General features: G+C 73.5%; 51 protein-coding genes and 4 pseudogenes (2 of these 55 cut by a window edge). 21 read left to right on the top strand and 34 right to left on the bottom strand.

Annotated features, from left to right (window positions below; translation table 11 throughout):
• On the bottom strand, positions 1-80 hold the beginning of the coding sequence (locus ACFVVO_RS09650) for a TVP38/TMEM64 family protein (protein ID WP_390053262.1). It extends 706 nt beyond the left edge of the window; 80 of the gene's 786 nt are visible here — the first part of the coding sequence; its start codon is at positions 78-80; the stop codon falls past the left edge of the window.
• A gap of 162 nt (positions 81-242) precedes the next feature.
• Here ACFVVO_RS09650 and ACFVVO_RS09645 point away from each other — a divergent pair, with 162 nt between their 5' ends.
• From ACFVVO_RS09645 to ACFVVO_RS09635, 3 genes are all read left to right on the top strand, one after another.
• Positions 243-965 carry a DNA alkylation repair protein gene (locus tag ACFVVO_RS09645; protein WP_390053260.1) on the top strand — a complete coding sequence of 241 codons (723 nt, stop codon included), beginning with the start codon at positions 243-245 and terminating at the stop codon, positions 963-965.
• A gap of 322 nt (positions 966-1,287) precedes the next feature.
• Positions 1,288-2,460 carry an elongation factor Tu gene (tuf, locus tag ACFVVO_RS09640; RefSeq protein WP_390053259.1) on the top strand — a complete coding sequence of 391 codons (1,173 nt, stop codon included), beginning with the start codon at positions 1,288-1,290 and terminating at the stop codon, positions 2,458-2,460.
• Positions 2,461-2,561: 101 nt separating this feature from the next.
• On the top strand, positions 2,562-3,407 hold the full coding sequence (locus ACFVVO_RS09635) for a spermidine synthase (RefSeq protein ID WP_390053257.1): 846 nt from the start codon (positions 2,562-2,564) through the stop codon (positions 3,405-3,407).
• On the opposite strand, the pseudogene ACFVVO_RS09630 reads toward ACFVVO_RS09635, so the two are convergent.
• The 4 genes and pseudogenes from ACFVVO_RS09630 to ACFVVO_RS09615 form a co-directional block, all read right to left on the bottom strand.
• Positions 3,369-3,671 (bottom strand): annotated as a pseudogene (locus ACFVVO_RS09630) (MFS transporter); the annotation flags it as partial. The gene ACFVVO_RS09635 and the pseudogene ACFVVO_RS09630 overlap by 39 nt on opposite strands.
• A 370-nt stretch (positions 3,672-4,041) precedes the next feature.
• Positions 4,042-4,707 (bottom strand): annotated as a pseudogene (gene snpA, locus ACFVVO_RS09625) (snapalysin); the annotation flags it as partial.
• Between the two features lie 822 nt (positions 4,708-5,529).
• A complete protein-coding gene (locus tag ACFVVO_RS09620; RefSeq protein ID WP_390053256.1) occupies positions 5,530-6,546 on the bottom strand; it encodes a hypothetical protein in 1,017 nt (338 codons plus the stop codon).
• A gap of 78 nt (positions 6,547-6,624) precedes the next feature.
• The gene (locus ACFVVO_RS09615) at positions 6,625-7,590 is read right to left on the bottom strand and encodes a hypothetical protein (protein ID WP_390053254.1); all 966 of its coding nucleotides are present in this window, start codon (positions 7,588-7,590) and stop codon (positions 6,625-6,627) included.
• An 85-nt stretch (positions 7,591-7,675) separates the two neighbouring features.
• Between ACFVVO_RS09615 and ACFVVO_RS09610 the strand changes: the two genes are divergently transcribed.
• Positions 7,676-8,119 (top strand): DUF4442 domain-containing protein, encoded by a 444-nt coding sequence (locus ACFVVO_RS09610; protein WP_390053388.1) that lies wholly within the window; start codon positions 7,676-7,678, stop codon positions 8,117-8,119.
• A gap of 109 nt (positions 8,120-8,228) precedes the next feature.
• Here the strand turns inward: ACFVVO_RS09610 and ACFVVO_RS09605 are convergent.
• A pseudogene (locus ACFVVO_RS09605) lies at positions 8,229-8,850 on the bottom strand (UTP--glucose-1-phosphate uridylyltransferase); the annotation flags it as partial.
• A gap of 319 nt (positions 8,851-9,169) precedes the next feature.
• Here ACFVVO_RS09605 and ACFVVO_RS09600 point away from each other — a divergent pair.
• Positions 9,170-10,507, top strand: coding sequence for a hydrolase (locus tag ACFVVO_RS09600; RefSeq protein WP_390053253.1), 1,338 nt, complete (start codon positions 9,170-9,172; stop codon positions 10,505-10,507).
• On the opposite strand, the gene ACFVVO_RS09595 is transcribed toward ACFVVO_RS09600, so the two are convergent.
• A complete protein-coding gene (locus ACFVVO_RS09595) occupies positions 10,426-11,460 on the bottom strand; it encodes a YbhN family protein (RefSeq protein WP_390053252.1) in 1,035 nt (344 codons plus the stop codon). The genes ACFVVO_RS09600 and ACFVVO_RS09595 overlap by 82 nt on opposite strands.
• A gap of 239 nt (positions 11,461-11,699) precedes the next feature.
• Here ACFVVO_RS09595 and ACFVVO_RS09590 point away from each other — a divergent pair, with 239 nt between their 5' ends.
• A complete protein-coding gene (locus ACFVVO_RS09590; protein WP_390053251.1) occupies positions 11,700-12,344 on the top strand; it encodes a DedA family protein in 645 nt (214 codons plus the stop codon).
• A gap of 13 nt (positions 12,345-12,357) precedes the next feature.
• Here the strand turns inward: ACFVVO_RS09590 and ACFVVO_RS09585 are convergent, their stop codons facing one another.
• Positions 12,358-12,885 (bottom strand): gamma carbonic anhydrase family protein, encoded by a 528-nt coding sequence (locus tag ACFVVO_RS09585; RefSeq protein ID WP_358930231.1) that lies wholly within the window; start codon positions 12,883-12,885, stop codon positions 12,358-12,360.
• 108 nt (positions 12,886-12,993) lie between these two features.
• On the opposite strand from ACFVVO_RS09585, the gene ACFVVO_RS09580 reads away from it, so the two are divergent.
• The 3 genes from ACFVVO_RS09580 to ACFVVO_RS09570 all read left to right on the top strand — a co-directional run bounded on the left by ACFVVO_RS09580 (position 12,994) and on the right by ACFVVO_RS09570 (position 14,996).
• Entirely contained in the window at positions 12,994-13,758 is a 765-nt protein-coding gene (locus ACFVVO_RS09580) for an acyltransferase (protein WP_390053250.1), read from the top strand.
• Positions 13,759-13,822: 64 nt separating this feature from the next.
• Complete coding sequence (locus ACFVVO_RS09575) at positions 13,823-14,395, top strand: helix-turn-helix domain-containing protein (RefSeq protein WP_390053249.1); 573 nt, start codon at positions 13,823-13,825, stop codon at positions 14,393-14,395.
• 43 nt (positions 14,396-14,438) lie between these two features.
• Entirely contained in the window at positions 14,439-14,996 is a 558-nt protein-coding gene (locus ACFVVO_RS09570) for a YbaK/EbsC family protein (RefSeq protein ID WP_390053248.1), read from the top strand.
• A 58-nt stretch (positions 14,997-15,054) separates the two neighbouring features.
• On the opposite strand, the pseudogene ACFVVO_RS09565 reads toward ACFVVO_RS09570, so the two are convergent.
• The 3 genes and pseudogenes from ACFVVO_RS09565 to ACFVVO_RS09555 form a co-directional block, all read right to left on the bottom strand.
• A pseudogene (locus ACFVVO_RS09565) lies at positions 15,055-16,289 on the bottom strand (4-hydroxybenzoate 3-monooxygenase).
• A 64-nt stretch (positions 16,290-16,353) separates the two neighbouring features.
• Complete coding sequence (locus ACFVVO_RS09560; protein WP_390053247.1) at positions 16,354-17,991, bottom strand: APC family permease; 1,638 nt, start codon at positions 17,989-17,991, stop codon at positions 16,354-16,356.
• 202 nt (positions 17,992-18,193) lie between these two features.
• On the bottom strand, positions 18,194-18,601 hold the full coding sequence (locus ACFVVO_RS09555; RefSeq protein WP_390053246.1) for a CoA-binding protein: 408 nt from the start codon (positions 18,599-18,601) through the stop codon (positions 18,194-18,196).
• Between the two features lie 143 nt (positions 18,602-18,744).
• On the opposite strand from ACFVVO_RS09555, the gene ACFVVO_RS09550 reads away from it, so the two are divergent.
• The 5 genes from ACFVVO_RS09550 (at position 18,745) to ACFVVO_RS09530 (ending at position 25,064) form a co-directional block, all read left to right on the top strand.
• Positions 18,745-19,548 carry a hypothetical protein gene (locus tag ACFVVO_RS09550; protein ID WP_390053244.1) on the top strand — a complete coding sequence of 268 codons (804 nt, stop codon included), beginning with the start codon at positions 18,745-18,747 and terminating at the stop codon, positions 19,546-19,548.
• Positions 19,545-20,096 carry a SixA phosphatase family protein gene (locus ACFVVO_RS09545; protein ID WP_390053242.1) on the top strand — a complete coding sequence of 184 codons (552 nt, stop codon included), beginning with the start codon at positions 19,545-19,547 and terminating at the stop codon, positions 20,094-20,096. Before ACFVVO_RS09550 ends, ACFVVO_RS09545 begins: the two co-directional genes overlap by 4 nt.
• A 61-nt stretch (positions 20,097-20,157) precedes the next feature.
• Complete coding sequence (locus ACFVVO_RS09540; protein WP_390053241.1) at positions 20,158-20,784, top strand: YigZ family protein; 627 nt, start codon at positions 20,158-20,160, stop codon at positions 20,782-20,784.
• 129 nt (positions 20,785-20,913) lie between these two features.
• A complete protein-coding gene (locus ACFVVO_RS09535; protein WP_390053239.1) occupies positions 20,914-22,077 on the top strand; it encodes an exonuclease SbcCD subunit D in 1,164 nt (387 codons plus the stop codon).
• A complete protein-coding gene (locus ACFVVO_RS09530; protein WP_390053237.1) occupies positions 22,074-25,064 on the top strand; it encodes an AAA family ATPase in 2,991 nt (996 codons plus the stop codon). The genes ACFVVO_RS09535 and ACFVVO_RS09530 overlap by 4 nt, the downstream gene beginning before the upstream one ends.
• A 5-nt stretch (positions 25,065-25,069) precedes the next feature.
• Here ACFVVO_RS09530 and ACFVVO_RS09525 read toward each other — a convergent pair whose 3' ends face one another.
• Positions 25,070-25,516, bottom strand: a complete 447-nt coding sequence (locus ACFVVO_RS09525; RefSeq protein ID WP_390053235.1) for an Lrp/AsnC family transcriptional regulator — start codon at positions 25,514-25,516, stop codon at positions 25,070-25,072.
• Between the two features lie 94 nt (positions 25,517-25,610).
• Between ACFVVO_RS09525 and ACFVVO_RS09520 the strand changes: the two genes are divergently transcribed.
• Positions 25,611-26,084, top strand: a complete 474-nt coding sequence (locus tag ACFVVO_RS09520; protein WP_390053233.1) for a rhodanese-like domain-containing protein — start codon at positions 25,611-25,613, stop codon at positions 26,082-26,084.
• A 37-nt stretch (positions 26,085-26,121) separates the two neighbouring features.
• Entirely contained in the window at positions 26,122-26,637 is a 516-nt protein-coding gene (locus tag ACFVVO_RS09515) for an immunity 21 family protein (RefSeq protein ID WP_390053232.1), read from the top strand.
• A 16-nt stretch (positions 26,638-26,653) separates the two neighbouring features.
• Here ACFVVO_RS09515 and ACFVVO_RS09510 read toward each other — a convergent pair whose 3' ends face one another.
• The 6 genes from ACFVVO_RS09510 to ACFVVO_RS09485 form a co-directional block, all read right to left on the bottom strand.
• Positions 26,654-27,886 (bottom strand): cytochrome P450, encoded by a 1,233-nt coding sequence (locus tag ACFVVO_RS09510; protein ID WP_390053230.1) that lies wholly within the window; start codon positions 27,884-27,886, stop codon positions 26,654-26,656.
• Positions 27,887-27,921: 35 nt separating this feature from the next.
• Positions 27,922-29,310: an NAD(P)/FAD-dependent oxidoreductase gene (locus ACFVVO_RS09505; RefSeq protein WP_390053229.1), complete on the bottom strand. Its 1,389-nt coding sequence runs from the start codon at positions 29,308-29,310 to the stop codon at positions 27,922-27,924.
• Positions 29,300-29,545 carry a ferredoxin gene (locus ACFVVO_RS09500; protein WP_390053227.1) on the bottom strand — a complete coding sequence of 82 codons (246 nt, stop codon included), beginning with the start codon at positions 29,543-29,545 and terminating at the stop codon, positions 29,300-29,302. The genes ACFVVO_RS09505 and ACFVVO_RS09500 overlap by 11 nt, the downstream gene beginning before the upstream one ends.
• A 168-nt stretch (positions 29,546-29,713) precedes the next feature.
• Positions 29,714-30,388 (bottom strand): hypothetical protein, encoded by a 675-nt coding sequence (locus tag ACFVVO_RS09495; RefSeq protein WP_390053225.1) that lies wholly within the window; start codon positions 30,386-30,388, stop codon positions 29,714-29,716.
• 167 nt (positions 30,389-30,555) lie between these two features.
• A complete protein-coding gene (locus ACFVVO_RS09490; protein WP_390053223.1) occupies positions 30,556-32,247 on the bottom strand; it encodes a DUF885 domain-containing protein in 1,692 nt (563 codons plus the stop codon).
• Between the two features lie 33 nt (positions 32,248-32,280).
• Entirely contained in the window at positions 32,281-32,772 is a 492-nt protein-coding gene (locus tag ACFVVO_RS09485) for an Lrp/AsnC family transcriptional regulator (RefSeq protein WP_359549201.1), read from the bottom strand.
• A 60-nt stretch (positions 32,773-32,832) separates the two neighbouring features.
• On the opposite strand from ACFVVO_RS09485, the gene ACFVVO_RS09480 reads away from it, so the two are divergent.
• The gene (locus ACFVVO_RS09480; RefSeq protein ID WP_390053221.1) at positions 32,833-34,050 is read left to right on the top strand and encodes a trans-sulfuration enzyme family protein; all 1,218 of its coding nucleotides are present in this window, start codon (positions 32,833-32,835) and stop codon (positions 34,048-34,050) included.
• Between the two features lie 64 nt (positions 34,051-34,114).
• Here the strand turns inward: ACFVVO_RS09480 and ACFVVO_RS09475 are convergent, their stop codons facing one another.
• From ACFVVO_RS09475 to ACFVVO_RS09465, 3 genes are all read right to left on the bottom strand, one after another.
• Entirely contained in the window at positions 34,115-35,563 is a 1,449-nt protein-coding gene (locus ACFVVO_RS09475; RefSeq protein WP_390053219.1) for a GNAT family N-acetyltransferase, read from the bottom strand.
• Between the two features lie 157 nt (positions 35,564-35,720).
• Positions 35,721-37,307 carry an alkaline phosphatase D family protein gene (locus ACFVVO_RS09470; protein WP_390053217.1) on the bottom strand — a complete coding sequence of 529 codons (1,587 nt, stop codon included), beginning with the start codon at positions 37,305-37,307 and terminating at the stop codon, positions 35,721-35,723.
• Between the two features lie 116 nt (positions 37,308-37,423).
• The gene (locus ACFVVO_RS09465; protein WP_390053215.1) at positions 37,424-38,254 is read right to left on the bottom strand and encodes an alpha/beta fold hydrolase; all 831 of its coding nucleotides are present in this window, start codon (positions 38,252-38,254) and stop codon (positions 37,424-37,426) included.
• Between the two features lie 332 nt (positions 38,255-38,586).
• On the opposite strand from ACFVVO_RS09465, the gene ACFVVO_RS09460 reads away from it, so the two are divergent.
• Positions 38,587-39,348, top strand: a complete 762-nt coding sequence (locus tag ACFVVO_RS09460; RefSeq protein WP_390053213.1) for a GntR family transcriptional regulator — start codon at positions 38,587-38,589, stop codon at positions 39,346-39,348.
• 111 nt (positions 39,349-39,459) lie between these two features.
• On the opposite strand, the gene ACFVVO_RS09455 is transcribed toward ACFVVO_RS09460, so the two are convergent.
• The 3 genes from ACFVVO_RS09455 to ACFVVO_RS09445 all read right to left on the bottom strand — a co-directional run bounded on the left by ACFVVO_RS09455 (position 39,460) and on the right by ACFVVO_RS09445 (position 42,531).
• Entirely contained in the window at positions 39,460-40,617 is a 1,158-nt protein-coding gene (locus ACFVVO_RS09455) for an ROK family transcriptional regulator (RefSeq protein ID WP_390053211.1), read from the bottom strand.
• 91 nt (positions 40,618-40,708) lie between these two features.
• Positions 40,709-41,362, bottom strand: a complete 654-nt coding sequence (locus ACFVVO_RS09450) for a response regulator (protein WP_390053209.1) — start codon at positions 41,360-41,362, stop codon at positions 40,709-40,711.
• A 14-nt stretch (positions 41,363-41,376) separates the two neighbouring features.
• Entirely contained in the window at positions 41,377-42,531 is a 1,155-nt protein-coding gene (locus tag ACFVVO_RS09445; RefSeq protein ID WP_390053207.1) for a sensor histidine kinase, read from the bottom strand.
• A gap of 107 nt (positions 42,532-42,638) precedes the next feature.
• Here ACFVVO_RS09445 and ACFVVO_RS09440 point away from each other — a divergent pair, with 107 nt between their 5' ends.
• From ACFVVO_RS09440 to ACFVVO_RS09430, 3 genes are read left to right on the top strand one after another with little or no spacing between them, the layout of a single operon-like run.
• On the top strand, positions 42,639-43,559 hold the full coding sequence (locus ACFVVO_RS09440) for an ATP-binding cassette domain-containing protein (RefSeq protein ID WP_390053206.1): 921 nt from the start codon (positions 42,639-42,641) through the stop codon (positions 43,557-43,559).
• A gap of 2 nt (positions 43,560-43,561) precedes the next feature.
• The gene (locus ACFVVO_RS09435; protein WP_390053204.1) at positions 43,562-44,272 is read left to right on the top strand and encodes an ABC transporter permease subunit; all 711 of its coding nucleotides are present in this window, start codon (positions 43,562-43,564) and stop codon (positions 44,270-44,272) included.
• A gap of 41 nt (positions 44,273-44,313) precedes the next feature.
• Entirely contained in the window at positions 44,314-44,754 is a 441-nt protein-coding gene (locus ACFVVO_RS09430; protein WP_390053202.1) for a hypothetical protein, read from the top strand.
• Between the two features lie 4 nt (positions 44,755-44,758).
• Here ACFVVO_RS09430 and mug read toward each other — a convergent pair whose 3' ends face one another.
• The 10 genes from mug to bioD all read right to left on the bottom strand — a co-directional run.
• Positions 44,759-45,304, bottom strand: coding sequence for a G/U mismatch-specific DNA glycosylase (gene mug, locus ACFVVO_RS09425; protein ID WP_390053386.1), 546 nt, complete (start codon positions 45,302-45,304; stop codon positions 44,759-44,761).
• Positions 45,301-46,743 carry an adenylosuccinate lyase gene (gene purB / locus ACFVVO_RS09420; RefSeq protein ID WP_390053200.1) on the bottom strand — a complete coding sequence of 481 codons (1,443 nt, stop codon included), beginning with the start codon at positions 46,741-46,743 and terminating at the stop codon, positions 45,301-45,303. Before purB ends, mug begins: the two co-directional genes overlap by 4 nt.
• Before the next feature lie 121 nt (positions 46,744-46,864).
• Positions 46,865-47,653, bottom strand: coding sequence for an SGNH/GDSL hydrolase family protein (locus ACFVVO_RS09415; protein WP_390053198.1), 789 nt, complete (start codon positions 47,651-47,653; stop codon positions 46,865-46,867).
• Positions 47,654-47,767: 114 nt separating this feature from the next.
• Entirely contained in the window at positions 47,768-48,781 is a 1,014-nt protein-coding gene (locus tag ACFVVO_RS09410) for a hemolysin family protein (RefSeq protein ID WP_390053196.1), read from the bottom strand.
• Positions 48,778-50,121: a hemolysin family protein gene (locus ACFVVO_RS09405; RefSeq protein ID WP_390053194.1), complete on the bottom strand. Its 1,344-nt coding sequence runs from the start codon at positions 50,119-50,121 to the stop codon at positions 48,778-48,780. The genes ACFVVO_RS09410 and ACFVVO_RS09405 overlap by 4 nt, the downstream gene beginning before the upstream one ends.
• A gap of 217 nt (positions 50,122-50,338) precedes the next feature.
• Complete coding sequence (locus ACFVVO_RS09400; RefSeq protein WP_390053192.1) at positions 50,339-50,764, bottom strand: GNAT family N-acetyltransferase; 426 nt, start codon at positions 50,762-50,764, stop codon at positions 50,339-50,341.
• A gap of 306 nt (positions 50,765-51,070) precedes the next feature.
• Entirely contained in the window at positions 51,071-53,638 is a 2,568-nt protein-coding gene (locus tag ACFVVO_RS09395; protein WP_390053190.1) for an ABC transporter permease, read from the bottom strand.
• Positions 53,639-53,642: 4 nt separating this feature from the next.
• Positions 53,643-54,455: an ABC transporter ATP-binding protein gene (locus ACFVVO_RS09390; RefSeq protein ID WP_390053188.1), complete on the bottom strand. Its 813-nt coding sequence runs from the start codon at positions 54,453-54,455 to the stop codon at positions 53,643-53,645.
• Between the two features lie 186 nt (positions 54,456-54,641).
• The gene (locus tag ACFVVO_RS09385) at positions 54,642-55,334 is read right to left on the bottom strand and encodes a class I SAM-dependent methyltransferase (protein ID WP_390053187.1); all 693 of its coding nucleotides are present in this window, start codon (positions 55,332-55,334) and stop codon (positions 54,642-54,644) included.
• 109 nt (positions 55,335-55,443) lie between these two features.
• Positions 55,444-55,903: the 3' portion of a dethiobiotin synthase gene (bioD, locus tag ACFVVO_RS09380; RefSeq protein WP_390053186.1), read on the bottom strand. It continues 257 nt past the right edge of the window; the window shows 460 of its 717 coding nt (coding positions 258-717); its start codon lies beyond the right edge, outside the window; its stop codon occupies positions 55,444-55,446.

Below are 55,903 nucleotides of genomic sequence, written 5' to 3'. Positions count from 1 at the left end.
GCGGGGACGGCGAGCTCCGTGGCGGCGGCCCGGGGAGAGACCGTGGCGGTGCCCCCAGAGCGGTTGGTGGCATCGAGCATCCGGCGACCCTAACCGACGGACCCATGTGATCGCCGTATGGTCCGTCTCACCGGCGGAGGGACAGCCCGGTGGCGGAACCCGTTCACGTGCGGCGAGCCGAGCCCCGCCCGCCGTCACCACCGCCCCGCCCAGGCCGCGGCGACCGCCGTATCGTTCGGCCCATGACCGCCGCCCCGCCCGCCCCGCCGCACGTGCCGCGCAGCGCCCTGGCCGACGCCGTGCTGGAGCGGCTGACCGCCACCTACGCCGCCGCGGCCGACCCGGAGCGGGCGGCGGCGATGCGGGCGTACATGAAGGACGTCGCGCCCTTCCTCGGCATCGCCACCCCGGCCCGCCGCGCGCTGTCCCGCACCGTCCTGGCCGGCACCCCCCGCCCCGAGGAGTCCGACTGCGCCGCGATCGCCCTGCGCTGCTGGCGGCTGCCCGAGCGCGAGTACCACTACTTCGCGGTGGACTACCTGCGCCGGCACGCGGCCCGCTGCTCCTCCGCGTTCCTGCCCGTGGCCCGGCACCTGGTCACCACCGTCCCGTGGTGGGACACCGTCGACGCGCTCGCCGCGCACCTCGTCGGCGCATTGGTCGCGGCCGACCCGGCGCTCACCGCCGACATGGACGCCTGGATCGCCGACGCCGACCTCTGGGTGGCGCGCACGGCCCTGCTGCACCAGCTCCGGTACAAGGAGCGCACCGACACCGGCCGGCTGTTCGCCCACTGCCTGCTGCAGTCCGGGCACCCCGACTTCTTCGTCCGCAAGGCCATCGGCTGGGCGCTGCGCGAGTACGCCAAGACCGACCCCGAAGCGGTACGGGACTTCCTGACGCGGGAGCGGGGCCGGTTCGCCCCGCTGACGGTCCGTGAGGCCCTGAAGAACATCGGGCCCTGAAGAGGACCGGACCCTGAAGAGGACCGGACCCTGAAGGGCACCGGGCCCCGACGGCGCCGCGGCCCGCACGGCACGGAAAAACCATTCGACGCCGGACAAACCGTCGGCGATGCTCGTCGTCATGTTCCGGTACGCCTTCCTCCTCGCAGCATCCGCCGTCGCGGATGCGCCGAAGGCTGCCGTCCCCTTCCTCGTGGCCGCTGCCGACGGCGCCCGAAGCTGACCCTCTCCGGATCGACCGGCGGACCCCGCAGGGGGAGGGTCGGCGAGTTCCTCGGGGTCCCCGAACTCTTTTACGGCTGAGAGGCTTCGAGGTACAGCCATGTCCAAAACGGCATACGTGCGCACCAAGCCGCACCTGAACATCGGCACGATGGGCCACGTCGACCACGGCAAGACCACCCTGACCGCCGCCATCACCAAGGTCCTGGCCGAGCGCGGCACCGGGACGTTCGTCCCCTTCGAGCGCATCGACCGCGCCCCGGAGGAGGCCGCCCGCGGCATCACCATCAACATCGCGCACGTCGAGTATGAGACCGACACCCGGCACTACGCCCACGTCGACATGCCGGGCCACGCCGACTACGTCAAGAACATGGTCACCGGCGCCGCGCAGCTCGACGGGGCGATCCTCGTCGTCTCCGCGCTCGACGGGATCATGCCGCAGACCGCCGAACACGTGCTGCTGGCCCGGCAGGTGGGCGTCGACCACATCGTCGTCGCCCTCAACAAGGCCGACGCCGGCGACGAGGAACTCACCGACCTGGTCGAGCTGGAGGTCCGCGAGCTGCTCAGCGCGCAGGGGTACCCGGGTGACGCGGTACCCGTCGTACGGGTCTCGGGACTGCGGGCGCTGGAGGGCGACCCGCGCTGGACGGCGTCCGTCGAGGCGCTGCTCGACGCGGTGGACACCTACGTGCCGATGCCCGAGCGCTATCTCGACGCGCCGTTCCTGCTGCCGGTGGAGAACGTGCTCACCATCACCGGACGGGGCACGGTCGTCACGGGAGCCGTGGAGCGCGGGACGATCCGCCTGGGGGACCGGGTGGCGGTGCTCGGCGCGGACGTGGAGAGCGTGGTCACCGGGCTGGAGACGTTCGGCAAACCGATGCGGGAGGCGCAGGCCGGGGACAACGTGGCTCTGCTGCTGCGGGGTGTGCCCCGGGACGCGGTGCGGCGGGGGCATGTCGTGGCGGCGCCGGGAAGCGTGGTGCCCGCGCGCAGGTTCACGGCAAGGGTGTACGTGCTCTCGGCGCGGGAGGGCGGCCGTACGACCGCGCTGTCGACGGGATACCGGCCGCAGTTCTACATCCGCACCGCGGACGTGGTCGGGGACGTCGACCTCGGAGAGACGGCGCTCGCCCGGCCCGGCGAGACGGTCGAGATGACCGTGGAGCTGGGGCGGGAGGTGCCGCTCGAGCCCGGGCTCGGGTTCGCCATCCGTGAGGGTGGCCGGACGGTGGGCGCCGGGACGATCCTCTCCGTCGGTCCGTAGGAGCCGGGGGCCACGGGGCCCGCGGACCGGTCGCGGCCGGTCGCGCGGCGCCCCGTGGCCCCTCGCGTCCAGGGGCGCCCCGTACCGGTGACAATGGTGGCGTGAGTGAAGCCATACCCGTGACCCGGACCGTCGATCACGGCACCGCCAAGCTGATGCCCGACGTCGACCGGGAGCGGGCCTGGCTGCTGACCGTGGACGGGGCGCCGCAGTCGTACGTCGATCTCGACGAGCCCGGCCACCTGGAGTTCGAGTACGCGCGGCGGCTCGGGTTCGCCCTCGACCTGGTGGACGGACCCGGGTGCCCGCTGGACGTGGTGCACCTCGGCGGGGGAGCGCTCACGCTGCCCCGCTACCTCGCCGCCACCCGGCCCGGCTCCCGGCAGCACGTCGTCGAGGCCGACCGGGCGCTGCTGGACCTGGTCGTCGAGCGGTTGCCGCTGCCCGGGGGCTCGGGGGTCACGCTGCACGCCGCCGACGCGCGGGCCTGGCTCGAGGCCGCGCCGGACGACTCGGCCGACGTGATCGTCGCCGACGTCTTCGGCGGCTCCCGGGTCCCGGCCCACCTCACCTCGCTCGACTACGCGCGCGAGGCCGAGCGGGTGCTGCGGGCGGGAGGGGTCTATCTGGCCAACCTGGCCGACGGGGCGCCGTTCGGTTTCCTGCGGTCCCAACTGGCCACGTTCGCGTCCGTGTTCGAGCAGCTCGCGCTGATCGCGGAGCCGGGTGTGCTGCGCGGGCGGCGGTTCGGCAACGCGGTCCTCGTGGCCTCGCACCGGCCCGTCGACACGGCCGGCCTGGCCCGGCGGGCCGCCGCCGACGCGTTCCCGGCCCGCGTCGAACACGGGGCGGCGCTGCGGGACTTCGCCGGTGGCGCGCGGCCGGTCCAGGACGCCGAGGCCGTCGCCTCACCCGAGCCCCCCGACGGGGCTTTCGGCATCGGCTGAGGGAAGCCGGGGCGTGGTCGTCCGCGTGGTGCGCCGGGTCAGCGTGCGCACGTCCGGGACCAGCAGGACCAGAGCGGTGACCACGACGACCAGGCCCGCGCAGCCCCACAGCGAGGCCGTCCGGCCGAAGGCGGCCTCCGCCGGGCCGGCCAGTGCGGTGGCCAGCGGCACCAGGGACACCGAGCCGAACCAGTCGTACGCCGAGACCCGGGAGAGGTTGTCCTCGGGGATCTCCTGGTGCAGCGCCATCCGCCTGCACACGCCTACGGAGCTGTCTGGTCAGGACCGCTGTGTTCTGGGTCCAGGGTGCAGAACAGCCAGGTCTCCATCTGTCACGACTGAGGCGGCGTGGCGTGCACCGGTCGCAAGACGGGTGCCCAGTTCAGCACGAGGGGGCGTCAGGTGACTCGGACGTCACGGTCGTTGTCGGTCGTGGCAGGGTCCTTGGACGTGTCCGGGCCGTGCGTACTGATGGGTGATCTGCTGTTGCCGTGGATCAGCCGATACGGATCAGGACGGGTGCGGGTGCCGGCGCGGTGATCGCGGGCGTGCTGGGAGCCCGGGCATCGCCCCTGATCGGTGCCTCGCCCCCACCGGCGACACCGCCTGCGAGCGGGCCGGCGGTTTCGGGTGATCGTGCCTTGCCCGGGTCCTGCGCGAGTCCGTTGGCCCACAGCTGGTCGACACGGGAGCGCTCGGTGACGTTCGGGTAGCGATTGGTGCAGGACGGGCCGGCGGTGCCTCCCGACATCAGCTCGCTGCACGGCCCGCCGTAGTCGTCCGTCAGGCCCAGCACGTGCCCGGTCTCGTGGGTGACGACGCGGACCGAGTCGTACTGCTGGTTCTGGGTGTAGTCGAGGAAGACGTAGCCACTTCCGTGGTTGTTGGAGGAGCTGTAGGACCCGCGCGGGTCGTTGCCCTCGCGGTAGGAGAAGTCGGCACCACCGCTCGACGCCTCCTGCAGCTTGACGTTGGACTCGGAGCTGTTCCAGATCGAGGCCGCGCTCGCTATCTGCGAACGGAAGCTTGGTGCCTGCGAGGCGTCGTAGTAGACGGTCACCGCCTGCGCGTTCGGCTGGGCGGCACGCTTCTCGGTAACGGATTTGAGCACGGCCTCGAAGAACGCCTTGTTGTTCGCGGCCTCCTCAACCGACCCGGAGTACCGCGCCACGGAGGTACCGGTGGCGGCGGACGCGGTGTCGGCCGTCTGGGCGCCGGCCGGCACCGCCGCGCCCAGCGCGCTGGAGGCCAGACCCAGAGCGAGGGCGAGGAGCCTCGCGGACGTTCGGGACGACTTCATGTGGGGGCTCCTACTCACTTGGTGACGCCGAGCGCCCGGTGCCCGGTCGGCTGCGTGTGACCACCGGTTCCGAACTGCGACGACGTCCTGTGAGGCGTCATTCTTAGAGCGGCTCGACAAAGAGCGCAAAGGGTCCTCGCCACTACGTCGCCTCGTAGGTCCCCGGACCTCGCCAGGGCAGGCACGGGCCTTCGGTCCGTACATGGCGGACACGAGGGAAGGGCTGTCGCGGCGTCAGAAGCCTTACGTCACTGGGCAACGGGGCGTGCGGACCGACCGGGGGAATCCCAGGACGTGCGGCGGGATCCACATCCGGGCTAAGACGGACAAATCCTTAGATGTCTTCCATGTTGTGTCTACTAAGCGAGCCGGTTGGTCGGCGGGGCGCTGTGACCGACGCCATAGAACAGCAGCTTCCGCTTCTTTCGCGCCCCACCGGCCCCGGGGCGCACCCCCCAGGGCACCCTCGGAGCTGGACGGCATCCTCACCGCTGAGCCGCCGCCGCTCAGTCCCGATCGGGACGGAGGCCGGGCCCGGCGAGCGCGGGGAAAGGGCCGGTGGGTTCCTCGCCCGCCTCCAACAGCGCGTCCCGCACCCGGTGGCTTCGGGACTGTGCGGGTCGGGCTGTCGTCAGCCACGCGAACGACGTGCGTGTCTGTCTCGAACAGGTCGCTTGGCTCGACACCGGTCCCGCCTGCACCGCGGTACCCGTGGCGGCTCTGGCGCCAGAAAGTTGCCGCTGGTGGTCGTGCTCAGCCGGGCAGCGGGGACGCATCCGTCAGGAAAGAGCTCAGGGTTCGGCCCCGGGGGCCGGCGGCCGCTCAGCTCTCCGTCGGGTCGCCGTGCAGCCGCACCGTGCTGAGGATCTTCATGATCGTCTTGGTGTCGACCTCGCCGTTCACGCCCTTGGCGCCGTAGAAGTCGAACGAGACGATGTCGTCGGCCGAGTTCTTGAAGGCGAACGACAGGGCCTTGCCGTCGCTCGCGCACTTGCCCTTCTGCGGGCTGTTGCCGGAGCGGGCCCACGCGTAGGCGCCCGCGACGCCCGACGCGGTCTTGTACGGCGTGGCCTTCTTGTCGTAGGTGATGCTCTTCTTGTCCGGCTGGGTGTAGCCGCCGTAGACGTACCAGGGCACCCGGGTGACCGCGGCCTGGTCCGGGCTCTTCGCGCCGCTCTCACCGCGGGTGCCGGCGACCGCCAGCGCGGAGTCCTCGGTCTTGCCGTCCTTGTCGCTGTCGGTCGTGCACCACTTCGACTTGTACGAGGCCGGAGCGGACACGGAGGTGATCAGCTTGTCGTCGTCGGCGTGGTCCTCCATGAAGAAGGAGACGTCCGTGGACTCGAGCTCCCACTCCGCCGGGACGTCGAACGCCGTGCCGAACTTCGGATTGACGACGACCTTCCACCCCGCGACCGTGGGCTTCTCGGTCGCGTCGCCGCGCGGGTTGTCCTCCGGCGCGGACGAGGACGCCGACGGCTCGGGGGTCGGTGACTGGCTGGTCTTCTGCTTGCCCTTGCCGTTGCCGGCCTCGTCGTCCTTCGAACCCCCGAGGACCAGGTACCCGGTCACGCCGGCCGCGACGACGACGGCGGTGGCCGCGACGATCGCGATCAGTTTCGTCCGGCCGCCACCGCCACCGCCCTGCGGGGGCTGCGGCTGGGGTGTGCCGGCGGGCCCGGGCTGTCCCCACTGCGGCTGCTGCCCGTACGGGTTCGCCTGCGGGTACTGCTGGTAGCCGGGCTGCTGGTACGGATTCGGCTGCTGGTAACCCGGCTGCTGATACGGGTTGTTCTGCGGGTTCTGCGCGCCCCCGGGCGGCTGCTCTCCTGGCCACATGGCCAGCAACCCTAGTGGGCCGACGGAAACGATTCTGTCACCGGCCCTTGTCAGGGACGTACCGAAACCGTGCTGCCACTACTTCTTGTAGAGCCGGACCGTCGCCATGATCTTGCGCACGGCCGTGTCCGGGACCTCCTCCGAGACGCCGGCGGCACCGACGAAGGACCACGCCAGGAAGGCGCCGTCCGCGTCCTTGAAGGCGAACGTGGTCGCCTTGCCGTCGTAGTCGCACCTGCCGTGCTTCGGCACCCCGGATGAGCGCGAGGTGGCGACGCTGCCCGTGACGCCGGACGCGGTGGTGTACGAGGTGACCGGGCCGGTCTTCACCGTCTTGTGGTCCGGCTGGGTGTACCAGCCGTAGACCCAATTGGCGGACTCCTCGCGGGCCATCTTCGCGGTGTCCGTGGCGTCCTTGTTGCCGCGCGTGCCGACGTTGGCCAGCGGGTCGTAGTCGGTCCGGCCGTCCTTGTCGTCGTCCGAACCGCACCACTTCTCCTTGAGCACGGCGGGGGCCTTCATGCCGGCCAGCACCTTCTCGTCGGGGTCGGAGTCGTCGGTGACGTAGGTGACCCAGGTCTTGGCCCGCACCTGCCACTCGGGGGGAACGTCGAAGGCGACGCCCGTGTCCGGGTTCACCACGACCTTCCAGCCGGCGACGGTCGGCTTCTCGGCGCTGCCGGCCGAGCGCGGGTCGTCCTCCCCGGAGGGAGAGGCGGAGGCGGAGGCCGTGGGAGAGGCCGAGGAGGCGGTCGGACCGGGGCGGGCCTCGTCGTCCTTCTTGCCGCCGAGCAGCAGGAATCCGGTCACGCCGGCCGCGACGACGACGGCGGTGGCCGCGACGATCGCGATCAGTTTCGTCCGGCCGCCACCGCCACCGCCACCGCCGTGCGGGGGCTGCGGCTCGGGTGTGCCGGCGGACCCGGGCTGTCCCCACTGCGGCTGCTGCCCGTAGGGGTTCGCCTGCGGGTACTGCTGGTATCCCGGCTGGTGGTACGGGTTGTTCTGCTGGCCGCTTCCTGGCGGCTGTTCCCCTGGCCACATGGGCCGCAACGATACAGCGGTGATCACCACGGCACTGGCCAGCCCTGCTACTCGTGAGTAACATGCCCGCATGAGCGCAGACCAGATGTCGATCGGCGAGATGCTCGCCGCCACCGTGCCGATGGCCCGGACGTTGAACCTCCAGTTCCAGGAGACCTCTCCGGAACGAGCCGTGGTGTCCCTGCCGGACCAGGGCGACTACCACAACCACGTGGGCGGGCCGCACGCCGGCGCGATGTTCACGCTCGGGGAGTCGGCCAGCGGCGCCATCGTGCTCGCCGCGTTCGGCGACCAGCTCTCGCGCGCCGTGCCGCTCGCCGTCCGGGCCGAGATCGCCTACAAGAAGCTGGCGATGGGCGCCGTCACGGCGACCGCGACCCTGGGCCGCCCGGCCGCCGAGGTCGTGGCCGAACTGGACGCGGGCAAGCGGCCCGAGTTCCCGGTGACGATCGAGATCCGGCGCGCGGACGGGGCCGTGACCGGCGAGATGCAGGTCGTGTGGACCCTGCGCCCCAACCAGCAGGGCTGACCCGGACTCGGGGGAGGGGCCCTGGACGCCGGCCGTGGCCCGGTCCGTCCGAACCCCGCTCCCCCCGCGCCGTCTCAGTCCGCCCGCCGGCCCGGACGGCTCCGTGGTCCGAGCCGTCCTCCGGTGCCGCCATGAACTCCCTGAGCCAGGAACGGAATCCGGGACCGAGGTCCGGGCGGGCGCAGGCCGGGCGGATCACCGAACGCAGATGGTCGGCCTTGTCACGCCGGTGTCGTAGCGCTGGCCGTCGAAGACGACTGCGCGCACCGTGCCGGCCGCGGCCGGCTCCGGCAGGGCGGCGGTCGGCTGGATCTCGCCGCGGCCGGGCCGGGTGCGCTCCAGGACACCGAGGACGGCCGGGTCGACGACGTAGCGGCCGATGACCGCTTACCGGCTCGGCGCCTGCTCGCGCGACGGCTTCTCGACCAGGCCGGTGGCGCGCACGACACCGTCCTCACGGACTCCTCGACCGCCGCGCAGCCGGAGAGGTGGATCTGCGCCGGGTCGACCTCCATCAGCGCCACCACACTGCCCGCGTACCGGCCGCGGACGTCCGGCATCCGGCTGAGCAGTGTCTCGCGCGGGTCGATCGGATCGTCCCCGAGCAGGACGGCGAAGGGCTGGTTCCCGACGTGATGGCGGGCGCGCAGCACCGCGTTGCCGAGACCGAGCGGGTCGCCCTGCCGGATGTGGTGGATGTCCGCGAGCCGCGCGGGATCGCGGACGGCGTCCCGGTCGACGGGAAGTTGGAGATTCCGTGTGCCATCGGGCCTTTGACGCAAAGAAGTTGACCGTTGTGCGACCCGGGCTTCGCCCTGTCTGTGGATACCGTCGGTAACTATTGTCCATTTCCCCGATGTTGCCGCCGGGCCCATTCGAACTGCTTGTTTCCTGAGACGCGATTGTGCCAAGGTGAGCCCTCCCTCGAGGGGTGAAGGCCGGAGCCGGATGTGCGGCCGGACCCTCCAGGTACGCACCAATGCGGTGCCGCTTTCCGACAGGACGCCAATCCGTATGCCGCGCTCCCGCGGCTGGAAAGGAATGGGTTCCGTGCAGTCCCCCCACCCCCCGCACCCGCCGTTCCCGTCCCGCCCCGGTTCCCCGTCCGGGGAGTCCGACCACACCCTCGCCGCCCGGCTGGGCGGTCCCCCGGCCGGCCGTCACGATGCCGTGGCCCTGCTGCTGGCGCGGCACTGGCGGGCCACCTTCGACTACGCCGTCGTCTGCCTGGCCGCCGCCGGCCCGTCGGCGCGGCTGGTGACCTCCGCCGCCTTCCAGCAGGTCCTCGGCCGGCCCGCGAGCGGAGCGGCCGGCGGCGCCCTGCGCCCGCGACTGCTGGCGGCCGTCCGGGACACCGTCCGCGCCTGGGCCGCCGACGAGGCGGCGTGCGTCGTCCTGCCGGAACTGCGCAAGCCCACCGGCGGCCGCGGTCTGCGCGCGACGGCGCCCCGCACGCCCGAAAGGCGTCGGCTCGCGGAACGCGCTTTCCAGACCCTTCCCGCCGCTTCCCAATGCCTTCTGTGGCATACCGAGGTCGAGGCGGAATCCATAAACATACCCGCTGGTCTGCTGGGCGTGGACACGGCCACCGCCGCGATCGCGCTGCGGCGGGCCCGGGCGGAATTCCGGGCGGGCTGTCTACGAGCCCACCGTGAACTCGCGCCCTCCGCGGAATGCCGTTTCTACAACCGCCTGCTGGACGATCCCATTCGCGAGGGCGGAGCCCGGCTCCCGGACGTACGACGGCATCTCACGGCCTGCTCCCACTGCCGGCACGCCGCCGAGCAACTGAGCCGTTTCGAGGGCGGACTCGGCGTCCTGATCGCCGAGAGCGTGCTCGGCTGGGGCGCCCGGCGCTACCTCGACTCCCGCCCCGGCCGAGCCGCCCGCGAGGAGCCCCGGGCCCACGCGCGGCGCCCGGCGGCAACGATCGGCCGGCACGGCACCGCACCGCCGGGCGGACGCCGCACCACCCTCGCGGTCGGCGTCGGCCTCGCCTCGCTGGGGCTGCTCGCCACCGTCCTCGTGGCCATGGGCCGGCCCGACGACAACGGTGTCCCACACCCCGCGGCCACCCTGGGCGCCCCCGCCGGCCGCCTGGAGGGCCCGGCCGCCACCGGCACACGGCCACGCGCCGTTCCCTCGAACGTGTCCCCGGCCGGCGAGTCGCTCCGGAGCGCCTACGGCAGGCTGCGCGACCGTCCCACCGGGTCGTGCCCGGAGGTGCGCGGGGCCGGCGTCCAGGGGGGTGCCGGCGTACGGGAACGGCCCGGAACCATCGTGCTCGCGACGTGCCGGTGCCGCGCTCACAGCGCCTTCGCGCGGATCAGTGCCGACAGCGTCAGGGCGCCCGGCAGCAGCGGCAGCCAGTCGGTCAGCACCCGGTAGCCGATCACGGTCGCGGCGGCCACCGCTGGCACCGCGCCGAACGACACCAGCGTCCAGACCAGGGCCGCGTCCACCGCCAGACCTCCCGGCGCCGGCACGGCCCCCACGGCGGTGCCCGCCGCGAGATGGGCGAGCACCACCTGCTCCCAGGGCAGCCCCAGTCCCAGCGAGGTCCCGACGCAGACCAGCGTGCCGGCCTGGACCAGCGGCATCGCCGCCGACCCGCCCCACAGGGCGAGCACCCGGCAGGGCCGGCCGTGCACCGCCCGGACGTCGGCGAGGGCGGCGCGCACCAGGCCCGTCACCGGCCGCCGCACCGGCCGCACGACCGTCAGCAGCACTCCGGCGACGGCGAGCGCGCCGCCCGCGGCCGCGGCGGCCGGAACCGGCACCGGCCCGTCCGGGACCAGCTCACCGAGCCGGCGGCGGGCCGGGCAGGCGGCCAGGAAGGCCAGCAGCACCAGCGTCCTCGCCACGGACCGCGCCAGCGAGTACAGGCCGATCGACGCGGTCGCCCGGTCCAGGGGCACGCCCCGGGTGCGCAGGAAGCGCAGCGTGACGGCGTGTGCGCCGAGGCCGCCGGGCAGCACGTGGTTCGCCGCGCCGGCGGCGAACTGCGAGGCCAGCAGGAGCCCCGGTGGCAGCCGGTCCGGCAGTGCGCCCTGCCGTACGCACGAGGCCGCCACCCAGGTGAGACAGGTGAGACCGGCCCCGGCCAGCAGCCATCCCGGGTCGGCCGCGGCCAGCCGGGCGGCCCCCTCGGACGCCATCGGCCGGTTGGCCAGCGCCCAGCACCCGGCGAGCAGCACGGGGGACAGGCACAGGGCGAGCCGGACGGACCGGGCGGCCGGCAGGGTGGCGCGACGCGCGGGAGGGCGCGGCGGGGGACAGGAGGGCGGGGAGAGCGGCGGGAGCGGGGACGGTGAGGACACGGGGACGACGTCCTTCCGCATCGGGCCCGGCGGGGGAGCGGCGGGGGCCAGGGGGAGGCGGACCGGCGGAACCTCGGGGAGCCTTTCCCTCCCGCGTGACACCGGGGTGGCCGGGAAGCGACGGGGCGAGGGCGCGGCGGTGCCGCACGGCCCGCGCGCAGGCCGCCGTTCACCGCCGACCAGGTAGCCTTCCCATGGGGCGCGCTGCGCAAGCCACGCCCCGCGTACGGACAGGGACAGCGACTCGGGAGGAACCGGCGGTGCACGTCCAGGAATGGCTCGACACGGTGCCCGCGGCCGCCGTCTACGCCGTGGTGGCCCTGGTGATCGGTCTGGAGAGCCTGGGCATCCCGCTGCCGGGCGAGATCGTCCTGGTCTCGGCGGCGCTGATGTCCTCCCAGCACACGGGCATCAACCCGGTCGTGCTTGGCGCCTGCGCGACCGCCGGCGCCGTCATCGGGGACTCCATCGGCTACGCGATCGGCCGCAAGGGCGGACGCCCGCTGCTGGCCTGGCTGGGGAGAAAGTTCCCGAAGCACTTCGGCGAGGGCCATGTCGCCACCGCCGAGCGGTCCTTCGAGAAGTGGGGCATGTGGGCCGTGTTCTTCGGCCGCTTCGTCGCCCTGCTGCGCATCTTCGCCGGGCCGCTCGCGGGCGTGCTCCACATGCCGTACTGGAAGTTCCTGATCGCCAACGTCCTCGGCGGCATCTGCTGGGCCGGCGGCACCACGGCCGTCATCTACTACGTGGGCGTCGTCGCCGAGGACTGGCTGAAGCGCTTCTCGTACCTGGGTCTGGTCGCGGCGGTCCTGATCGGGCTGGCGTCGATGCTGGTCATCAAGCGCCGCGCCAAGAAGGCCCAGGCGCGGCAGCGGGAGCCGGAGCCGGTGCCCGCCGGGGACTGAACCGTCCCGGGACCTATTCGTGCACCCCGCGATGGGTCTTCGCCAGCTCCGCGTACAGCGTGCCGTTGAGGGTGACCCCCTGCCGTTCCTCCTCGGACAGCTCCCGCCTCACCTTGGCGGGCACTCCCGCCACCAGTGACCCCGGCGGCACGACCATCCCCTGCGGGACCAGCGCCTGGGCGGCGACCAGCGAACCCGCCCCGATCACCGCCCCGTTCAGCACCGTCGCCCCCATCCCGACCAGGCAGTCGTCCTCCACGGTCGCCCCGTGCACCACCGCGTTGTGCCCGATGGAGACGCGCTCCCCGACGGTCACCGGGAAGCCGGGGTCGGCGTGCAGCGTGACGTTGTCCTGCACATTGGCGTCGGCGCCCACGGTGATCCGCTCGACGTCCCCGCGCACCACGGCGCCGTACCAGACACTGGCCCCCGCGCGCAGCGTGACGTCCCCGATCACCGAGGCGGTGGGCGCCACGAACGCCTCCGCGTCGACCTGCGGTTCCTTCCCTGCGATGCCCACGATCAGCGCCTTGTGCGTCATCACCGTCTCCTCGTCTGCCGAAGTACTGCGCACGGTACGTCAGGACTGGGGCAAAGATCACAGCGGCCCACGCCCTCGCCCGGGGCCCCCGCTGAGTAACGTGAGCCCGTGCCGAAGCGCAGGAACACGTTCTCATCCCGGCGGCGGGGCCTCGCCCAGCGTGCCGTCCACGCGGCCTGGGCGTGGGCGCAGCGCGCGGGATCCGTCAGCGCGGAGCACCCGGGGAGATTCCGCTTCGGCTCGCTGGGACCGGCCACCAGGCTCGCCTTCCCGCTCGGCACCGTCTTCGGCGAGCCCTGGATCCACGTCGGCTCGCACTGCATCATCGCCGAGCAGGTCACGCTGACCGCCGGCCTCATGCCGGACCTCGACCTCGGTCCCGACCCGATCCTGCGCATCGGCGACGGAGTCGTCCTCGGCCGCGGCAGCCACGTCATCGCCGACACGACGGTCACCATCGGCAGCGACTGCTACTTCGGGCCGTACGTCTACGTCACCTCCACCAATCACTCCTACGACGACCCGCACGAGCCCATCGGCAGGCAGTGGCCGCGCATGGAACCGGTGGAGATCGGCCCGGGCTGCTGGATCGGCACCGGCGCGGTGATCCTGCCCGGTGCGCGGATCGGCCGGAACGTGGTGGTGGCGGCCGGTGCGGTGGTGCGCGGCACGGTGCCCGACCACGCCGTGGTGGCGGGGGCGCCGGCCCGGGTCGTACGGCGCTGGACGCCCGACGGGGGCTGGCAGCCGCCGCTGCGGACCCCGGCCCCGGTGCCGCCCGCGGAGGGGATCACCCCGGAGCAACTGCGCGCGCTCGCGGACCTGGACGAGGAAGGGGTCGAGGAGCTGGCGCGACTGGAGGCCGAGGGCTGACGCGACCCGTCGCCGGGAGATACTGCTCGGTACAGTCTGCTGAACCCCGGACATTGGACGGATCGTGTCGGACCTCGAACTCCTGACCCAGTCCCTGGCTCGCAACGTGCGGCACTGGCGCGCCGTGCGCGGCTTCACGCTGGACGTCCTCGCCGCCCGGGCCGGTGTCAGCCGCGGCATGCTCATCCAGATCGAGCAGGCCCGCACCAACCCGAGCATCGGCACCGTCGTCAAGATCGGCGACGCGCTCGGGGTGAGCGTCACCACCCTCCTCGACTACGAGCGGGGCCCGAAGGTCCGCATCGTCCCCGCCGAGCGCGCGGTACGGCTGTGGCACACCGAGGCCGGCAGCTACAACCGGCTGCTCGCCGGGACCGAGGCGCCCGGGCCGCTGGAGATCTGGGACTGGCGGCTGATGCCGGGCGAGAGCAGCCCCTCCGAACCGCACCCCGCCGGAACCGTGGAGCTGGTCCATGTCACCGCTGGCGAGCTGACGCTCACCCTGGACGGCGAGGAGTACCGCGTCCCGGCCGGCGCGAGCGCCTCCTTCGAGGCCAATGTGCCGCACCTGTACGGCAACCAGGGCGGCGTGCCGATGGAGATGATGATGGCCGTCTCGGTGCCGCCCGTTCACTGAGACGCCGGTACGCCGGCCGGGGTCGGCTTGTTAGCGTGCGGCCATGCGCGCACCCATCGGAGACTTCGAGACCGCCGTTCCCGCCCCGGACTGCCTGGACGAGCTCACGGCGCCCGTCGCCGACGCCGTACGCCACTGGCGGGGCAGCGTCCCCGCCGACCGGATCGTCTGGGTGGACACCGACCCGCGCTGGGCCGACACGGCCGTCTTCGTGGAGCACTACGGGCGTGACCTGCTGGAGCGGTCGGCGAACTGCGTGGTGGTCGCGGGCAGGCGGGGCGGTGAGACCACCCTCGCCGCGTGCCTGGTGCTCTCCACCACCCGGGTCGACGTCAACGGCGTGGTGCGCCGCCAGCTCGGCGCCCGCAAGGCCTCCTTCGCCTCGACGGACACCGCGACCGGCGAGACCGGCATGGAGTACGGCGGCATCACCCCGGTCGGACTGCCCGCCGGCTGGCCGGTCCTGATCGACGCGGCCGTGGCCGACCTGCCGTACGTCCTGGTGGGCAGCGGGCGTCGGCGCGGCAAGCTGCTGGTGCCGGGCAAGGCGCTCGCGGAACTGCCCGGCGCGGTGGTGCTCGAAGGACTCGGCACCGCCTGAGAAAGGGGCGGTCACGGGCCGGCGCCGGACGCGGGCCCGTGACCGCCCGTCCCCGCGCTCAGAACGCGTTGGCCGAGCCCAGGTACTGCTCGGCGAACGCCGCCGCGGCGGCCGGCGAGGCGAACAGGCGCCGCAGCCGGGCCAGTGTGGTGCCGGCCCGGAACGGATCGCCGGACGCCACCCCGTGGTAGATGTCCGACAGCCACTGCGAGAACTCCTGGTAGTCCCACACCCTGCGCAGCGCCGCCGCCGAGTAGCCCGCCAGGCCGCTCCCGTCGCCCCGGGTGACGTACGCGGCGAGCGCGTCGCCCAGCAGGAACGCGTCGTGCAGGGCCAGGTTCATGCCCTTCGCCGCGATCGGCGCCGTGAGATGACCGGCGTCGCCGGCCAGCAACAGCCGCCCGTGGGCCAGGGGTTCGACGACGTAGTGGTGCATGTCCAGCACCCGCTTCTCGATCAGCCGCCCCTCGGTGAGCGGTGGCGCCCCGGCCGCGCCGAGCCGGGTCCGCAGCTCGGCCCAGACCCTGTCGTGCGGCCAGTTCTCCGGATCGTCCCCGGGCGGGCACTGCAGGTAGTAGCGGGTGACCTCGGGGCTGCGGGGCATGTGCCCGGCGAAACCGCGCGGATGGACGCCGAACACGACGCAGTCGGAGGAGGGCGGGGTCTCGGCGAGCAGCGCCAGCCAGCCGATACCGTCGTCCTGCCGGGCGATCCGGGCCCGCTCCGGCGGTATCGCGTCCCGCGTCACCCCGCGCGCACCGTCGCAGCCGGCGACGAAGTCGCAGCGCAGCACCAGCCGTTCACCCGTCGCGGGCACTGGTACGACACCGCGGGCCGGTCCGAGTCCAGGTCGTGCAGCCGTACGTCGCGCACACCGAAGCGGATGTCACCGCCGCGCACATCGGCGTACTCCCGCACCAGGTCCGTCACCAGCAGCGGCTGCGGGTACACGTAGTGGTGATGGCCCGTCAGGTCGCCGTACGGGAACCGGTACCGCTCGCCGTCGAAGCGGAACTCGCAGGCGTCGTGCGACTCGGCGCGCTCCAGCAGGCGTTCCGCCAGGCCCCGCCGCTGGAGTTCGCGGACCGCCCACTCCTCGAGGACGCCGGCCCGGGGCCGGGTCTCGATGAACTGTCTGCTCTCGGTCTCCAGGACCACGCAGTCGACGGAGGCGGCCCGCAGCAGGGCTGCGACGGTGAGCCCGGCGGGCCCGGCACCCACGACGACGACCGTACGGTTTTCCGTACGGCCGTCATCGGCACCGGAGTTGAGGTGGGGGGAAGGGTCTGTCACCCCCGCATTATGACGGTGTCCCGCCGGCCGCGGCGTGGCTGTCGCGGCCGGCGGGACACCGGGGTCAGTGCGCCGGGGCGTCCGTGACCACGACCTCCTGGATGCTGAGCTCGATCGCCTCGGGCTTCGACGCGGTGGCCTTGGCCCAGTAGTAGACGCCGAGCGAGAAGACCGCCACGACCGCGATGTCCCACCACAGGCCGATGTAGCCACGGCCGCCGAAGCCGCCCAGCCAGGAGATCGCGCCCAGGCCCAGCAGGTAGCCGGGGAGCCACTGCGCGGCCTTGAAGTCCAGCCGGGGCGCGTCGGGCAGGTTCTTGCGGATGGCGTACCAGGCGTAGGAGCCGAGCAGGACGTAGCCGAGCAGGATCGCGAAGCCCAGCCGCCACAGGGTGTCCCAGCCGGCCCAGTAGATGATGAGGTTGGCGACCACGAACGACAGTGGCGAGATCACCTTGCCGAAGGGCAGCCGGTAGGGGCGCTCGTGGTGCGGCAGCCGGTCGGCGAAGACGCCGTACGCCAGGGGCGCGCCCGCGTACATCAGCACGCTCGCTGAGGTGATGAAGCCGACCAGCTCCTGCCAGCTCGGGAACGGCAGGAAGCAGACCACGCCGGTCACGAAGGACATGATGAGGCCGAACCACGGCACGCCGCGCGCGTCGGTCTTCGCGAACGCCTTCGGCGCGTAGCCGTTCTTGGCCAGGCCGTAGGAGACGCGCGAGGTGGCGGTCGTGTAGATCAGGCCGGTGCCACCGGGGGAGATGATCGCGTCGACGTAGAGCACCCAGCCCAGCCAGCCCAGGCCCACCAGGGTCGCCAGCCCCGCCCACGGGCCGCTGATGCCGGCGAAGTCCAGCTTGGCCCAGCCGTGCGCGAAGGAGGTGTGCGGCAGCGCGCCGATGAACACGACCTGCAGCAGGATGTAGATCACGGCACCGATCGCCACCGAGCCGAGGGTCGCCCGCGGCAGGTCGCGCTTGGGGTTGCGGCTCTCACCCGCGAGCTGGATCGCCTGCTCGAAGCCGAGCAGCGCGAAGATGATGCCGCTGGAGCTGATCGCGCCGAGCACGCCCTTCGCGCCGAAGGGCGCGAAACCCTCCGAGGTGAAGTTGCCGGGGTGGAAGTTGCCCACGGCGATGATGAAGATCGCCCCGAGCGGGACCGCGATCTTCCACCAGGTCGCGGCGCTGTTGGTGTGGGCCAGGGCCCGGACGCCGAAGAAGTTGACGCCGACGAAGACGGCCATGAGGACGACGGCGGTGACGAGGCCGCCGGTCGTCAGCGTGCCGTCGGCGTGCTGCAGGCCCTGGGCCCAGCCCCAGTGGCCGGCGTAACCGATCATGGCCTCGACCTCGATCGGGGCCACGGTGGCCGCCTGCAGCCAGGCGAACCAGCCGAAGGACATGCCGGCCAGGCCGCCGAAGGCGTAGTGCGGGTAGCGGGCGGTGCCGCCGGCGACCGGGAACATGCCGCCGAGTTCGGCGTGCACGAGCGCCAGCAGGACGATGCCGACCGCGCCGATCACCCACGAGATGATCGCCGCGGGGCCGGCCACGACCACCGCCTTCTCGGCTCCGTACAGCCAGCCGGAGCCGATGATGGAGCCCACCGAGGCCCACATCAGTCCGATCAGCCCGACGTCCCGGCGCAGACCGCCGGACTCCGTCGTGGCCTGTGGCACGGCATGGTCGACTTTCACCATGTCTGGTGGCCTCTCAGATCGTGAACGTGGAAATAACGAGCAAGGAGGCCACAGGCTAGGAACGGGTTCCGCCCCCGCAAAAGGCTGTTTCCCAAAACTTGACCCGGGATCTTGACTGTCTTGGCAACAGTCTTCCCACAGGTCAAGGCCCAGGTGGAATGTCAATATTCAGCGGGGAATTGTGAGAAGAAAGTGAGACAGCTCAATGCAGGCGAGGAATTTCGATCGCCGGGCAGCGGTCCATTACCATGTCCAGCCCCGCGGCCCGGACCCGCCCCCCGGCGTCCTCGTCGACGACGCCGAGCTGGAACCACACCGCCTTCGCGCCCTTCTTCACCGCCTCGTCGGCGACCGCGCCGGCCAGCTCGCTGTTGACGAACACGTCCACGACGTCGACCTCGAAGGGGATCTCCGCGAGGGAGGCGTAGCCCGGCTCGCCGTGCACCGTCTCCGCCTTCGGATGCACCGGCACGATCCGCTTGCCGAACCGCTGCAGCACCTGGGCCACCCCGTAGGCGGCCCGCCGCTGGTTCGCGGACAGGCCGACCACGGCCCAGGTGTCTCCCAGCTCGGTCAGGATCCTGCGGATCGTCGCTTCGTCGCCGTACACGGCCGCCTCCTCGGGCTGCGGGGGGAACTGTCGTCGGGGCAACAGCACCCACCGGGTGCTGATTCCCCCCGGTTCCCCGCCACGGTGCGCGGATTCGGCGCAAGGTGCCCGCGTACGGCCGCCGTCGCGCCTACGCTCGGGCCGTGCTGCGCATCCTCGACGCCCGAACCGGTGAGTCCGTCTCCGCCGCGCCCGCCCGCCGCGGTCTGACCCGGATCGAGGCCTACGCCTCCGGCCTGGACCTGACCGCCCTGCGGGTCCTGCTCACCGCCGATGTCCTCGTCCGGGCGCTGGAACTCGGCGGCACGCCCGTCTGGACCATCCTCACCGCACCCCACCGGCTCGCCGAACTCCGCGCGGCCGCAACCACCCTGTCCATCCGCCCCTTCGAGGACGGCCGCGACCTCGCGTCGGGCCTGGGGGAGGCCCAGGTCCTGCACGTGACGGGGGAGCGGGACGCGGCGCCGGGCGGGGGAACGGTGGTGGCCGTCGCTCCGGTGACCTGGGCGGGGGAGCCGCCGGGGCGGGCCACGACAACGCCGCCCGATGCCCCCGCCTCCGACGCGGCGCTGCGTGCCCTCCTCCCCGCCGACGCCGACGCCGACGCCGACTCCGGCGCCCTCCGCCTGGCCCTGCTCTCCGTGCCGCGCGACGCGCCCGCGTCGCTGGACGCCGAACGGCTGGGTGAGGCCGCGCGCACGCTCGCCCGGTGGCGGCGGGCCGTGGCCGGGTGGGCGCGGCAGCCCTCGCGGCCGGTGCCGGAGGACGTGCGGACGCGGTTGCGGGCCGCCTGGGAGGACGATCTCGACCTCCCCGGTGTGCTGGACGTGCTGCGCGACGTGGAGCGCGCCCCGGACATCCCGGACGGGGCCCGCTTCGAGACGTACGCGTACGCCGACCGCCTGCTCGCCCTCGACCTCCCGCGGGACATCGGGAGCCTCGGGTGATCGAGCGGGCGGGCGCGGGCCCGCTGCGGCGGCTGGTCGTGCTGCGGCACGCCAAGTCGGCCTGGCCGGAGAAGGTCGCGGACCACCGGCGTCCGCTGGCACCGCGCGGGCTGCGGGACGCCCCGGCCGCCGGCCGCGCGCTCGCCGAGGCCGACTGCCTGCCCGACCTCGCCCTGTGCTCCACCGCCGTACGCGCCCGCCGCACCTGGGAGCTGGCCTCCGCCCAGTGGGGCACCCCGCCTCCGGTCCGCTACGACCCGAGGCTGTACGGGGCCGCGGTACCGGACCTGATGGAGGCCGTGCACGAGACGCCGCGCGAGGTGGAGACCCTGCTGCTGGTCGGGCACAACCCGGGGCTGGAGGAACTGGTCCTCGAACTGGCCGGGGACGGTCTGGACGACACCCTCGAGCAGGTGCGCGCGAAGTTCCCGACCTCCGCGCTCGCCGTGCTGGCCTGGCGCGGCACCGGCTGGCCGGCCCTCGTCCCGGGCGCGGCCCTGCTGACGTCGTTCACCGTGCCGCGCGGAAAGAAGGGGAGGAAGCGGTGACCCGGAGCGCGCGGTCCGCACGGCGGGCAGGGGCCGAGCGGTGCTCGCATAGGCTGGCGGGATGCAGGACGAGTACCGCACAGTCGCCCGCGCGGGCGTGCACGAGACCGAGATCAACCGCTCCCGCTTCCTGTGCGCCCTCGCCCCGGCGGCCACCGAGCAGGAGGCCCGGGAGTTCCTCGCGGCCGTCCGCAAGGAGCACGCCGACGCCTCGCACAACTGCTGGGCTTACGTCATCGGCGCCGACGCGGCCGTCCAGAAGGCCGGCGACGACGGCGAACCGGGCGGCACGGCCGGCGTCCCGATGCTGCAGATGCTGCTGCGCCGCGACATGCGGTACGTGGTCGCCGTCGTCACCCGCTACTACGGCGGCGTCAAGCTCGGCGCCGGCGGTCTCATCCGCGCCTACGGCGGCTCCGTCGGCGAGGCCCTGGACGCGCTCGGCACGATCACCCGGCGCCGGTTCCGGCTCGCCACGGTGACCGTCGACCACCAGCGTGCCGGCAAGGTCCAGAACGACCTGCGCGCCACCGGACGCGAGGTCCGGGACGTCCGCTACGGCGAGGCCGTCGCCATCGAGATCGGTCTGCCGGACGCCGATGTCGACGCGTTCCGCGACTGGCTGGCCGACGCGACGGCGGGCACGGCCGATCTCGAACTGGGCGGGGAGGCCTACGGGGACGCGTGACGTTCACCGCCCCCATAACGGAAGTTCGCCCACAATCGGACATAACCCCCGCGGGTGGGGCGGGTCATGACGGGCTGATACGGGAGTAACCGCCCGTGATGTCAGACCCGGCCGTTAGTCTCGGGGATCATGAGACTCCTGCACACGTCCGACTGGCACCTTGGCCGGGCCTTCCACCGGGTGAACATGCTCGGTGCCCAGGCCGGGTTCATCGGTCACCTCGTCACCACCGTGCGTGAGCACGCGGTGGACGCGGTGGTCGTGTCCGGTGACGTGTACGACCGCGCGGTGCCCCCGCTCGCCGCGGTCGAGCTCTTCGACGACGCCCTGCACCGCCTCGCGGAGCTCGGGGTGCCCACGGTGATGATCTCCGGCAACCACGACTCGGCCCGCCGCCTCGGCGTCGGCGCCGGTCTCATCGACCGCGCGGGCATCCATCTGCGCACCGAGCCGTCCGCCGTCGGCGCACCGGTGGTGCTGCGGGACGCCCACGGGGACGTCGCCTTCTATGGCCTGCCGTACCTCGAACCCGCCCTGGTGAAGGAGGAGTTCGCGGTGGAGAAGGCGGGTCACGAGGCCGTGCTGGCCGCCGCCATGGAGCGGGTCCGCGCCGACCTCGCCGGCCGTGCGCGGGGCACGCGGTCCGTCGTCCTCGCCCACGCCTTCGTCACCGGCGGCCGGGCCAGCGACAGCGAACGGGACATCACGGTCGGCGGGGTGGCCGCCGTGCCGGCCGGGGTCTTCGACGGCGTCGACTATGTGGCGCTCGGGCATCTGCACGGCTGCCAGACCCTCACCGAGCGGGTGCGCTACTCGGGCTCCCCGCTCGCCTACTCCTTCTCCGAGGCCGACCACCGCAAGAGTATGTGGCTCGTCGACCTGGCCGCCGACGGCTCCGTCACGGCCGAGCGCCTCGACTGCCCGGTGCCGCGCCCGCTGGCCCGCGTCCGGGGCACCCTGGAGGAGCTGCTCGCCGACCCCGGCCTCGCCCGCCACGAGGATGCCTGGATCGAGGCCACCCTCACCGACCCGGTCCGCCCGGCCGACCCCATGGCCCGGCTCACCGAGCGCTTCCCGCACACCCTCAGCCTGGTCTTCGCCCCGGACCGGGCGCCCGACGACGCGCGGGTGTCGTACGCCCGGCGGCTCGCCGGCCGCGGCGACCAGGAGATCGCCGAGGACTTCGTCGCCCATGTGCGCGGCGCCGGCCCCGACGAGCGGGAGGCGGCCGTGCTCCGCGACGCCTTCGACACGGTGCGCGCCCACGACGCGGTGCGGGAGGTGGCGCGGTGAGGCTCCACCGGCTCGACATCACCGCCTTCGGGCCCTTCGGCGGCTCCCAGAGCGTCGACTTCGACGCGCTCTCCACCGCCGGGCTCTTCCTGCTGCACGGCCCCACCGGCGCGGGCAAGACCTCCGTCCTGGACGCCGTCTGCTACGCCCTCTACGGCACCGTGCCCGGCGGCCGGCAGACCGGCCAGGGCATGAACCTGCGCAGTGACCACGCCGAACCGGGCACGCGCACCGAGATCCGCCTCGAACTCACCGTCGCCGGACGGCGGCTGGAGGTCACCCGGCAGCCGCCGTGGGAGCGGCGCAAGCTGCGCGGCACGGGCACGACCGTCGACAAGGCGCAGACCTGGCTGCGCGAGTACGACGCCCCGGCCGGCACCTGGAAGGACCGCAGCCGCTCACACCAGGAGATCGGCGAGGAGATCACCCAGCTCCTCGGCATGAGCCGCGAGCAGTTCTGCCAGGTGGTCCTGCTGCCCCAGGGCGACTTCGCCCGCTTCCTGCGCGCCGACGCCGAGGCCCGGGGCCGGCTGCTCGGCCGCCTCTTCGACACCCAGCGCTTCGCCGACGTGGAGAAGCGGCTCGCGGAGCGCCGGCGCGCGAGCGAGGCCCGGGTGCGCGACGGCGACGCCGCGCTGCTCGCCGACGCCCACCGTATGCAGCAGGAGGCGGGCGACGCCATGGAGCTGCCCGAGCTGAGCCCCGGGGAGCCCGGTCTCGCCGAGGCCGTGCTCGATGCCGCCGCCGTGGCCCGCAGCACCGCGCGCGAGCGTCTCACCGTCGCGCAGTGCCGCCTCTCCACCGCCGAGTCCGCCCACGAAGCGGCCCGGCACGCCCTGGACGAGGCACGCGAACTCGCCCGGCTGCAGAGCCGGTTCGCCGAGGCCCGGCAGCGGGCGGAACGCCTCCAGGAGGGGGCCGGCGCACACCGCGAGGCGCAGGAGCGGATGGCGCGTGCGCGCAAGGCCGAGATGGTGGCGCCCGCGCTGGACCTGCGGAACGCGGCCGAGCACGAGCACCGCGAGGCCGCCAGGGCCGAGGCACGCGCGCGCGTCGACCTGTCCGGCTCCCACGCCGGTGACGGCCCGGCGGGCCTCGCGGCCGCCGCCCGCCGGGCCACCGAGGAACTCGGCGGCCTCGAGTCGGCCCGGCGCGCCGAACGGCGGCTCACCGAGGCAACCGAGGAGCGGGCCGGTCTCAACCAGCAGGAGCGCGTCGACGAGGACGTCCTGCGCGAGGCCGATGCCTGGCTCGCCGACTGGGACACCACCCGCGCGGCCCTGCGGTCCCGTGTCGAGTCCGCCCAGGAGGCGGCCACCCGCGCCGAGCAGCTCGCCGTCCGGCGCGAACCCGCGCAGCGGCGCCTCGCCGCGGCACGCGGCCGGGACGAGCTAGCCGCCGATCTGGAGCGGGCCCGGCACCGGGCGCTGGCCTCGCGGCAGCAGGCCGTGGACGCCCGCGCCCACTGGCTCGACCTCAAGGAACAGCGCCTGAACGGCATCGCCGCCGAGCTGGCCGCGCAGCTCTCCGACGGCGAGCCCTGCGCCGTCTGCGGAGCCACCGAGCACCCCGCGCCCGCCCGTAAGGTCGCCGGGCACGTCGACCGTGAAACCGAGGAGCGCGCCCTCGCCGACTGCCGGCGGGCCGAGGAACAGCACGCCGAGGACGAGCGGAGTCTCGGCGTCGTCCGCGAGGCGCTGGCCGCCGCCACCGCCGAGGCCGGCGACACGCCCACGGAGCGGCTCGCCGCCGAGGCCGCCGACCTGGAGCGGGAGTACACGAGCGCGCGCCGGGACGCCTCCGCCCTGCACGCCGCCCACGAGGAGTTGCGCCGGGCCGAGCAGGAGCGCGAGCGCCGCCTCGACGAGCGCCAGCGGGCCGCCGTACGCACCGCCGCACGCCTGACCCGGCGCGAGACCCTGGAGCGCGAACAGGCCGCACTGGAGCAGGAGTTGACCCAGGCGCGCGGCGCTGCGGCCAGCGTGGCCGCCCGGGCCGCGGAACTGGAGCGGCAGACGGCCCGGCTCACCGAGGCCGCCGACGCCGCCCGCGCGGCCGAGGACGCCGCCCAGCGTCTCAAGGACGCCGACGCCCGCCTCGCCGACGCCGCCTACCGCGCCGGCTTCGACACCCCGCGGGCCGCGGCCGCCGCCCTCCTCGACGACGCGGCCCACCGCGAGCTGCAGCACCGCCTGGACGCCTGGCAGACCGAGGAGGCGGCGGTACGCGCCGTGCTCGCGGAGGCCGGCACCGCTGCCGCCGCCCAGCGGCCACCCGCCGACCCGGACGCCGCGGAGCGGACGGCGGCCGAGGCGGCACGGCGGCTGCGCGAGGCGGCCTCCGCACGGGACGCGGCGGACCGCCGCAGCACCGAACTGGACCGGCTCTCCGCCCGCGCCGCCGAGGGGGTGCGCCGGCTCGCGCCCCTGCGCGAGGAGTACGACCGGGTGGCCCGCCTGGCCGCGCTCACCGCGGGCACCTCCGCCGACAACGAACGCCGGATGCGCCTGGAGTCGTACGTGCTCGCGGCCCGCCTGGAGCAGGTCGCCGCCGCCGCGACCGTGCGCCTGCACCGCATGTCCTCCGGCCGCTACACCCTCGTCCACTCCGACGACCGCACCGGACGCGGCCGCAGCGGCCTCGGCCTGCACGTGGTCGACGCGTGGACCGGCCGCGAACGGGACACCGCCACCCTGTCCGGCGGTGAGACCTTCTTCGCCTCCCTCGCCCTCGCCCTCGGCCTCGCCGACGTCGTCACCGACGAGGCGGGCGGCGTCCGCCTGGACACCCTCTTCATCGACGAGGGCTTCGGCAGCCTGGACGACCAGACCCTCGACGAGGTCCTGGACGTCCTGGACGCGCTGCGCGAACGCGACCGCAGCGTGGGCATCGTCAGCCACGTCGCCGACCTGCGCCGCCGCGTCCACGCGCAGCTCGAGGTGGTGAAGGGCAGATCGGGGTCCGCCCTGCGGCAGCGCGGCGACTGACCCGGTCAGCGGCCGAGCGGACGCCGGGGGAGCGGCGAGGAGTACACCACGCTCGTGGTCACCGAGCCCAGCCCGCCGATCCTTCCGGAGATCTCCTCCAGATGCGGCATCGACCGCGCGGCGACCTTGATGACGAAGCAGTCGTCACCGGTCACGTGATGGGCCTCCAGGATCTCCGGCGTCGCCGCCACCAGCTCGTGGAACGGCTTGTAGTTGCCGTGCGGGTAGCGAAGCCGGACGAAGGCGAGGATCGGCAGGCCGAGCCGCTCGGGGTCGACGACCGCCGCGTACCCCTGGATCACGCCGGCCTCCTCCAGCCGGCGCACCCGCTCGGTGACGGCGCTCGGTGACATCGAGACGGCCCGCGCCAGCTCCGCGTAGCTGGCCCGGCCCTCGCGCTGCAGGACGTCCAGGATGCGCCAGTCGGTGGCGTCCGGGGAATACACGGTCATGCCGGATGGATAGCAGGGAAAACACCGGCCGATCAAGCCGAACCCCGGGGATCGCCACTTCGCCGGACGGGCCCGCGGCCATAGATTTCCCGTCATGATCACCGACACCGTGAACCCCGTCCTGCGCGTCGCCCCCGCCGCCCCGGCCGAGGCCGCCGCCCACTTCCGGGCCTCTCTGGCCTTCCACGCCGACGTCTCCGACGTCGCCGCCGCACTCGCGGCCGGCGGCGACCCCGGCTTCGTCGTGGTCGACTCCCGCTCCACCGGGTCCTGGGACCAGGGGCACATCCCGGGCGCCGTCCACCTGCCCACCGCGCTCATCCCCGAGCAGGCGGAGCGACTCCTGGACAAGGCCGTGCCCGTGGTGACCTACTGCTGGGGCCCCGGCTGCAACGGCGCCACCCGCGCCGCCCTGGCACTCGCCGAACTCGGCTACCGGGTCAAGGAGATGCTCGGCGGTTTCGAGTACTGGGCGCGGGAGGGCTTCGCCTACGAGACCTGGCAGGGCGGCGCCCGGCGCGAGACCGATCCGCTGACCGCGCCGGCCGAAGGCGAATGCGGCTGCTGACCCCGGCGGGCGACCACCGTGCGTGTAGGTTCTGCCCATGTCTCGATACGCGGATCCAGGCGCGCTGCAATGGGTGGAGTCGGGCGGAGGGCCCCTGATAGCCGTGCCGGAGACGGTCCTGCCGTTCTGGGCGGGCGCCGACAGTGAGGAGTTCGCCACCGACTACGACCGCGCGTGCGAGGTCGACGGATACGCCGGCCTGCTCCCGGTCGGCGACAGCGCGGCCCTCGTCCTCGGCGACGAACCCGCCGCCACCGCCTACCTGCCCGACCGGGGTGTCTTCGTACGCTGGTCCGCCGCGCACTCCGAGCGCGAACTGCTCGCCCATGTCCCCGCCGCGCTCGACACGGCCGTGTGGGAACCCGAGGTCCGCTGGCAGGTGCCCGGCCCGGTGGTGCTGTTCGACGCCGCCCGGCCGGGCGGGACCGTGGACCACGCGGGACATCTGCGCGTCCCGCTCGCACCGGGCCCGTACGCGGTCGACGCCGCCTACGCCCAGCCGGGCCCGGAGACCTGGCTGGGCCTGGTCCGGCTCAGACGGCTCGCCTCCTGACCCGGGAGTCCGCGGGTCAGCGCAGTTCGTCGAAGGCGATCCGCAGGTGGCGCGGGCCGCGCAGCACCGCGTTCTGCCGGTAGGGCGGCGGATCCTCGACCAGACGGGGGTTGTCCAGCCGCCGGGCCAGTTCGGTCAGCGCGATCTGCGTCTCCAGACGGGCCAGCGGAGCGCCGAAGCAACTGTGGATGCCGCTGCCGAAACCGAGGTGCTGGATGTCGCCGCGGTCCGGGTCGAACCGCTCGGGGTCCTTGAACCGCTCCGGGTCCCGGTTGCCCGCGGCGAGCATCAGCCAGATGCGCGAGCCCTTGGGGATGGTCACCCCGCGCACCTCGATGTCGGCGATGCAGGTGCGCTGCGGCACGATCTGCACCGGCGGCTCGTACCGCAGCAGTTCCTCCACGATGTTGGCCGCGAGGCCCGGGTCCTCCCGCAGCCTCCGCAGGACGTCCGGGTGGCGCAGCAGGGTGAGCATGCCGTTGGTGATGAGGTTGACCGTGGTCTCGTGACCGGCGATCAGCAGCAGCACCGCGGTGCTCATCACCTCCATCATGGTCATGGCGCCCTCCGGGCCGCGGCTGTCCGCGAGGTCGGACAGCATGTCGTCCTGCGGATCCTTGGTGCGCTGCTCGACCAGCCCGGCCAGGTACATGCCGAGCTGCATCCGCGCCTCCTGGGCCGCCTTCACGAACTCCTCGTCCGCGCTCTCGCGCGTCTCGGGGTCCAGGCTGGCGACGAGCGGATCGACCCAGGAGCGGAAGCGCGGCTCGTCCTCACGGGGCACGCCCAGCAGCCGGCAGATGACCGTGACCGGGAACGGGTAGGCGAACTGGTCCACCAGGTCGATCTCGCGCGCCTCGCCGAAGCCGTCGATCAGCCCGCCGACGATCTCGTGCAGATCGCCCCGCATGGACTCGATCCGGCGCGGCTTGTGGGGCGGCCCGAAGGCGCTGTTGGCGATCCGCCGCAGCCGGTCGTGCTCGGGCGGGTCGAGCCTGAGGAAGGACGGGGGGAGTCCCGTGCTCTGCGCCTCGGCCAACTCGTCCCCGGCAGCGGCCAGGTTGGCGGCGTCGGAGCTGATCCGCGGATCGTGGAGCAGGCTCTCGATGTCCCAGAACGAGCTGACGACGTACGGGCCGTCCTCCTCCTCGTGCAGCACCGGAGTCCTGCGGAGCTCCTCGTACAGCGGATACGGGTCGGCGCGGTTGGCGAAGTCGGTGATCCGGCGGAACAGTGAGGCCTGCGTCATGACAAGTCCTTGGGGCGTCGGGGCCACGGCGGCGTTCAGTGGTGGGCCGGGGTGAACACCAGTTGCTGGTCGGCCGGTGAGTAGCCGCTCAGGGTCACGGTGGGGCCGTGGGTCGGCAGGGACGGGTCGGGGAAGTCGGCGTCGACCGGCTGCCGGCCCTCGGGGCGCCGGTCCACCGTCGCGTACTCCACCGGGAACGGCGCGCCCCGCTCGATCTGCCGCTGGTAGAACTCCAGCCAGCGGGTGTTGTCGAAGCTGACGGCGGCGACCACCCGGCCCTTGTAGCCGTAGACGCCGACGAACCTGCGCTCGGCCGGCGAACCCTGCGTGATCATGATCTGGTCGCCCATGGGCGGTACGCCGACGGACTTGATGTTCACCCTGAACTGCGAGGACCAGAAGGCGGGCATCCACAGGTGCGGGCGCCGGTCGGCGCCCCGGCAGATCATGTTGTGCGCGGCGGTCTCCGCCTGGGCGACGGCGTTGCCCCAGTGTTCGAGGGAGAGGAACTGGTAGCCGAACAGCGCGTGCGGCGACCGTGCGACGTCACCCGCGACGAACACGTCGTCGGTGACGATGCCCCGGAAGTCGAAGGCCCGGCAGCCGGCGTCGCAGGCGATGCCCCGCGGTCCCGCGCCGAGCCCCGACCCGGTCAGCCACTCGGTGTTGCGCAGCGAACCGAGCGAGACCACCACGACATCCGTCTCGACCTCGCCCCCGTCGGACAGGTGGACGGCACGCACCCGTCCGGCCGGGTCGCCCTCCAGCGCGGTGACCGTGACACCGGTGCGCAGGTCCACGTCGTTCTCGGTGTGCAGCTCGGCGGCGACGGCGCCGATCACCCCGCCGAGCGCACCCACCAGCGGGGCCCCGGCCCGCTCCGCGAGGGTGACGGCGAGGCCCATCTCGCGGCACGCCGAGGCGACCTCGCACCCGGCGAACCCGGCGCCGATGATGAACACCCGGCGCGCCGACCTCAGCCGCTGCAGCAGCCCGGCCGCGTCGTCGCGGGTGCGCAGCAGGAAGACGCCGTCCAGGCGGCCCTCCTCCTCCTTGAACCAGGGCCGGGCCCGCACTCCGGTCGCGATCAGCAGCCGGTCGTACTCCACCTCGTCCCCGTCGGCCAGTCGCACCCGCTTGGCGGACAGGTCGAGGCCGGTCGCCGCCACGCCGAGCCGCCACTTGGCGTCGATCTCCCGGCGGTGGGGCAGGTCGGTGCGGTGCGGGGACGCCATGCCCAGCAGCACGGCCTTGGACAGCGGCGGCCGGTCGTACGGCTCGTACGGCTCGTCCCCGATCATCGTGAGCGAACCGGCGAACCCCTCGGCACGCAGCGTCTCGGCGGCCCGCAGCCCGGCCAGCGAGGCGCCGACGATCACGATCCGGCCCTCGCGCCGGAGCCGGTCCACGTGGTCAGCGGCCATCGGACGCCTCCCCCGCGGATCCGGCCGTACCGCCGGCCGGGCCGTCCAGACCGTCGGCGGTGATCGCCTGGACCGGGCAGGCGGCGACCGCCCGGGCCAGCCGCTCGCGCTGTCCCTCGTCCGCCCGGGGGTTGTAGACCAGCGACTCCTCGCCGTGCATGGCGAAGACGTCGGGCGCCAGGAACGCGCACTGCGCGTACCCCTGGCACTTGTTGAGATCGACGACGAGCCGCATCGATACTCCGCCCTTCCGGTGGCCAGGTCCGGTGCTCACCACCCGCCCAGTGCGGGCACCCCCGGACGGCGGTCATGTCCCGCTGGCCAGCATGAAAGCCGTGCGGGTGCCCCGCGCGCCGGGCGAGCCGTTCGGGTGAGCGGCCCCGCGCGGTGCGACGTCGCCGTCTCACGCGGCTGGGGTGGTACGGGATCTCGCGCGCCGGCTCGCGAGGATGTGCAGGCTCAGCACCAATGACCAGGCGGGGAAGACCAGTTCCGCCCAGGGGACGTTCGACGAGACGAACAACAGTGTCACGGCGGTGAGGAAACCGAGGACCGTGAGCCAGCGCGGCAGGACGCCGAGCCGGTGCCCGATCACCGACAGGGAGGACACGAAGACGGCCGCCATCCGCATCGCGTACCCGGTGAGCAGCGTGTACGCGAAATGGCGGCCGAAGTCCCACGCGGCCAGGTCGGGCGTGGCGCCGGCCGGGTGGCCGACCGCCAGCACGGCGGCGGCCGCCGCGGCGGCGCCGAACATCGTGGCGGTGAAGACCAGCCCGCTGCCGAGCAGCACGGTGGCGAGGAACCTGTCCTCCACCTCACCCACATGGGCCCGTACGGCACCGAGGAACCACAGGAAGAAGATCCCGGCGAACGGGACCAGGTCGAGCGCCCAACCCACCGCGTCGCGCCGCCCCGCGTCCGTGAACCCCTGCGCCGTGACCGCGCCGGCCCCCTCGGGAATCCCCAGCCTGACCAGCACGATCGCCGCGGCCAGCAGCACCGCGAACACCACTCCCGCCAGCCCGGCGGCCCGCGGTGTCTCCAGCGCCTTCTGCCCCGGTCCCGTTCCCTGCATGCCGGCCCGCCTCCCGTCGCACAGTCCGGGCACCAGCAAGCGGCCTCACCCCGGCCCACGCCACCGGGGACGTCCGTACGGCCGAGCCGCCGCACGGGACGTGACCGGTGCCCGGGGGCCGGGGCCGACGGGTTCCGAAGGGGTTTCGGACGGGAGGTGGGCGCGGGTCAGAGCCGGGAGAGCTCGTCCAGCAGGTCGTCCAGGCCCAGGGAGCCCTGGGAGAGGGCTGCCATGTGCCAGGCCTTCAGGTCGAAGGCGTCGCCGTGCCGGGCACGGGCGTTCTCGCGGCCCAGCAGCCAGGCACGCTCGCCGAGCTTGTAGCCGATCGCCTGGCCCGGGATCGTCAGGTACCGGGTCAGCTCGCTCTCCACGAAGTCCGCCGGACGGCTGCTGTGGGAGCCGAAGAACTCCTGCGCCAGCTCCGGCGTCCAGCGCTCACCGGGGTGGAACGGCGAGTCCGCCGGGATGTCCAGCTCCAGGTGCATGCCGATGTCGACGATCACCCGGGCCGCGCGCATCATCTGTGCGTCCAGGTAGCCGAGCCGCTCCTCCGGGTCCGTCAGATAGCCCAGTTCGTCCATCAGCCGCTCCGCGTACAGCGCCCAGCCCTCCGCGTTGGCGCTGACCCCGCCGACCGTGGCCTGGTAGCGGGAGAGGTCCTTGGCCACGTGCGCCCACTGCGCGAGCTGCAGATGGTGCCCGGGCACGCCCTCGTGGTACCAGGTCGACACCAGGTCGTACACCGGGAACCGGGTCAGGCCCATGGTCGGCAGCCAGGTCCGGCCCGGACGTGAGAAGTCCTCCGACGGAGCGGTGTAGTACGGGGCGGCGGCACCGCCGGGCGGGGCGATGTGCGACTCCACCTTCCGCACCCGCTCGGCGAGTTCGAAGTGCGTGCCGTCCAGGTCCGCGATGGCCCGGTCCATCAGGCCCTGCAGCCACTCGCGGACCTCGTCGACGCCCTCGATGTGCCGGCCGTGCTCGTCCAGATGCGCCAGCGCCACCCACGGCGTCCCGGCGCCGGGCAGGATCCTCTCCGCCTCCCGCTTCATCTCGCCGAGGATGCGGTGGAACTCCGACCAGCCGTACGCGTACGCCTCGTCCAGGTCCAGGTCGGTGCCGTTGAAGTAGCGGGCCCAGCGGGCGTACCGCTCGCGGCCCACCGTGTTCGGCGCGCCCTCGACGGCCGGCGCGTACACGTCCCGCATCCAGTCCCGCAGCCCGGCCAGCGCGGCCGTCGCCGTGCGGGCCGCGTCGTCCAGTTCCGCGCGCAGCGCGTCCGGACCGGCCGCGGCGAAGTCCTCGTACCAGCCGCGGCCCTTGCCGTCGGTGTCCGTCCATTCGGAGAGCTGCCCGATGTACGTCGCGGTCGGCCGGGGCGCCGCGTACAGCTTGCGCTCCAGGCCCAGCTCCAGGGACTCCTGGTAGCCCGCGACCGCGGCCGGCACCGCGCGCAGCCGCTCCGCGATCGCCGCCCAGTCCTCCTCGGTCTGCGCCGGCATCACCGTGAACACGTCCCGCACCGAGTGCCCCGGCGTGCTCATGTTGCCGACCGCGCGCAGGTGCTCGTCGGCCTCGTGCACGGCCAGCTCTGCGGTCAGCCGCTCCCGCAGCAGCCGGCCGCAGCGACGCTCCACGTCACTGTCCGCCCCGGGCTGCCGCTCGGCCTCGTCGAGCCTCGCGAGCGTCGTCCGCATCAGCGCCGCCAGGGCCTCCTGGCCGTCCGGGGAGTAGTCGGGCAGCCTGGCCGAACTCTCCTTCACACCGAGGTAGGTACCGGTGACCGGGTCGAGGGCGATGAGGTCGTCCACGTATGCGTCGGCGACCTGACGGGGCAGCGGGATCTGGATCTCAGACATGGCGCCCATCCTCATACGCGAACGGTGCCTGCGTCACCCATGCATCCCGGATTCAGCCGGGGGCAGAAGCGGCCCGCAGTCCCACTGCTGGAAGATCAGCCGGGTCTCCACCCGGGCCACCTCCCGCCGCGCGGTGAACCCGTCCAGCACCAGCCGCTGCAGATCGGCCATGTCCGCCACGGCCACGTGCACCAGGTAGTCGTCGGGACCGGTCAGATGGAACACCGTGCGTGACTCCGGCAGCGCGCGGATCCGCTCCACGAACGGCCCCACCAGCTCCCGGCGGTGCGGCCGCACCTGCACCAGCAGCAGCGCCTCCAGGCCGCGCCCCAGCTTGGCCGGGTCGAGCCGGAGCTGGTGGCCGAGGATCACGCCCGCGCGGCGCAGCCGGGTCACCCGGTCCAGGCACGTCGACGGCGCCACACCCACCTGGGCGGCGAGATCGCGGTACGTGGTCCGGGCGTCGTTCTGCAGCAGCCGCAGCAGATGAAGATCCACCGGATCCAGTGCGACAGATTCGGCCATGTGCCGAACGTAGCACGGTGTCCGGCCCCCGGGACCCGTCCGGTGTTCACCCTTCCGCCCATGGACACAGCGAGCACGGGTGCCTACGACGCCGTACGCACCGCATCGAGAGCACTGGCCACCGAGGCCGTGCACGCCGGCCGTGACGACCTGGCCCGCCAGGGTCTGCACGCCCCGCCGATCGACCTGTCCACCACCTACCCCTCCTTCGACAGCCGCGGTGAGGCCGCCCGCATCGACGCCTTCGCCACCGACGGCGCCGACCCCGACGGCCCGCCGATCTACGGCCGTCTCGGCAACCCGACCGTGGCCCGCTTCGAGACCGCCCTCGCCCGGCTGGAGGGCACCGAGTCGGCCGTCGCCTTCGCCAGCGGCATGGCCGCGCTCAGCGCGGTCCTGCTGGCGCGCTCCGCGACGGGGCTGCGCCATGTGGTCGCGGTACGCCCGCTGTACGGCTGCAGCGACCACCTGCTGACCGCCGGGCTCCTCGGCACCGAGGTCACCTGGACCGACCCGGCCGGCATCGCCGACGCGCTGCGCCCCGACACCGGTCTGGTGATGGTCGAGTCACCGGCCAACCCGACCCTCGCCGAGGTGGACCTGCGGGCCGTCGCCCACTCCTGCGGCTCGGTCCCGCTGCTCGCCGACAACACCTTCGCCACGCCGGTGCTGCAGCGCCCCGCCGAACACGGCGCACGGCTGGTGCTGCACAGTGCCACGAAGTACCTCGGCGGCCACGGCGACGTCCTCGCCGGTGTGGTGGCCTGCGACGAGGAGTTCGCCGGACGGCTTCGGCAGATACGTTTCGCCACCGGTGGTGTCCTGCATCCGCTGGCCGGCTACCTGCTGCTCAGGGGCCTGTCCACACTGCCGGTGCGGATCCGGGCCGCCTCCGCGAGCGCCGCCGAACTGGCCGACCGGCTCGCCGCCGACCCGAGGGTGGCCCGCGTCCACTACCCGAAGCTGGGCGGCGCGATGATCGCCTTCGAGGTGCACGGCGACCCGCACGAGGTGATCGCCCGGGTCGGCCTGATCACCCCGGCGGTCAGCCTGGGCAGCGTCGACACCCTCATCCAGCACCCCGCGTCCATCAGCCACCGCATCGTCGACGCCGACGACCGGCGCGGCGCCGGGGTGAGCGACCGGCTGCTGCGGATGTCCGTGGGCCTGGAGGACGTCGACGACCTGTGGGCGGACCTGGACCAGGCGCTGGGGGAGCGGACCCGGACGCCGGTCCCGCTGCGGGACGCCGCGGCCCTCCAGGAGGCCGCGGGCTGACTGGGCCCCGCACGGACGACGGCGGCCCGGTACGGGGGTCCGGGCCGCCGTTCCCGCCGCGGCCTCAGTCGCGGCGGGCCGCCTCACCGAGCCGCTCCGCGCGGCCCTCGTGCGACGCCCGGGCGGCGACGGCAGCGGTGTCCAGACGCGCCGTGACGACCAGGGTGCCCTCCTCGATCTGGTAGTCCAGGGGCAGCCCGAGGCCACGCATCGCCGCGACCATCCCGGTGTTGGAGGCCTGCGTCACGGCGTACACGCTCTCGCAGCCGGCCTCCACGGCCATCGTCACCAGGCGGCCGAGCAGTTCGGCGCCGATGCCGCGCCGCTGCCAGGCGTCCTCGACCAGCAGCGCGACCTCGGTCTCGTCGCCGTCCCACAGCAGATGGCCGAGGCCGACGATGCGCCCGGAGGCGGTCTGCGCGGCCAGCGTCCGGCCGAAGCGGGGGCTGAGCAGGTGGTTCAGATAGCGGTCGGTGTCCCCCGCCGGCCCGTGGTAACGCAGGCCGAGGGTGCGCTGTGAGCACCGCTCGTGCATGGCGCCGGCGGCCGTGAGATCGCCGGTGTCCACCCGGCGCACGGTGATGTCGGCGCCCTCGGGCAGCGTCAGCACGTCGTGGCCGCCCGGGATCCGCGGACCGAGCCGGCTGTCCAGCTCCACCAGCGCCCTGGCCCGCGCGAACTCGGCCGGGGTGAACGGCAGATACGGCCGCTCCACGGTCAGTACGCCGCCCTCGGGCGCCCGCAGCCGCATGACGGTGTCCTCGAGCACCCCCTCCGCGGGCACCGGCTCCGGTCCGCGACCCCCGCCGAAGGGTGTGGCGGGCAGCGAGCGGATCGTGCACCGGCCCAGCAACTGCCGCAGCGCCAGCGGAAGTTCCGCCGTGTCCAGCGCGGTGCGTGCCGCGAGGGCCAGGACCCGGGTCGGGGCGTCCACCAGGTCGTGGGCGTCGGCCCGCTCGGTCCAGGTGGACGCGCCACCGGCCAGCGACACCGTCCGGGTGAGCTCGGTCGCCGTGAGCGCCGCGGGCGCCCGCAGCAGGAACTCGTCCACGGTGCCCTCGGCCAGCGGGTGCGTCTGCAGGCTCAGGATGTCGACCCGCCGTCCGGCCAGCGCCGTGCACAGCGCGGCCAGCGAGCCGGGCTCGTCCCGCACCGTGGTCCGCATCCGCCACAGCACGCTCGCCCCGGCCGTGTCCGGTGCCGACGCGTCCGGGTCCTGCGCGGGCCCGGCCGACCGCACCTCGGCGGCCGACCGGGCACTGGTATCCTCGGCCGGCGGCGCGTGCCCGTGGTGGCGTGCCCACCAGGTGTGGAAGCCCGCCGTCGCGGCCAGCACGACCGCCGAGATCACCAGCAGCGCGGGACCGTCGGGGCCGTGTCCGATCAGGTTGGCCACGCCGTCCGCCACCGCCACCGCGGTGAACAGGGCGGCGAGTTCGACGAGGTCCCGCCGCCAGTGGTGCACGGGCCGGCCGTGCTTCGTCCGGGTCACTCGGCACATGTCTGAAGTCATGCAGCCACTGTGAAGGAACGGTGTTGCGTGATCACGAACGATGTGTGACCGATGGGTAAAGCATGCTTCCGTCCTTTTTGTTGGATTTTCCAGTACCGAGGCCGGCTCAGGCGGCCGCTGCCAGGGTGGTACGGGACCCGATGGCTCCGGCGGGTCCCTACTGACCGACCCGGCCCGGCTGCAGCGTCCGTGTGAACAGCACCGTGCCGTCCTGCTCGCGCAGCCGTACCGTCAGCTCGCCGCTGCCGCCGTCGATGTCGACCTCGCCGAAGAACTGGTAGCCGCCGGCGGGCGAGACGTTCGACGCGGTCGGCGCCTTCACGAACACCCGCTCCGGGCCGAAGGTGCCGTCCAGCGTGCCGGCCGGGAAGGCGCCGGCGTTCAGCGGGCCGGAGACGAACTCCCAGAACGGCTCGAAGTCGGTGAACGCGGCCCGCGACGGCTGGTAGTGCTGGGCCGAGGTGTGGTGCACGTCCGCCGTCAGCCACACCGTGCCGGTGATCCGGCGGTGCTTGACGAACCGCAGCAGCTCGGCGATCTGCAGCTCCCGGCCGAGCGGGGCCCCCGGGTCGCCCTGTGCCACCGCCTCGAAGTTCGGCCGGTTCTCCGTGGTGTCGGGCACCACGAGACCGATCGGCATGTCCGCGGCGATCACCTTCCACACCGCACGCGACCGTGCCAACTCGCGCTTCAGCCACTCCAGCTGCTCCCGGCCGAGGATGCCCTGCGGGTCCGTGGTCCGGTCGTCGGGCGAGTTGGCGTCGCGGTAGGTGCGCATGTCCAGTACGAACACGTCCAGCAGCGGACCCTGGCGCAGCACGCGGTGTACCCGGCCCTCCTTCGTGCCCGGCCGCAGCGTGGAGAGCGGGAAGTACTCGCTGAACGCCCGCCGCGCGCGTGCCGCCAGCACGTCGACGCTCTTCTCGGTGTACCGGGTGTCCGAGGCGGCGATCACCTCGCCCGGGTACCAGTTGTTGCGCACCTCGTGGTCGTCCCACTGCACGATGGAGGGCACCTGGGCGTTGAACCGCCTGAGGTTGTCGTCCAGCAGGTTGTAGCGGAAGTTGCCCCGGTACTCGGCGAGGGTCTCGGCGACCTTCGCCTTCTCCTCGGTGGTGACGTTCCGCCAGGTGCCGCCGTCGGGCAGGGCCTGGGTGGCGGCGATGGGGCCGTCGGCGTAGATGTTGTCGCCGCTGCACAGGAAGAAGTCCGGGTCCAGCTTCCCCATCGCGTCGTAGATCCGGTAGCCGCCGCGGTCGGGATTGATTCCCCAGCCCTGTCCGGCCAGGTCGCCCGACCACAGGAACCGCACGCCGTCCCGGCGGCGCCGGGAAACCGTGCGGAAGGTGCCGGTCACCGGCTCGCCGGTGCGGCGCGGGTCGTCGGGGTCGGCGAGCAGCACCCGGTAGTGGATCTGCTCGCCGGAAGGCAGTCCGTGCAGCCGGGTGGTGCCCGTGAAGTCCGTGCCGGCGGCCAGCAGCGGGCCGTGCCATCGGCGCGGGTTCCGGAACGACTCGGTGGCCGAGGTCTCCACGATCATCCGGGCCGGCCGGTCCGAACGCACCCAGACCAGACCCGAGTCGGTGGTCACGTCGCCCGTCTGCGCGCCCCAGTCCGCCGAGGGGCGCCCGGAGCGGGCGAAGGCGGGTGCGGTGCCGAGGCCCACGGGCAGGGTCAGGGCCGCCGACGCGACGAGGGAGCCGCGCAGCACGCCGCGGCGGCCGGGGAACGGGCGGTGGGACATGGCTGTGCCTCCAGGGACGGGATCCGGCCAGTGTGCAGAGCCACACCTACTGGTGCGCCGCGGCGCGCGCGCGAACCGCAGGTGAACAATGGGCCGCCCCGGGGGCCTTCAGCCGGTCAGCGGCTGCCGTCGAGGATGACGCGGGCGACCAGCGCCGGGTCGTCGTTCATCGGGACGTGCCCGCAGCCGGGCAGTCGCACCAGCCGGGCGTGCGGGATGATCGTCTTGGCGCGGACGCCCTGGCGGCGCACCAGGAGCCGGTCCTGGGTGCCCCAGGCGACCGTGACGGGCAGCCCGGGCAGTTCGTCGGTGAACCGGACGGTTGTACCCGCCCGCAGGGTCGCGTCGAAGCCGGTGGCCCCGGCCAGCGCGAGCGTCTCGGCGACCACGGCGTCGGGTGAACGGCGGCCGGGGCGGCGGTAGATGGTGCTCGTCAGCGCGGTGCGCCCGGCCGCTGAGCGCGACAGCCGCTCCACCAGGGGCAGCGGCAGCCGCTGGGCGATGCCCCGCATGGCGAGCAGCAGCGCGAAGGCGTAGCGGCGTTCGGCCTGCGTCCAGAACCCGGCGGGGGAGAGAGCGGTGACGGACCGTACGAGCTTCTCGCGTCCCAGTTCCAGGGCCAGCAGGCCGCCCAGCGAGTTGCCGGCCACGTGCGGGCGGTCCAGTTCCAGCGCCTCGAAGAGGGAGGCCAGCACGGCGTTGGTCGTGGGCAGGTCGTAGGCCAGGCCGCCCGGCAGACCGGGGGACGCGCCGAAGCCCGGGAGGTCCACCGCGATCACCTCGCGCTCGGTGGCGAGGATGTCGACGACCGGGTCCCAGGCCTGCCGGTGGTGGCCGATGCCGTGCAGCAGGACCAGTGGCGCACCGCGTCCCACGCGCGCGTAGGAGACGGTCACGTCCCTCGGGCCGTGCGGAGTGGGGACCGAGAAGGTGGCGGTGGCGGACATGGGGGTGCTCCTCGTCTGGGCTGCTGACGGACGCCGTAGACAGCTTGTCAGCAATTGCTACCGACGGGTAGCCCCTTGCTCGCTCCCGAAGTCCGCGCGCCCGCTCGCCCCGAGGGTCGCGGCGCGACGGGCTTCTCCGGAACGTCACACCTGCCCACCTGTGCGAACGTCGTATGAACGCCGCGCGGTGCCGCCCCTGTGTGTGGCCCCAGGGATCGAGGATTGGTCTTGACCAAGGGTGTGGGCCGCCTTATGGTCGCAGATAAGTGCAACAACCTTTAATAAACAAGGGCGCTAAAAACCGCCGGACCACGGCACTTGCGGAGGACAGGGTGGGGACCACGCAGCTGGAATCGGTGCCGGAACCGAAGTACTGGCATCTCAAGACCGTGCTCAGCGAGGCACTCGACTCGGAGTTCTCGGTCGGCGAGATCCTGCCCAACGAGCGTGATCTGGCCGCCCGCTTCGGCGTGGCCCGCGCCACGCTCCGCCAGGCCCTCGAACAGCTGGAGCTGGAAGGCCGGCTGCAGCGTCGCCGCGGCGTCGGTACGACCGTCGCGCCCCCGCGCGTGGGCGTGGCCGTGGGCAGCCGGCAGCACACCTGGCCGGGCTCCGCCGAGGACGCCTGGCAGCCCGTGGACTGCGTCCGCGCCGCGCCGCCCGCCGCGGTGGCCGCCGCCCTGGAGACCGGCTCCGGGGAGCCGGTGCACATCGTGCGCCGCTCCCGGGCGTCCAACGGCCAGCGCGTCGCCACCGAACTGCTCCACATCCCCGACGCCGCGGTGCCCGACCTGACCGCGATCGATGCCCCGTCCGGCGCGGCACGCGCGCGTGCGGTGCTGCGCGAGCTGCAGCGCCTGGAGCTCGAGGGCCAGGACCGTGCCGTAGAGCTGGGCTCGGCCCGCGCGGACGACGCCAAGGACCTCGACCGGCTGCCCGGCGCACCCGTCCTCGTCGTCACCACGCGGTTCTTCGCCGAGGGCCGCACCGCCGCGCTCTCCCTGGCGACCTACCGCGCGGACACCTGCCGGCTGACCTTCGGCGACTCGCCCGACGTGGAGATACACCACGACCCCGAGCAGCGGGCCTCCTGAACGACGCATCCCCGCCCGCGCTCCGGAACTCCACCGGGGCGCGGGTGGGCGTTGGCCGCGTCGGCCGCGCCGGTGGCCGTCGCCGCCCGCCCGACGATCACATGCCCGGTCTCAACGCCGCGCGGTGACCGTTCCCTCCACCGCGAACAGCTCCGCCTCGACGTGGTCGAGGGCCAGCCGCAGCGCGCCCGTGGCCACGGCCGCCCCGCCGAGCGCGGACAGCGCCACCCTGGGCGGGCGCAGGCAGTAGCGCGCGAGCTCGCGGCGCAGCGGATCGAGCACACCGTCCAGGCCGGCCGCCCAGCCGCCGATCACCACCAGCTCGGGATCGAGGGCCAGCACCAGCGCGGCCACGTCGTGGACGAGCCGCTGGATGAACCTTTCGACCGCCGCCCCGGCCCGCTGGTCGCCCTCCCGGGCGAGCGCGAACACCTCCGCGACCGCCTGTTCGTCCAGCGGGTGCAGCGGTTCGTCGGTGGTGGACAGCAGGGTCTCCGGGGTCACCTCCCGGCCCAGCAGATGCAGCGCGCCGATCTCCCCGGCAGCCCCGCCGTACCCCCGGTGCAGCCGCCCGCCGATCAGCGCGCCCGCGCCGGGGCTGAGCCCGGCCAGGACGAACACCAGGTCGTCGGTCTCCGTCGCCGCGCCCTTCCAGTGCTCGGCGACGGCCGCCGCGTTGGCGTCGTTCTCCACCAGCACCGGGCACTTGAAGGAGCGACTGAGCCGTTCGCCGAGCCGCAGGCCCGTCCACTCCGGCAGCGCCGTGCCCAGCCGTACCGTCCCGTCCGCCTCCACGATGCCCGGTGAGGCCACGCCCACCGCCCGCAGCGAGCCGCGTGCCACCCCGGCCCGGCGCAGCAGTTCGGCGACCGCGCCGCGCAGCCGGTCGAGACGCTCGTCCGCCGGTGCCGTCTCGGCCACCTCCTTGGCCTGCGAGCCCAGCACCCGTCCGTCCAGGTCGGACAGGAGCGCGGCGACCCGGTGCGGGCCGATCTCCAGGCCCAGCAGATGTCCGGCCTCGGCCCGGAACCGGAACCGGCGGGCGGGCCGCCCCTGACGGCGCGCGGTGCCCTCGTCGGCGGCCTTCTCGACCACGAGCCCCGCCTCGATGAGCCCCTCGACGACGCCTTCGACGGTCGGCCGGGACAGACCTGTGACCCGGGTGACCTCGGTGAGCGTCGCGCAGTCCGTGGCCCGCAACGCGTGCAGCACCACCGCGGAGTTGATCCTTCGCAGCAGCGAGGGATCGCCGCCGGTAAGCTGCCCCACCGTCCGTCCTCCCAGCTCGCGGGCGTGTTGGGCGGATCGTACTCGGCCCGGCCCACCCCTGCGAGTGCCGGGCCCCGCCCCACCCCCCGGGTCAGCCGGGCGCGACGAACCCCGACTCGTAGGCGGCGATCACCGCCTGGGTGCGGTCCCGTGCCCCCAGCTTGGCCAGCACGCCGCTCACGTGCGACTTCACCGTCTCCGTCCCGACGACCAGCCGGGCGGCGATCTCCGCGTTCGACAGCCCCCGTGCCATCAACCGCAGCACCTCCGCCTCCCGCTCCGTCAGCCCGGCCCCGGTCAGCGGGGCGCCGGCCGCGCGCCGCTCCCCGAACCGGGCGGCGAGGCGCCGCACGGACGCCGGGAACAGCAGCGACTCGCCGTCCGCCACCAGCCGCACCGCGTGGACGATCTCGGCCGGCCGGGACCGCTTCAGCAGGAACCCGTCGGCGCCGGCGCGCAGCGCCTCGTACACGAACTCGTCGTCCTCGAAGGTGGTCACCACGATGATCTTGGGCGGTGCGTCCACCGTGCGCAGCACCGCGCGCGTGGCCTCGATCCCGTCCATCAGCGGCATCCGGACGTCCATGGCGACCACGTCCGGCCGCAGTCGGCGCACGAGCGGGATGACCGCCGCCCCGTCGGCGGCCTCACCGACCACCCGGATGTCGGGCTGCGCCTCCAGCACGGCGCGCAGACCCGCGCGCACCAGGGGCTCGTCGTCGACCAGGAGTACGGTGACCGGCATCCGGCCAGCGTAGATCAACCGAGCGGAAGCTCCGCACGCACCTGCCAGCCGCCCTCGTCGGGGCCGGTGCGGGCGCTGCCCCCGAGCAGCGCGGCCCGCTCCCGTATCCCGCGCAGCCCGCTGCCCCGCCCGGTCCGGGGCGGCCCGGCAGGCAGCGGATTGCGGACCTCCAGGGTGAGCGCGTCCCCGCGCACGGACACCCGGACCCGCACCGGGACGGCTCCCGCGTGCCGCAGCACATTGGTGAGCGCCTCCTGCAGGATCCGGTACCCCTCGCGCGATACCGGCCCCGGTACGGATGCCACCGGGCCGGTCACCTCGGCCTCGACCTTGGCACCGGAGGCACGTGCCGACTCCAGCAGGCGGTCGGCGTCGGCCAGTGTGGGCCGGGCGCTCGCCGGCCGCTCCGACTCGCGCAACACGCCGAGCACCCGCTCCAGATCGTCGAGGGCGGCCCGGCCGGTCTCCTCGATGGCCTCCAGGGCCCGGTCGGTGAACTCCGGATCGCCCGCCGCCCGCGCCGCGCCCGCCTGCACCACCGCCACCGTCAGGGCGTGGCCGATCGAGTCGTGCAACTCCCGCGCGATGCGGGTGCGTTCCAGCAGCCGCTCGGTGCGCTCCTCCAGTGCGGCCAGCCGCTCCGCGGCGGACGGCCCGAGCAGCCGGCGGGCACACACGGTGATCAGCTCGCCGAGTCCGACGACGACCCCGTACAGGGCGAGCAGCGGCACCGGCGCCAGCAGGGCCCACGCCCGATCCGGCGGCAGCAGGTCCAGCAGGGGCACCCCCGAAGGAGCCCGCCCCCAGGCGCACTTCGCCAGCTCGTACGCCGCGATCGGCATCCACACCGAGAAGAACGAGGTCACCCAGCCGAGGAGGATCCGCAGCTCCAGCCACAGCACCATGCGGCCGCGGTCCCGCCAGCCCGCCGACGCGGTGGCGGAGATACCGGGATCCTCCGCGCCGGGCGTCAGCAGCAGCCGGCCCTGGACGCCCTCGCCCACGCGCACGGCCGGCACCAGGCCGACCGGGACGAGCACGAGTGCGGGCACCCACGGCTTCGACTCGTCGATCAGCATCCACACGCTCTGCAGCAGCATGGGAACCCACAGATGCAGCAAACGCGTGTACGTCGTCCCGCGCGACAGCGGGCGCAGGAAGCGGACCATGGGCCCATCCTCGCAGGGGCCCCGGCGGCGGACCTCCCCCGCGCGGGGGAGACGCTCTCCACCGGCGGGGGAGGAGCCGACGCCCCGTTCCCCGCAAGGCTGTTGCCATGACCAGCATCGACGTACGAGACCTCACCAAGGAGTACGGCGGCCGGCGCGCCGTGGACCGGCTCACCTTCGCCGTCCGTCCCGGCCGCGTCACCGGATTCCTCGGGCCCAACGGCGCCGGCAAGTCCACCACCATGCGGCTCGTCCTCGGCCTGGACCGGCCGGCCTCCGGGACCGCCACGATCGGCGGCCGCGCCTACGCCGAACTCCACGACCCCCTGCGCCGGGTGGGCGCCCTGCTGGACGCCGGGGCCGCGCACGGCTCCCGTACCGCGCGTGACCATCTCCGGGCCCTTGCGGTGAGCAACCGCATTCCGGCCCACCGGGTGGACACCGTCCTGGAGCGGACCGGACTCGCCGCGGTGGCCCGCCGCCGGGTGCGGACGTACTCGCTGGGCATGCGCCAGCGGCTGGGCATCGCCGCCGCACTCCTGGGCGACCCGGAGGTGATCCTGCTGGACGAGCCCGCCAACGGCCTCGACCCGGAGGGCATCATCTGGATCCGCACCCTGCTGCGCGGCCTCGCGGACGAGGGCCGCACGGTCCTCGTGTCCAGCCATCTGATGAACGAGACCGCCGCCTTCGCCGACCACCTGGTGATCCTCGGCCGGGGCCGCCTCCTCGCCGACACACCGGTGCAGGAGTTCATCCACGCGCGCGTGCGGCCCCGGGTCAGGGTCCGCACCACCGACGCCGCCGCGCTCGGCGGCCTGCTCGCCCGCCACGGCCACGACGCCTCCCAGGACGAAAACGGCACCTGGACCGTGCGGCACGCGCGCGTGGACGACATCGGCCGCCTGATGTCGGAGGCGGGCGTGCCCGTGCTGGAACTGACCGCCCAGGAGGCCACTCTCGAAGAGGCCTACCTCGATCTGACGGCCGCCGAGACCGAGTTCACCGCCCAGCCCCAGGAGGTCTGACCATGCCGTTCACCCCGGTTCTGCACGCGGAGTGGATCAAGATCCGCACCCTGCGCTCGCTCGTCGGCGGCCTGGCCGCGATCCTCGTCGCCACCGTCGCGTTCTCCGCGCTCTCCTCCGCCGACGCCGATGACACGGACCCGCTGTTCTCGGTGTTCTTCGGCATCAGCTTCGGGCAGATCGCCGCGATCGCCTTCGGTACGACGGCCGTCTCCTCCGAGTTCCGGGGCGGCGCGCTGCGGCTGACGCTGGCGGCCGTACCGGACCGTCGGCGGTGGTTCGCCGCGAAGGCGACGGCGATCGCCCTGCCGGTGCTGGCGACGGGGCTGCTCACCGGCCTCGTGACACTGCTGGTGGGCAAGGCCGTCCTCGGCGCCTCCGGGCCGACCTGGACCGAGGGGCTGCGCGGCGCCGTCGGCTGCGGGCTCCACCTCACGCTGATGGCGCTGTTCGCCGCGGGACTCACGGCCGTGCTGCGCAGCGGCGTCGCGACGCTCTCCGTGCTGATCCCGTTCCTGCTGATCGTGTCCTTCGTGATCGGCGACATGTCCTCGGGCGTGGCCGACCTGCTGCCCGACCGGGCCGGTCAAGTCGCCCTGCACAGCACCCATGACGGAACCCTCGGCCCCTGGACCGGGCTCGCGGTGGCCGCGCTGTGGGCGGCGGCGGCCCTGTCCGCGGGGGCGTGGAGTGTGCGGCGCAGGGACGCCTGACGGTACGCCAATTGTCAGTGGGGCCGGTTTTACTGGATCGCATGGACATCGCGAACTGTCTTGCCCTGATCGAGCGGCTGTGCGAACGGGAGTTCCCGGCGGAGCACGGCAGGACGGACGTCGGCACGGGCGGGCCCGGTTACCTGATAGCCGAATTACAGACCAGCGGCGACTTCCACGAGGCCGACGGCACCGAGCGGGAGACGGCGCAGGCGCAGTACGAGGCCGACCGGGACGCGCTCGGTGAGCGGCTCGCCGAGCGGTGGGGGCCGGCGGACGTGTTCAGTCTGGCCGGTGTGTTCCTGCGGAGCGCGGAAGGGGAGGAGGCGGCCGAGCCGTGGGGCACGCTGGCCGCGCACGTACCGGATCTGCACCTGTGGCGGGCGGAGCCGGGCCGCTGGGTCGCTCTGGGGGTGTCCCAGTGGGACGGCGAACTGCCGTTCCAGCTGCTGGCGGTGGTCACCGAGACGGACCCGCCCTGACCCGTCAGGCCTCCGCCGCCTCCCGCAGCCGCGCGAACTCCTCCGCCATCGTCGCCGCCGTCCAGTGCGCGTTCAGCCCGCTGGGGTTGGGCAGCACCCACACCCGGGTGTCACCGATGGCACCCTCCTGCGGACCCACCCCGGCCCTGCGGTCGCCGAAGGCGACCCGGTACGCGGTCACGCCGACCACGGCCAGCCACCTCGGCCCCAGCCGCGTCACCTTGGCCGCCAGCGACTGCCCGCCCGCCACGTACTCCCCGGCGGTCAGCTCGTCGGCGCGAGCGGTCGCCCGCGCCACGACATTGGTGATGCCGAGCCCGTACGTCAGCAGTTCCCGCTGCTCCGCGGGCTTCAGCAGCCTCGGCGTGAAGCCGGACAGATGCAGCACCGGCCAGAACCGGTTGCCCGGGCGGGCGAAGTGATGGCCCGTCGCCGCGGACATCAGACCGGGGTTGATACCGCAGAAGAGCACCCGAAGGCCGTCCGCGACCACGTCCGGGACGAGACGGTCGCGGGCGGCCTCCAGTTCCGCCGGGGTGAAGCGGGTCAGAGGATCGCTCCCGGGGTGTAACCGGCGGCCTCGGGGTGCTGCTTGACGATCTCCTCGATCCGGCCGACGACCACACCGACCTGGGCGGCGGCCGCACCGGTGAAGGACAGCTTGTCGGCCATCAGCGCGGCCAGCTGCTCGCGGTCGAGCGGCAGCCGCTCGTCGGCGGCGAGCTTGTCGAGCAGGTCGTTGCGCTCGGCGCCCTGCTCACGCATCGCGAGCGCGGTGGCGACGGCGTTCTCCTTGATGGCCTCGTGCCCGACCTCGCGGCCCACGCCCGCCCGCACGGCGCCCATGAGCACCTTGGTGGTGGCGAGGAACGGCAGGTACCGGTCCAGCTCGCGGGCGACGACGGCCGGGAAGGCACCGAACTCGTCGAGCACGGTCAGGAAGGTCTCCAGCAGGCCGTCCAGGGCGAAGAACGCGTCGGGGAGGGCCACCCGGCGCACCACCGAGCAGGAGACGTCGCCCTCGTTCCACTGGTCGCCCGCCAGCTCGCCGGTCATCGAGGCGTAGCCGCGCAGGATCACCATCAGGCCGTTGACGCGCTCGCAGGAGCGGGTGTTCATCTTGTGCGGCATCGCCGAGGAGCCCACCTGGCCCGGCTTGAAGCCCTCGGTGACCAGCTCGTGGCCGGCCATCAGCCGGATCGTCTTCGCCAGCGAGGACGGCGCCGCGGCCAGTTGCACCAGCGCGGTCACGACCTCGTAGTCCAGGGAGCGCGGATACACCTGGCCGACCGAGGTGAACGCCTGCGAGAAGCCCAGGTGCCGCGCGATGCGGTCCTCCAGCTCGGCGAGCTTGGCCGCGTCGCCGCCGAGCAGGTCCAGCATGTCCTGGGCGGTACCGACCGGGCCCTTGATGCCGCGCAGCGGGTAGCGGCCCAGCAGCTCCTCGACGCGGCCGTGGGCGACCAGCAGCTCGTCGGCGGCCGTCGCGAACCGCTTGCCGAGGGTGGTGGCCTGGGCGGCCACGTTGTGCGAGCGGCCGGCCATGACCAGCTCGGCGTACTCGCCCGCCAGCTTGCCCAGCCGGGCCAGGACGGCCACGGTGCGGTCGCGGACCAGCTCCAGGGAGAGCCGGATCTGCAGCTGCTCGACGTTCTCGGTGAGGTCACGGGAGGTCATGCCCTTGTGCACGTGCTCGTGCCCGGCGAGGTCGTTGAACTCCTCGATCCGCGCCTTCACGTCGTGCCGGGTGACCTTCTCGCGCTCGGCGATCGAGGCCAGGTCCACGGTGTCGAGGACGCGCTCGTAGTCGGCGATCGCCTCGTCCGGCACCTCGATGCCGAGGTCCTTCTGGGCCCGCAGCACGGCGAGCCAGAGCTGCCGCTCAAGCCTCACCTTCTGCTCGGGGGACCAGAGCGTGGCGAGCTCGGCGGAGGCGTAGCGTCCGGCGAGGACGTTCGGGATGCGGGGCTTGGCGGGCGCAGAAGTCACGTGTCCAGAGTCTACTGGCGGTTCGTGCAGGCCAGCGCCACGGTCCCGTTCGGCGGAAGCTACGAGAGCCACGTCACGTCGACAGGGTGGCCCGCTGCAGAGGCCCGCCCCTCGCGGAGCGCTACGCCCGTCCCTCGTACGGCAGCAGCTCGGGACGCTTCGCCGGGCGGCCGTCGCCGGAGGAGCGTCCGGTCAGCCGGCGGCCTATCCACGGCAGCAGGTACTGCTGGGCGAACCGCGCGTCCGCGATCCGCCGGTGCGTCCAGCCGGGCGGCAGGGTGGCCGGGACAGGGACGCGCCACTCGGTGTCCTCGGGCTCGTGGCCGAGCGCCTGCCACACCGCCTCGGCGACCCTGCGGTGCCCCTCGCCCGTCAGATGCAGCCGGTCCACGTCCCACAGCCGCGGGTCCGCCAGTGACGGCGCCCCGTACAGGTCGACCACCAGCGCGCCGTGTTTGGCGGCCAGCTCGTCGATGCAGACGTACAGCTCCTCCATGCGTGGCCGGAACCGCTCAAGCACCGGGCCCTGCCGGCCGGGGCTGCGCATCAGCACGAGCCGCTCGCAGCTCGGCGCCAGCCGCTCCACGGCCTCCGTCAGCAGACCGCGCACCCGGCCCATGTCGCACTTGGGCCGCAGCGTGTCGTTGAGCCCGCCGACGAGGGTGATCACATCGGCGCCCATCGCGGCCGCCACGTCGACCTGCTCGTCGACGATCTGCTTGATCAGCTTGCCGCGCACCGCGAGGTTGGCGTACCGGAACCCGGGGGTGCGGGCGGCCATCCGCGCGGCGAGCAGATCGGCCCAGCCCCGGTAGGAGCCGTCGGGCAGCAGGTCCGACATGCCCTCGGTGAAGGAGTCGCCGAGGGCGACCAGGCTGGTGTGCGCGGGAGGTATGGAATTCGTGTGCATGGCGTCAGCGATGGTAACCCGGCTCCATACCCGTCGGTCGGTCGCCCTCGGCCCGCTCGGGGCGGGCGGAGGGCGACCGAGCCTGACGGGGTCGGGTGGCCCCCCGGCACGGGCTCAGGCGGGCTGCCCGAACAGCTCCCGCAGGACGTCCTCCATGGTCACGAGGCCCGCCAGCCGGCCGTCTTCGCCGAGCACGCCCGCCAGATGTGTACGGCTGCCGCGCATCGCGGTGAGCACGTCGTCCAGCGGTGTGCTCTCCCGTACGCGCGCGATGGGCCGCATGTCCCGCAGCCGGAACGGCACGTCCCGGGGCACGGCGTCCAGCGCGTCCTTGACGTGCAGATAGCCGACGATCCGGCGGCCCTCGTCGACCACGGGGAACCGGGAGAAGCCGGACTCCGCCGACAGCCGCTCCAACTGCTCGGGGGTGACGCCCACGCGCGCGTACACCACTCGCCGGAGCGGGACGACGACGTCCCGCACCGGGCGGCGGCCCAGCTCCAGGGCGTCGTGCAGCCGCTCCTGCGCCCGGTCGTCGATCAGCCCGGCCTCGCTGGCGTCCTTGACGATCTCGGCGAGTTGGGTGTCCGTGAAGGTCGCCGAGACCTCGTCCTTGGCCTCCACCCTGAGCAGCCTCAGCAGCCCGTTCGCGAAGGCGTTGATCGCGAAGATCACCGGGCGCAGCGCCCGGGAAAGCGCGACCAGCGGGGGGCCGAGCAGCAGCGCGCTGCGCACGGGTTCGGCGAGCGAGATGTTCTTGGGCACCATCTCGCCCAGCAGCATGTGCAGATAGGTGGCTAGGGCCAGGGCGATCACGAAGGACACCGCGTGGCCGACGCCCGTGGACACGCCGACCGCGTGGAACACCGGCTCCAGCAGATGCGCGATCGCCGGCTCGGCGACGACACCCAGGACCAGCGTGCACAGCGTGATGCCGAGCTGGGCGGCGGCCAGCAGCGCGGACACGTGCTCCAGACCCCACAGCACGCTCTTCGCGCGCCGGTCGCCCTCCTGGGCGAGCGGCTCGATCTGCGAGCGGCGCACCGAGATCAGCGCGAACTCGGCGCCCACGAAGAAGGCGTTGACGACCAGCGTCGCCAGGCCGATCAGCAGTTGCACGGCGGTCATCGCGCCCCCTCCGTCCGGCGGTCGTGCTCCTCGTCGTCCAGCGGCGCGTGCAGGAGCACCCGGGCGGCGCGGCGCCCCGAGGCGTCCACCACGTCCAGCCGCCAGCCGGCCACCTCGACGGTGTCCCCGACGCTGGGTATGCGGCCCAGCTCGGTGGCGACGAGGCCGGCCAGCGTCTCGTACGGCCCCTCGGGCGCCCGCAGGCCCACCCGGGCCAGCTGGTCGGTGCGGGCGGCGCCGTCCGCGGAGTACAGGGCCCGGCCCTCGGCGTCGGCGCCGGCGGGGGCCAGGTCGGGCGTCTCGTGCGGGTCGTGCTCGTCGCGCACCTCGCCGACGACCTCCTCGACGATGTCCTCGAGCGTGGCCACGCCGGCCGTACCGCCGTACTCGTCGATGACGACGGCCATGGTGCGCCTGCCGGACAGGCGGTCCAGCAGCCGGTCCACGGTGAGGGACTCCGGCACCATCAGGGGCTCGCGCATCACCTGGCCGACGGAGCGGCGGGTGCGCTGGTCGGCGGGCATGGCCAGGACGTCCTTGATGTGGGCGATACCCACGACCGAGTCGAGGCTGCCCCGGTGGACCGGGAACCGGGACAGGCCCGTCGCCCGGGTCGCGTTCGCGACGTCCTCGCAGGTCGCCTGCGCGTCGAGGGCGACGACCTGGACGCGCGGGGTCATCACGTTCTCCGCGGTCAGATCGGCCAGGTTCAGCGTCCGGACGAACAGCTCGGCGGTGTCCGCCTCCAGCGCGCCCGCCTTCGCGGAGTGCCGGGCCAGGGCCGCCAGCTCCTGCGGCCCGCGTGCGGAGGCCAGCTCCTCGGCGGGTTCGACACCGATCCGGCGCACCACCCGGTTGGCCATGTTGTTCAGGTGCGTGATGAAGGGGCGGAAGGCGGCGCTGAACCAGCGCTGCGCGTTGCCCACCCGTTTGGCCACGGCCAGCGGCGAGGAGATCGCCCAGTTCTTCGGCACCAGCTCGCCGACCACCATCAGGAATACCGTGGACAGGGCCGTGCCCAGCACCAGAGCCACGGAACTCGCCGTGGTGGGGGACAGACCCAGTGCCTCGAAGGGTCCGGCGAGGAGCTTGGCGATGGACGGTTCGGCGAGCATGCCGACCACGAGGTTGGTGACGGTGATGCCGAGCTGTGCGCCGGAGAGCTGGAAGGTCAGGCTCCGCACGGCCTTCAGGGCGCCCGCGGCGCCCCGCTCGCCGCGTTCGGCGGCCCGTTCCAGTTCACCGCGCTCGACGGTGGTCAGCGAGAACTCGGCCGCCACGAAGGCGCCGCAGGCCACGGCGAGCAGGATCGCCAGCAGGAGGAGGAGCACTTCGGTCATCGGGTCACCCCCGTCCCATGATCGGGCAGGGCGGGGCGGAACGCGCGGTGTCGCGGACTGGGAGGATCGCCCATGGGCGGACTCTCACTACCTTTCATGGAGGGCCGAGTGCTCCCTCAATGGTAAAGGATGGGCAAAGAGTCGTTGGGGTTCGGTCCGTGAGCGGCTGGACGCCGGTCCGTGCGGGGTCGCAATCCGGTCCCCAAGTGGCCGGAGGTCAGTCCGCGAGCGGCTTCACCCAGCGCCGCCACCGCTCCTCGGGCCCGTACCCGGCGGCCCGCCACGCGTGGTGCGCGCTCTCGTTGCGGACGAGCACCATCGCGTCCGCGCGCCGCCCGCCGAGCGCCGCGAACCGCTCCTCGGCGGCGGCCAGCAGGGCCGAGCCGATGCCCTGCCGTCGCCGCCCGGGACGCACCGCGAGCCGGTACAGATGGCAGCGCCAGCCGTCGAATCCCGCGATCACCGTGCCGACCAGCTCGCCCTCCAGCTCGGCGAGGATCAACGCTTCCGGGTCGCGGGCGACCAGTCGCTCCACCCCCGCGCGGTCGTCACTGATGCTGGTGCCCTCGGCGGCCGTCCTCCAGAACGCGAGGACGGCGTCGAGGTCGGCGGGCAGGGCGGGGCGCAGACGGAGTCCGATCATGCGAAGACCCCATCATGCGACGGCACTTCCGCCCCGGAATTCCATCATGCGGACTCCTCGCGCGACCGGGCCGGCACCGGGGCGAACGCCTCCATCGACGGCTCCAGGACCGTCGGACACGAGAACCCGAACCGCTCCCGCCGCGCCCGCACCCGCTCCACGAGGCGATCGAGCGGGCCCGACCAGCACGACGGGCAGGGCCGGCGCCTCCTCCAAGGTGAGCTGCGGCAGGGGCTGAGGCCGGGCTCGGGGCGCCCGCCAGGCGGCGCGTGAACGCCCCGCGTCGCCCGGCGCAGGCGGGCGGCGTCACTCGTGCGCGATCGCCGCCAGCACGTTCATCCGGGACGCCCGCAGCGCCGGCAGCAGGGCCGCCACGATGCCGACCACCGCCGCGCCGATCACCACCGTGACGACGGTGCCCCACGGGATCGCGAGCGCGGTCATGCCCTGCAGGGCCAGCACCCGCTGCATGCAGACGCCCCACACCAGACCGAGTCCCAGTCCGAGGACCGCCCCGAACACCGCGATCACCACCGACTCCAGCCGGATCATCCGGCGCAGCTGCCGCCGGCCCAGCCCGATCGCGCGCAGCAGCCCGATCTCCCGGGTGCGCTCCACCACCGACAGGGCGAGGGTGTTGACCACACCGAGCACGGCGATGACGATCGCCAGCCCGAGCAGCGCGTACACGAGGTAGAGCAGCACCGCGATCTGATCGTGCACCAGCTTCTTGTAGTCGGCCTGGTCGCGCACCTGGACCTGCGGGAACGGCTTGAGCGACCGCTCCAGACCCGAGCGCAGCTCCTGGGCGCCGGTGCCGGGGGCCGCGTTGACGTACAGCGCGGAGTCCTGGCCGTCCGGCACGTGCTTCTGGAGCGTCGCGAGGCCGAGGAAGACACCGCCCTGCGAGCCGAAGGCCTGCGAGCCCTCCTGGTCGGTGAGGGCGCCCACCGTCAGCTCCGCCCGGCGACCGCCCTGGAACTCGACCGGGAGCACGGTGCCGATCCGCACCCGGTGGTCCTGGGCGAAGCCGGCGTCCAGGGCGAGGTGCCCGTCCGCCAGCGCCGCGGCCGAGCCGCCCCGGGCATAGGTGAGGTGGGCGACGTCGTCGAGCCGGGGGCCGTACCCGGCGGCCGTGGTCTGGACGCGCTTGCCGTCGGGCAGCCGCAGGACGATCGGGGCGATCCGCTGCCGCACGACGAGTCCGGCGCCCCGGGTACCGGTCACGGCGGCCGTGACGTCCTTGTTGAACGGCCTGAACTCGGTGCCCTGCACGATGAAGTCGGCACCGAGCGTCCTGTCGATCTGCCGGTCGAACGACGCCGACATCGACGCGCTCGCCACGGACATGCCGCCGACCAGCGCCAGACCCACCATCAGCGCGGCAGCGGTGGCGCCGGTGCGGCGCGGATTGCGCAGCGCGTTGCGCTGGCTCATCCGGCCTACCGGCCCGAACAGCGCGGGGAAGGCCCCGCCGAGCACACGGATCACCGGCCGCACCAGCAGCGGGCCCGCGATCACGGTGGCGATCAGCGTCAGCACCACGCCGAGGCCCAGCAACGAGGACGCCGGGGCGGTCCGCCTGGCGGCCGCGCAGCCGGCCAGCGCGGCCGCACCGGCCGCCCCGACCAGCGACCCGACGATCGCCCGTGTCCGCAACGGCTTGCCCACACCGGCGACCTCGGCGTCCGCCAGCGCCGCCATCGGAGAGACGGCCTCCGCCCGGCGCGCGGGCAGATAGGCGGCGACGAAGGTGACGCCGACGCCGACCACGTACGCGGCGACCGGCGTGCCCCAGCCGATGACCATCTCGGTGGCCTTCAGGTTCATCCCGAACGCGGCCATCAGCCGGATGAGACCGAACGCCAGGCCGATCCCGGCGGCGAGGCCGAGCGTGGAGCCGACCACTCCGAGCAGCACCGCCTCCGTCAGCACCGACCGCCGCACCTGCCGCCGGTCCGCGCCCAGCGCGCGCAGCAGGCCCAGTTCGCGGGTGCGCTGGGCGATCAGCATGGAGAAGGTGTTGACGATCAGGAAGACACCGACGAGCACGGCGATGCCGGCGAAGCCCAGCATCACGTACTTGATCACGTCGAGGAAGCCGCCGAGGTCGGCCGCGGCCGACTTGGCCTGCTCGTCCGCGGTCCTCAGGTCGTACGTCCCGGTGCCGATCGCCGCGCCGACCCGGTGCTTGAGCTCCGTGTCGCTCACGCCCTTCGCCGCGTCCACCGAGACGCTGGTGGCCCGGCCGGCGGAGCCGAGCAGTGCGCGGCCGGCCACCGCGGGGTCCAGAAACACCCGGGCGGCGCCCGGGTTGGTGGTGGTGAACGTGGCGATGCCGACGACCCGGACCGGGAACGAACCCGGCTGCGCCTGCACCGTCAGCGTGTCGCCGATCCGCACGTGCTTCTTGCCGGCGGTGTCCGCGTCGAGCAGCGCCTCGCCCACGCCGTGCGGGGCATGACCGGAGGTCAGCTTCACCGGGCTGCGGCGGGTGACGTGCCAGGAGCCGGCAAGGGTCGGGGCGCCGGTGGTCGGCCCGACGGACCGGTTGCGGCTGTCGACGACCACCACGTTCCGCACCGAGACGTCCGCGTACGCGGCGGCGACCCCGTCCACCTTCGAGATCCGGTCCGTCAGGCTCGCGGGGACGGTCTGGACCACGCCGCCGGGCACCGCGGACTTCAGGTCCTCCTTCGGTTCCACGGTCACATCGGCGGCGGTGGAGGCGAAGAGCCGGTCGAAGGTGCGGCCGACGGTGTCGGAGAAGATCAGACTGCCCGCGACGAACGCCACGGACAGCACGACGGCCAGCGCCGACAGCGCCAGCCGGCCCTTGTGCGCGAGGAAACCGCGCAAGGTCGCCCTGAGCACCGGGTCAGCCCTCGTGGGCGGTGACGTCGTCGCCGAGCCGTCCGCGCACCACGTCGAACGCCTTCATGCGCTCCAGCACGGCGTCCGCCGTCGGCCGCGCCATCTCGTCCACGATCCGCCCGTCGGCGAGGAAGAGCACCAGGTCGGAGTGGGTGGCCGCGCCCGGGTCGTGGGTGACCATGACGACCGTCTGCCCGAGATCGTCCACGGCGCTGCGCAGGAAGCCCAGCACCTCCAGCCCGGCCCGCGAGTCCAGGTTGCCCGTCGGCTCGTCGGCGAAGATCAGCTCGGGCCGGGAGGCCAGCGCCCGCGCGCACGCCACCCGCTGCTGCTGACCGCCCGAGAGCTGCGCGGGCCGGTGGGACAGGCGCCCGCGCAGCCCGAGGGTGTCGATGACCTGGTCCAGCCAGGCCTGGTCGGGCTTGCGGCCGGCGATGTCCATCGGCAGCGTGATGTTCTCGGCCGCGGTCAGCGTCGGGATCAGGTTGAACGACTGGAACATGAAGCCGATCCGGTCCCGCCGGAGCCGGGTCAGCTCCCGGTCCTTCATGCCGGTGATCTCGGTGTCGCCGAGCCAGACCTGACCGGCGGACACGTTGTCCAGGCCCGCCAGGCAGTGCATCAGCGTGGACTTGCCCGAGCCCGAGGGGCCCATCACGGCGGTGAAGCGGCCGCGGGCGATGTCCACGTCCACCGAGTCGAGGGCGAGCACCGCGGTCTCGTCCGAGCCGTACGCCTTGGTCAGCCCGCGCGCGCGGGCCGCGATCCCGCCGTCCGGTGTCAGGCCCGGCGCGTGCTCCGCAGCAGGTGTGGACAAGTCCGCCTCCCGGTCGTCGACTCCCTCGTTCCGACCGAGCCTAGTGTGACCGGCTCCACAGCAGGTATCCCTCCTGGGGCCGACGACACGCACACCGTGTAAGGGACACCGTCCCCGGGACGGCCCAGCGGGCCCGACGTCACGGGTGCCGGCCGCCCCGCGCCGGGGATGCCGCTGTGGCCGGGGTCAGCGCGAGGCCGGTTCCCCGGGCCGCCAGGCCGTGCCCAGCGCGCAGTACGACGTGGGCAGCTTCGGGCCCCGCTCCGGCAGCAGCACCCGCCGCTGCGGCCCGAGTTCGAACCCGGCGTCACGCAGCCCGGCGACCGGGTCACGGGCCAGGTGGCAGCCGCCGCTCAGTGCCGGCCAGAGCGTGCGGTCCAGGGTGCGCTGGGTCAGCACCATCATCCGGCCGCCGCCCCGGCCGTGCTCGAAGAACCGCACCTCGCCGCCCGGTTTGAGCACCCGCCGCACCTCGCCCAGCGCCCGTGCCACGTCCCGCACGCTGCACAGCACCAGCGACAGCACGGCCGCGTCGAAGGCCTCGCTCTTCACCGGCAGCGCCTCCGCGACCCCCGGCACCACGTCGACCGGCACCTGGACGCGCAGAGCCGACTCCAGGGCCAGCTTCCGCAACAGCGGCTCGGGTTCGATCGCGACGACCTCCGCGACCGCTCCCGGGTAGTGCCCGAAGTTCAGCCCGTTCCCGGCACCGATCTCGATCACCCGCCCGGACAGCCCGGCGAGCAGCCGCTCGCGTATCCCGGCCATCCCGAGCCGGGTCTCGGCGCCCACGCTGAGCCGGGCGTAGCAACGGGCGAAGAGCGGGTGGTGGACGGGGCTCCGCGCCACCGTGCCGGAACCGGCCGACGACAACCGCATGGCAACCTCCCGGACAGGGCCTACGGTGATTGTCCCCCGGGGAGCCCCGGCACACCCCCGCCGCGTCCATGGTCATGAGCGGCGGACGCGAGGCGTGCGGGGCCGCCGCTCAGGGCGCCTGCCGGATGCGGAACGCCTCCGCGTCCCACGTCCCGTCCAGCCGCGCGGCCAGCCAGCCCGGCGCCGCGGCCCGGAAGGCGGCGGGAGGGAGCGCGCCCGCCCTGGCGGGAATCGCGCCGAGCAGCGGGGCGCCCGTCACCTCCGGCAGGTCCACGACGTTGCAGCGGCAGGCCAGGTCCGGGTCGTCGGGCCAGCTCCCGATCACGATCCCGGCGAGATCCAGCTCGCGGGCGCGCAGTTCACGTGCCGTCAGCTCGCTGGTGTTGAGCGTGCCGAGGCCGGCCGAGGCGACGACCAGCACCGGCGCGTTCAGCATCCGGGCCGCGTCGGCCAGGGTTCCGCCCGCCGCGTCGAACCGGACGAGCAGCCCGCCCGCTCCCTCGACCAGGACCAGATCGTGCTCGGTGGCCAGCTTGGCCGCGGCCTCGGCCACCTCGTGCGGATGCACC

This window comes from Streptomyces sp. NPDC058145 (assembly GCF_042884245.1).
GTDB lineage: Bacteria > Actinomycetota > Actinomycetes > Streptomycetales > Streptomycetaceae > Streptomyces.
This window is presented reverse-complemented; position numbering and strand designations above follow the sequence as displayed.

Excerpts from the sequence above, each read along its gene's own strand:
- ACFVVO_RS09475 (WP_390053219.1), bottom strand. The coding sequence starts at position 35,563 with ATGACTTCAGACATGTGCCGAGTGACCCGGACGAAGCACGGCCGGCCC.
- ACFVVO_RS09445 (WP_390053207.1), bottom strand. The coding sequence starts at position 42,531 with ATGGTCCGCTTCCTGCGCCCGCTGTCGCGCGGGACGACGTACACGCGT.
- ACFVVO_RS09520 (WP_390053233.1), top strand. The coding sequence starts at position 25,611 with ATGATCACCGACACCGTGAACCCCGTCCTGCGCGTCGCCCCCGCCGCC.
- ACFVVO_RS09525 (WP_390053235.1), bottom strand. The coding sequence starts at position 25,516 with ATGACCGTGTATTCCCCGGACGCCACCGACTGGCGCATCCTGGACGTC.
- ACFVVO_RS09620 (WP_390053256.1), bottom strand. The coding sequence starts at position 6,546 with ATGTGGCCAGGAGAGCAGCCGCCCGGGGGCGCGCAGAACCCGCAGAAC.
- ACFVVO_RS09415 (WP_390053198.1), bottom strand. The coding sequence starts at position 47,653 with ATGCACACGAATTCCATACCTCCCGCGCACACCAGCCTGGTCGCCCTC.
- ACFVVO_RS09570 (WP_390053248.1), top strand. The coding sequence starts at position 14,439 with ATGCGCGCACCCATCGGAGACTTCGAGACCGCCGTTCCCGCCCCGGAC.
- ACFVVO_RS09385 (WP_390053187.1), bottom strand. The coding sequence starts at position 55,334 with ATGCGGTTGTCGTCGGCCGGTTCCGGCACGGTGGCGCGGAGCCCCGTC.
- ACFVVO_RS09515 (WP_390053232.1), top strand. The coding sequence starts at position 26,122 with ATGTCTCGATACGCGGATCCAGGCGCGCTGCAATGGGTGGAGTCGGGC.
- ACFVVO_RS09615 (WP_390053254.1), bottom strand. The coding sequence starts at position 7,590 with ATGTGGCCAGGGGAACAGCCGCCAGGAAGCGGCCAGCAGAACAACCCG.
- ACFVVO_RS09435 (WP_390053204.1), top strand. The coding sequence starts at position 43,562 with ATGCCGTTCACCCCGGTTCTGCACGCGGAGTGGATCAAGATCCGCACC.
- ACFVVO_RS09495 (WP_390053225.1), bottom strand. The coding sequence starts at position 30,388 with ATGCAGGGAACGGGACCGGGGCAGAAGGCGCTGGAGACACCGCGGGCC.
- ACFVVO_RS09485 (WP_359549201.1), bottom strand. The coding sequence starts at position 32,772 with ATGGCCGAATCTGTCGCACTGGATCCGGTGGATCTTCATCTGCTGCGG.
- ACFVVO_RS09465 (WP_390053215.1), bottom strand. The coding sequence starts at position 38,254 with ATGTCCGCCACCGCCACCTTCTCGGTCCCCACTCCGCACGGCCCGAGG.
- ACFVVO_RS09440 (WP_390053206.1), top strand. The coding sequence starts at position 42,639 with ATGACCAGCATCGACGTACGAGACCTCACCAAGGAGTACGGCGGCCGG.
- ACFVVO_RS09450 (WP_390053209.1), bottom strand. The coding sequence starts at position 41,362 with ATGCCGGTCACCGTACTCCTGGTCGACGACGAGCCCCTGGTGCGCGCG.
- ACFVVO_RS09410 (WP_390053196.1), bottom strand. The coding sequence starts at position 48,781 with ATGACCGCCGTGCAACTGCTGATCGGCCTGGCGACGCTGGTCGTCAAC.
- ACFVVO_RS09645 (WP_390053260.1), top strand. The coding sequence starts at position 243 with ATGACCGCCGCCCCGCCCGCCCCGCCGCACGTGCCGCGCAGCGCCCTG.
- ACFVVO_RS09610 (WP_390053388.1), top strand. The coding sequence starts at position 7,676 with ATGTCGATCGGCGAGATGCTCGCCGCCACCGTGCCGATGGCCCGGACG.
- ACFVVO_RS09480 (WP_390053221.1), top strand. The coding sequence starts at position 32,833 with ATGGACACAGCGAGCACGGGTGCCTACGACGCCGTACGCACCGCATCG.
- ACFVVO_RS09510 (WP_390053230.1), bottom strand. The coding sequence starts at position 27,886 with ATGACGCAGGCCTCACTGTTCCGCCGGATCACCGACTTCGCCAACCGC.
- ACFVVO_RS09505 (WP_390053229.1), bottom strand. The coding sequence starts at position 29,310 with ATGGCCGCTGACCACGTGGACCGGCTCCGGCGCGAGGGCCGGATCGTG.
- ACFVVO_RS09595 (WP_390053252.1), bottom strand. The coding sequence starts at position 11,460 with ATGCGGAAGGACGTCGTCCCCGTGTCCTCACCGTCCCCGCTCCCGCCG.
- ACFVVO_RS09540 (WP_390053241.1), top strand. The coding sequence starts at position 20,158 with ATGCAGGACGAGTACCGCACAGTCGCCCGCGCGGGCGTGCACGAGACC.
- ACFVVO_RS09490 (WP_390053223.1), bottom strand. The coding sequence starts at position 32,247 with ATGTCTGAGATCCAGATCCCGCTGCCCCGTCAGGTCGCCGACGCATAC.
- ACFVVO_RS09500 (WP_390053227.1), bottom strand. The coding sequence starts at position 29,545 with ATGCGGCTCGTCGTCGATCTCAACAAGTGCCAGGGGTACGCGCAGTGC.
- ACFVVO_RS09400 (WP_390053192.1), bottom strand. The coding sequence starts at position 50,764 with ATGATCGGACTCCGTCTGCGCCCCGCCCTGCCCGCCGACCTCGACGCC.
- tuf (WP_390053259.1), top strand. The coding sequence starts at position 1,288 with ATGTCCAAAACGGCATACGTGCGCACCAAGCCGCACCTGAACATCGGC.
- ACFVVO_RS09430 (WP_390053202.1), top strand. The coding sequence starts at position 44,314 with ATGGACATCGCGAACTGTCTTGCCCTGATCGAGCGGCTGTGCGAACGG.
- ACFVVO_RS09535 (WP_390053239.1), top strand. The coding sequence starts at position 20,914 with ATGAGACTCCTGCACACGTCCGACTGGCACCTTGGCCGGGCCTTCCAC.
- ACFVVO_RS09585 (WP_358930231.1), bottom strand. The coding sequence starts at position 12,885 with ATGACGCACAAGGCGCTGATCGTGGGCATCGCAGGGAAGGAACCGCAG.
- ACFVVO_RS09470 (WP_390053217.1), bottom strand. The coding sequence starts at position 37,307 with ATGTCCCACCGCCCGTTCCCCGGCCGCCGCGGCGTGCTGCGCGGCTCC.
- ACFVVO_RS09560 (WP_390053247.1), bottom strand. The coding sequence starts at position 17,991 with ATGGTGAAAGTCGACCATGCCGTGCCACAGGCCACGACGGAGTCCGGC.
- ACFVVO_RS09405 (WP_390053194.1), bottom strand. The coding sequence starts at position 50,121 with ATGACCGAAGTGCTCCTCCTCCTGCTGGCGATCCTGCTCGCCGTGGCC.